The organism is Francisella sp. LA112445, assembly GCF_012224145.1.
GTDB lineage: Bacteria > Pseudomonadota > Gammaproteobacteria > Francisellales > Francisellaceae > Francisella.
Genome location: NZ_CP041030.1, coordinates 1,211,103 through 1,268,088, shown reverse-complemented (window position 1 = coordinate 1,268,088; position 56,986 = coordinate 1,211,103). Strand labels below are relative to the sequence as shown.

The following is a 56,986-nucleotide window of genomic DNA, read 5'->3' as shown; positions in this document are numbered from 1 at the left end:
ATCAAAAATATCATTTTGGAAATCTGCTTTATTAACACCAGATGAAGTTCAACCCAAAGATGATTTAGAAGAGCAAGCAGCTTTTGTCTATAAAGAGTATCAAAAATATTTAAGATCATATAACTCATTTGATTTTGATGATTTGATATTCCAGCCAATTCAGTTATTTAGAAATCATCATAATATCCAAAAATTATGGTCAGATAAGTTTAGATACATCTTAATTGATGAATACCAAGATACTAATGAGTCACAATATCAGCTTTTAAAGTATCTAACTCAGAATAAAAATAAATTTACAGTAGTTGGAGATGATGATCAGTCGATATATGCTTGGAGAGGTTCACGTCCGGAAAATTTACGTCATTTACAGGAAGATTTTCCAAATCTTAAAGTTATAAAATTAGAACAAAACTACCGTTCAACAGGTAGAATTTTAAATGTTGCCAATAAACTAATAGAGAATAACAGTCATATTTTTGAGAAGAAATTATGGTCTGCAAAGACATATGGTGAGCAGATAAAAATAATTAGTTTGATAAATGATGAAGATGAAGCTCAATTTATTGCAAGTGATATCTTTTTCGATAGAGTAAAAACTAACTCTAGAAATTCTGATTATGCAATTTTGATTAGAAGTAACTATCAAGCTTATCTTTTAGAAAGATATATGCAAATGCATAAGATTCCATATACTATAAGTGGTGGTAGTTCATTTTTCTCAAAAACTGAAATCAAAGATATTATCTCTTATCTAAGGTTAATAGTTAATCCTGATGATGATAGAGCATTTTTACGTGTAGTCAATACTCCTAAAAGAGAAGTTGGTAGCGCGACAATTCATAAGTTAGGTGAATATGCTAGTGAGCATCATTGTAGTTTTTTTCATACATTATATAATTTAGAGCATTTTGAAATACGTGAATTTACAAAAAAGAAATTGCTAAATTTTAAAACTTTAATACTTAGCACGCAACAAGAAATTGTTTCAAGTATCTCAGCAGTAGAACTTAAAAAAATATTACATACATTTATTGATAATATTTCTTATAGGCAGTGGCTAATTGACTCTAGCTCATCTGAGAAGCAAGCTGAATTTAGATATGCTAATGTAATGGAGGTTCTAAACTGGATAGTTAATCAATTAGATGACTCTTACAACGGACTTGAATCATTATCTTTGGTGTTGAATAAGATGCTTTTAATAGATATTCTAGATAGAGATAATGAGGATAAAAATGATAATCAAGTTCAGATAATCACTATGCATGCTTCAAAAGGACTTGAGTTTAGAAAGGTCTATATAATGGGTATGGAAGAGGGGATATTGCCTCACCAACAAAGTATAGAAGAAGAGTCTATAGAGGATGAACGTCGCCTTGCATATGTAGCTATTACAAGAGCTAAAGAAAACCTGACTATAACAATGACAAAACATCGTAAAAAGTTTGGAGAAAAACAAGTTTCAACGCCTAGTAGATTTATTGATGAATTACCAGAAACAGATTTATATTGGGTCGGTACAGAAAAAGAATGTGCAGAAACTCGTAAAGAAAATTCAAAACAAAGCCTTTCGGCTTTGAAAAATATGTTTGGTTAAAATAAGCCTAAGCTACGTATCTAGCTTTCTTTTGATACGATAATAACACCACGAGGCTTACCTGATGATGAATCTTTAGCTTGGATTGCTTTATATAAATCAGAAGTTTTGATCCAAGCTGGAGGATATTTGTATCTAGCTACATCCATAAGTAGCCACATATCTTTGTTAGGATTATACGCTGCTAATGGAGAGAAGTGACCTCCACCTTGAGCTCCCATGTCTGCACGATTATAGTTGATTATTATATATTTGCTGTCTTTCATGCTATTTAAAAGCTTATTTTTAAAATCTTTTTCATTTGAAAACTCATTAGCATGAATAACTATTGCATGAGCTTTTGCACCTATTGTTTCTTGTTTATTTATTATTTCTGCTGTTTGCTCGATAGTAAGACCTTTAGCATAAACAAAAGCAGGCATTATTTGATCTTCAATAAGGCTTTTATTATAAAAAATATTATTTTGATCAAATATTGAATACTGCATATGTGCTGGAGCTAAAGCTGGTTGTATGCCTAAAGCATTAAGAACCATAACATCAGAAGCTGGACCGCAAAAAGATACACCATTTTCTGTAGTAAAGTACTTCGCAAGTTGCCAATACTGTTGAGAATATTTTTCTGGAGCAGTCTTTAGTAGTTTTTGACCTTGAGGGCTAGAGAAGGAAACTACATTCTTTGGTAGAGTTAGTGGTTTCGCATATATATTTGTTGATAATAGCAGTATAAAAGCAAAGAAGAATATAATTGTCTTTTTCATTTTATTCTAAACTTATTTTAATTTAATGTATTAAATCATGTATAAAAATATATGTAAAGATAATAGTAAAATCCTATTTTATAGTTCTCATTATTAAATATTTAATAAAAACTTAATGGTATAGTTATAACTATGATAATATTCTTTAGTATTAAGTCAAAAAGGAAATTATTTTGATTTCAATAGGAAAATATAATAACTTAAAAGTTTTAGAAAAGAGATCACAAATCTTAATTTTAGATGCTTTAGAATTAGGTCAAGCAGTATTATCAATATCAGAGCTTGGATATACTCCAGAAGTTGGTGATAGCTTAGAAGTTTTTTTATACCATAACTCAAAATCAGAGCTTATTGCTACAACTAAAAGTGTTCCAACAGTAGGACAAATTGCTTATTTACAAGTAAAAAATCTTACAAAAATAGGTGCTTTTTTAGATTGGGGTCTAGAGAAAGATTTATTTGTACCATTAGCGGAGCAACATCGTCCTTTTGAAGCAGGTAAATCGTATCTTGTTTACTTGTATCTTGATAAAATTAATGGACGAATTACAGCATCTTCAAAAATTAACAAATTTATCAAAGATTATGCAGGCGATGATTTAAAGCCTAATCAAGAGGTGGATCTTATAATTGCTAATTCTACAAATATTGGTTATAAGGCGATTATAAATAATCTATATTGGGGAATAATTTATAGTTCAGAAGTCTTTAGAAGATTAAGCTTTGGACAATCTATAAAAGGTTATATTAAAAATATTCGTGATGATGGGCGTATAGATTTATCATTGCAGTTAGCGCATAAAGACCTAGATAAAAATGCTACTCTTGTCGAAAAATACCTTATAAACCATGAAGGTTCGGCACCATTTAATGATAAGTCTGATCCTGAGGATATAAAAAGAGAGTTTGGTATAAGTAAAGCAGCATTTAAGCGAGCTATAGGAACTCTTTTAAAACAAAAGAAAATCTTGATAAAAGATAATGGTATTTATTTAAATGGTTAGAATTTAATAAATTTTTATTTATCTTTTTTTGCTGTTTGACGAGCTTTTTCTTTTGCTTGTTGTTTTTTCAGCTTATTTATTTCAGCGAGTTTTTTAGCTTCATCACCAACATGAGAAAATCCTCTTTCTGCTGCTAGCTGTGATTGTCTCTCACGTTCTGCAAAGCGAGCTTTTTGCTTTTCTGTAGCTTTATCATAACAGTGGTGACAACTTATCCCTTTTTCATATTCAGGACGTTTTTTATCCTCTTCTGTAATCGGCATACGACAAGCAAAACACTGATCATAATGACCTTTTTCTAGATCATGATTTACAGCTACTCTTGAATCAAATACAAAACATTCACCTTGCCACATTGATTCTTCTTTTGGAACTTCTTCAAGATATTTAAGTATTCCACCTTGTAGATGATAAACTTCATCAAATCCTTTAGCTTTCATTAGAGCTGTAGATTTCTCGCATCTTATTCCACCTGTACAGAACATAGCTACTTTTTTATGTTTTTTAGGATCTAGATTTTCATCAACATATTTAGGAAATTCACGGAAATTTTGTGTGTGAGGGTTTACCGCGTTTTTAAATGTTCCTATTTCTATCTCATAATCATTACGTGTATCGATAAGAAGTGTTTCTGGATCTGAGATTAGTGCGTTCCAATCTTTTGGTTTTACGTACTGTCCACAAACTTTATTAGGATCTATTTCATCGATTCCTAAAGTAACTATTTCTTTTTTTAATTTAACCTTTGAGCGATAAAAAGGCATTTCTTCATGATATGACTCTTTATAATCAATATCTGCTAAACGTGAGTCAGACTTAAGGTGCTCCAATAGGCTATCAATAGCTTGGCGAGAACCAGCTACAGTACCATTGATTCCCTCATTTGCTAAAAGTAGTGTACCTTTAACGTTATTTTTTATCATTACATCTAGAAGAGGTTGGCGCATAGCCTCAAAATCATTTAAGGTAACAAATTTGTACATTGCACATACAACTATTTGTGACATAGAAATTCCCGAATTTTTTAATTAATATAAATAAAGATTTGCTATTATAACAAATATTATAATGTTTTTGTTAGACTGAATACACAAGGTTGAAATATGAGTGATAATCTCTATAGTATTTGGCTGGTGCCTAGAAAAGATTTTTTAATACCATTAGCGGATTGTATAAACCATAATTCTTTTATTTCTAAGCAACCTGCATTTATACCGCATATGACATTATTTACATCTGGAAAGAATATCTTAGATGATTTTGATAATTATGTCAGTCAGTTAAAGTATCAAAGTATTAAGCTTAGGGTAGAAAGTCTTATAAAAGATGAAGAATCTTATTATATGAATTATTATCTAAAACTTTCAAATACGAAAGAATTAGATGGGTTTTTTGATAATATTAAACAGCTTGATATAAGTAGCAACTATCAGCTCAAGCCACATATAAGTCTCTCCTATGGTGCTAATGATTTTAGTGATTTTGTAACGTATGATTTCTCTGAAGATATTATATTTGATGAGCTGGTTATAATGGAATATTCCCCTAAAGGTTCAACTAAAGCAGTTTTAGACTTTAAAATACTCAAATCCTACAATCTACAAACTCAAAAACTTATAAAATACTAAATTTTGTCTCTTTGCTGTTCTACTTTGTCTTAAGATGCATTATTATTTTGAGACTACATATTTAAATTGATAATTAGAATGTTTTTTAAAAATCTTACAGCATTTAAAATCTTAGATATTAATATGGATATCTTTGAAGAGTCTATAAATAAGTTAAATTTTGTTTCTTGTAGTAATTCTCAAAAATCTTCTCGAGGATTTGTAAACCCTTTTATTAAAGAAGATGATAATGTTTTATTTAAATTTAATCATCTTGCAGCGTTTTGCCTTCTTAGTGAGGAAAAAATACTTCCTGCTCAAGTTATAAACCAACAAGCACAAGAATATATAGAAGAGCTTGAGTTAACTCGATATGTTAGTAAAAAAGAGAAAACTCAAATTAAAGAAGATATGGAGCAACGTTTGTTGCCACAAGCTTTTAGTAAATTTAAAAAGATATTTGGCTATTTAGATTTGACTAATAATCATCTTGTTATTGATAGTGTTTCAGATAAGCAAATAACGGAAGTTTTAGATCTGTTGCAAAGGTGTGAAGCTAGGTTTGAGCCAGTAATAAAGGAAGAAACAGACATATTAACTGACTGGTTAGTAGAAAATACTCATCCTTTAGATGTAGAGATAGCAGAAAAATGCAAGTTAACTAGCGCAATAGGTGATAGCATTGCAAATATCTCATGCCAAGGAAGCTCAATGTTAAATGATAACATTAAATCTTTTATTGAGAGCGGCGGATATATTACTGAGTTAGCGATAGTTTGGCGTGAACAACTAGCAATGACAGCTAATACGAAGTTACAGTTTAAATCAATCAAATTCTTAGAAGGAATTAAGGATTTAAATAAAGAAGATAATCATGGTCATGAAGTTGATTTATTGTTAATGGCAGATATCTTCTCAGAGCTTTTAAATACTATGCAAGATTGGGTAGTAGAGGAAGAGCAAATATAAATATTAAGAGATAACTATATGATATTAAATGAAAACCAATTAAAAGCATACGAGTATGGTTTATCACATCATCCAAATTTAAATCAAAATTGTAAAATATTTTTAGAAAAGGATATTTTAAAGGTAGAGTTAGCTGAACATAATAGTAATGTTACAAGGTTATTCAAACATGATAATACTAAAGCAGGGTTAGTCGCATTGCTTAAAAGTGATGAGGTTAAAAGTCTACTTGGTTTTGATTTTTCGAATCTAATCGCTATTATGTGTATCAGATAATTTTAGAAAAATATGTTAAATTAGTTAATATTTAAAGTTTTAAGAGTCAAAAAATGCAATATATTTCAAAAGAGAAAATTAGAGTTAGCCAAGCATCAACTGGTCAAGATATATTTATAGAAAAAATTACAATAAAAGGTTCTGATCCTAAAGCTCCAAGTGTATATATGCAAGCAAGTATGCATGCATCAGAATTACAAGGAAATGCTGTAATGATCAAGCTTTTAGAACATTTTAAAAAGTATCAACCTAAAGGTGATATTTACCTAATCCCTCAATGTAATCCTATTGGCGCAGATAATTTTATAGGAGCAGGGCATCAAGGAAGATTTGATTCAGCAACAGGAGATAATTGGAATAGATACTATTTTAACCCTGAAATCGACTATAAAGCTTTTGTAACAGAGCATTTAGACTCATCAACAACAGAGTATAAAAAAGCCTTTGAAAAACTATTAGCAGAAGCTCTAGATAAAGAGCTTGAACAAGAATGGTTCTTATCTCGAGCAAAACGACTAAACTATACTGTTCAAAAAGAAGCTCAAAAGGCAGATTATGTTTTAGATTTACATACTGATACTGATGCAACTACATATATTTATACTCCTGCGTTTGCTAAAAAAACTGCTGAGATTTTTGGTTATAAGCATACACTTGTAATCCCTAATGAGTTTACAGGAGCATTAGATGAAGCTATTTTCGTTCCATGGTGGAAGCTTCAAGAAGAGTTTAAAGCACAAGGCAGACATGAGGATATTCTTAAAGAATGTTTTACCCTAGAGTTAGGATCTGAAGAGTATATTAACTTCGAGGATGCCACCATGCAGACACAAGGGGTATTAAACTATTTAAAATCTAAAAATGTTATTGATTCGCCTTTTGATATTGATAGATTGCACAAAGATATAATCCATCATGATATATCTAACTACAAATCTGTTCGAGCAGTCGAAGGAGGATTATATGAGTGGTTTGTTAAAGCTGGAGATTATTTTAAAGCAGGTGAGATTGTTGGACAATATATACAAACTTCAACAATGGAGGTTAAGCCCCTTAAGTTTCCTTTTGGTGGAACTATAATTAGTATTCATATTAAAGGAGCTGTTTGTCAAGGAACTCAACTTCTAAATCTGGCTATTCATTAATCAGGGTTATTAAGTCTCTATTACATTAGTTTTCACAAATCTTACTAAATATTCATTTTACTGCTAGAATATAAATGTTATTAGATTAATTTACTGTATTTTATAAAATGGCTAAGAAATATTTATCAGTTATCGTTATATTATTTTATTCAACTGCTTTTGCGAATGTCTATGAGACAGATAATAATGGTGTACCGACATTTTCAAATGTTGATACAAAAGGAGCTAAGCAAGTAAGTGTTGATAAGCCTCAAGTTGTTAATTCATATAATCAGATATCTAATGGGCCATCACTAAACGATTATAAGCAAAAAAGAGATAATCAAATTGTTTGGAAGAATCAAGGCTCTAGAGGTGAAGAAAGATCTAGCCAAGATATTAGGAATTTAGAAGGGTCATTAGAAAGCTTTGCAAGAGATTATGAAAGTCAAGATCAATCAAGAAGATAAAATGATATTTTAAGATTTGTTAATTAGAAGTTTTTATAGAAGTGAGAATTGAGATTCTTCTTTACTTTTATCATCTGATTTAGCACTACGTCTTTGCTGAACAGCGTGTGATAACATTTCAAGCATTTTGATAGTATCATCGAAGTCAACGCACTTGTCTGTAACACTTTGGCCATATGCTAAAGGTTTTTTGTTTATATCCTGGTTTCCAGCAACAAGGTTACTTTCAATCATTACACCAAAAACATCGTTGCCAGTTTTGATTTGCTCACAAATATCAGCTAGTACAGAAATTTGTTTTGTATGATCTTTTTGGCTGTTACCATGGCTACAGTCAATCATAATTTTTGTATCTAGATCAGCTTTTTTAAGCTTAGCAACACAGCTATCAACGTCTTCTTTACTAAAGTTTGGTCCAGAAGCACCACCACGTAAAATTACGTGGCCATTTTGATTACCTTTAGTTGCAAAGATAGCTGTTGAACCAGATTTTGTAGTACTTAAAAAATGATGAGGATATGTGGCAGACTTGATAGCATCTACAGCTACTTGTACGTCGCCATTAGTAGCATTTTTAAAACCTATTGAAGCTGAAAGACCAGAAGCTAACTCTCTGTGTACTTGGCTTTCAACAGTTCTAGCACCAATTGCACCCCATGTTATTAATTCTGCGAAGTATTGCGGAGTTATAACATCTAAGAACTCAGTTGCGCATGGTAATCCCATATTAGTAACGTCTGATAGCAGTGTACGAGCTAGCCTTAATCCTTTATTTATATTATATGAGTTATCAAGATCTGGATCGTTTACTAGACCTTTCCAACCAATAGTTGTACGTGGTTTTTCAAAGTATACTCTCATTATGATTAGAATATCTTTTTCAAACTTTTTAACCTGTTCTTTTAGTCTAGTAGCATATTCAATAGCAGCTTCAGTATCATGGATAGAACAAGGCCCTACAACAACAGCCACTCTATCATCTCTGCCGTGAATAATATCTGCTACTTCTTTACGAGATTTTTTTACAGTCTCAAAAGAAGTTTTTAGCAGAGGTATATCTTGAATTAGAACTTCCGCAGGAATCAATACCTTTTCCTTTTTAATATTTATGTTAGAAACTTTATCAAAGTTTTTATCACCTATCATTGACTTAGATATCCTTATATTTTTATGTATTCTTTACTTTCTTTTACCTAAAAGGCCAGACATATTACCCATACCTTGCATAGCTGACATACGTTTCATCATATTTGCCATACCACCTTTTTTACCAACAACACTTTTCATCATTTTTTTCATTTGAGTATGTTGTTGTAGTAATTTGTTTAGATCTTGAATAGTTGTACCAGAACCTTTGATGATTCTTTGTTTTCTACTATGTTTGATCAGTTCAGGTTTTTTACGCTCAAGAGGAGTCATTGAGTCAATCATAGCCTCAATTTTCTTAAACATATCATCTCCGACATTTCCAGGAACTGCAGCTGGCATATTAGGTAACTTAGACATGATAGAGCCTACGCCACCCATTTTCTTCATCTGAGTAATTTGTGACTTAAAGTCTTCTAGGTCAAAGCTTTTACCACTTTTTAGTTTTTTTGTAAGCTTCTGTGCAGATTTTTTCTCAGTTTTCTGCTCGATGTTCTCAATTAAACTAAGAACATCACCCATTCCTAAAATTTTAGAAGCAACTCTGTCTGGATGGAATGGTTCTAAGGCATCTGTTTTTTCACCGACACCTAAAAACTTAATCGGCTTACCTGTGATTTCTCTAATTGATAGGGCAGCACCACCTCTAGCATCACCATCAGTCTTAGTCAAAATCACACCAGTTAGTTCTAGAGCATCATTAAATGCTTTAGCTGTAACTGCGGCATCTTGACCAGTCATACTATCAACTGTAAAGAAAGTCTCGATTGGATTAGCAATTTTATGAATTTGCTTAATCTCACTCATCATATTTTCATCAATATGTAGTCTACCTGCAGTATCGATGATTAGCACATCAGCTAATTTAGTTTTTGCTGATTTGATTGCTTCGGTAACGATGTAGTCAGGTTTTTGACTTATATCTGACTCAAAAAAGTCAACTTCTAAGCTATTTGCTAAAGTCCTTAACTGGTCAATAGCAGCAGGTCGATAAACATCGGCACTAACAACCATAACCTTTTTCTTATGTTGTTCTTTTAAGTATTTAGCAAGTTTTGCTGTAGATGTAGTTTTACCAGCACCTTGTAAACCAGCCATTAATATAACAGCAGGAGGCTGTGTTTTAAGGTTTATTGGAACTGCTTCTTCACCAAGAGCATTTTCTAACTCTTTTTTTACAAAAGATATGAATGTTTGATCAGGAGTTAAACTCTTTTTAACTTCTTCACCTATAGCTTTTTCTTTTATATTAGCTATAAATTTTTTAACAACAGGTAATGCAACATCCGCCTCTAATAGTGATACTCTAATATCACGTAAGGCTGATTGAATATTTTCTTCTGTAAGAGATGTTTGTCCTTTTATTTTCTTAAAAGAGGACTGTAATTTATCTGATAAACTAGTAAACATATGTCTATAAGCTTTCCAACTCTTTGTGAGTAAATTATTACGATAAGCGAAATATTAACATTTTTAGCTGCAATATACTATCTAACAGATAATACTTATCAAGATTATTATGAATAAAACTAAGCAAATAAGTATATATGTATAATTTTTTTCTCTTAAGAAAAATACTAACTCTAAAAAAATTCTTAATAATGGTGAAATAATAATAAGTAATATGCCAATGTTTATAAGCTCAAGTGAAGAATTAGGACCTTGAAGAATTCTATATATAGCACCTGCGATTAAAGCTAATATAGCGATGCCTAAATTTAACTTCAATACTTTATAAATAGCTATATTTTTCAATTTATTTTCAACTTGTAAAAACGCGTACTATATGAAGTTATTATAACCATATTTTGGCGATATACTCCAGTTAAAATGTACTTTAACATCAGCTTGAGTAGAAACTTACATAAATGTTGTTTACTCAGTGAGATTCTGGTGATATAACTAATGTATAAGTTTAAAAGGAGATGCTTATGAAAGAAGTGATAATATTAGGTGCCGGTAGGGTTGGCTCTTTAACTAGTTGTTTACTAGTAGAGAGTGGCGATTATGTAGTTCATTTAATTGATAAAACTATTCCGAGTAATAAACCCGTCTTAGAAAAAAATGTAGAAAATCTCAAGTACGTTGAGTTAGATGCTACAGATTCAGTCGAGTTAGAGAAGTATATAAAGCTTCATAATATTAAAACTATAGTATCTTGTTTACCATTTTTCTTTAATAAAGGTGTTGCTCAATTAGCTGGTAAACTAGAGATAAATTACTTTGATTTAACAGAAGATGTTGAAGCAACTAACTATATTAAAAGTATTGCAAGTAATGCAAGAAATAATTTCTTTGCACCTCAATGTGGTCTAGCTCCAGGGTTTATTAGTATTGTATCTAATAATCTTATGAAAGAATTTGAATCTATTGATACTGTACGTATGCGTGTAGGAGCTTTACCTTTAAATGTTTCAAATACTTTGCAGTATGGCTTGACATGGTCTACTGAAGGATTAATAAATGAATATGCTAAACCTTGTGAAGGTGTTGTTGATGGTAAAAAAAGGACTTTAGCGCCATTAGCGGATGTTGAGGAAATAAAAATTGATGGACTTACCTATGAGGCATTTAATACCTCAGGAGGTATTGGCTCAATGATAGAAACTTATGCAGGTAAGGTTAAAAATATTAACTATAAGAGTATTCGTCATCCAGGTCATTGTGAAAAAATGAAATTTTTGATGCAAGATATGAAGTTAGGTGATGATTTAGATACAATGGTCAAGGTTATGGAAAATGCTATACCAAGGATCAACCAAGATATAGTTTTAATCTATGTATCTGTTGATGGTATTCGTAAAGGATTAAAAGCAGAACGACATTTTGCACAAAAATACCCTTCAAAGGTTATGTTCTCTAAGCATTTCTCTGCTTTACAGTTAACAACTGCTACAAGTTTATGTGTAAGTATAGATTTATTACTTAACTCTAAAGATAAGCATAATGGCTTTATAAATCAAGAATCTATATCTTTGAAAGATTTTTATAATAATCAGTTTGGTCAGTACTATAGAGATTCAGGACTTCTAATACAAGCAGACTAGTAAAATTCATAAAGGGTGGACAAATGAGTATTTTAAAAGAATTAAATTTAGGTTTAGAAAAATATATAAATAATAATGGCAATAACATTATAGAAACATATAGTCCAGCAGATGGTAAGCTTTTAGCCAAGGTAGACAATCAGGGCATAGAGGCTATGCAAGAAGCTATTTCAAAAGCTACAGAAGTTGCTAAAAGATGGCGTCAAGTACCTGCTCCTAAAAGAGGTGAGTTAGTACGTTTGATAGGTGAAGAGCTGCGTAAAAATAAAGACCATTTGGGTAGTTTAGTTTCTTTAGAAATGGGTAAGTCTAAACAAGAGGGTGATGGTGAAGTTCAAGAGATGATTGATATGGCAGATTTTGCTGTAGGTCAATCAAGAATGCTTTATGGTGCGATGATGAATTCTGAACGAGATGAACATCGTATGTATGAGCAGTGGCATCCTTTAGGGGTTGTTGGTGTAATTTCTGCTTTTAACTTTCCAGTTGCTGTATGGTCGTGGAATGCATTTATTGCAGTAATTTGTGGTAATACTGTTGTTTGGAAGCCATCTGAAAAGACTCCGCTATGTTCTATTGCGGTTCATAATATTTGTCAAAAAGTTATTAAAGAGTATGATTACCCTGAGATTTTCCACACAGTAATTTCTAAAGAGATCGAAGTATCAAAACTTTTAGTAAATGATGAAAGAGTAAATTTAGTATCTTTTACAGGTTCGACAAAAGTTGGTCAAGACGTTGGGCAACAAGTAGCTAAAAGATTTGGTAAAAGTATTTTAGAGTTAGGTGGCAATAATGCTACTATTATTGATGAAACTGCTAACTTAAAACTTGCTATCCCAGCTGCAGTATTTGGAGCAGTTGGAACTGCTGGACAAAGATGTACTTCTTTAAGAAGACTATTTGTACATAAATCGATTTATGATTTAGTAAAAGAAAAAATGGTTAATGCATATAAGCAAATAAAAGTTGGTGATCCATTAGATCAAAATAATTTGATGGGGCCTGTAATTGATCAAGCATCAGTTGATAATTTCACAAGAACTGTAGCTGAAGCTGTTAATCAAGGCGGAAAAATATTAACAGGTGGTAAGAAAATTGAAAAAGAAGGTTTCTTTGTGGAACCTACAATTATTGAAGCTAAAGCAGATATGCCAATAGTAGCAGAAGAAAATTTTTGCCCAATACTATATATAATGCCTTATTCAGATATTGAAGAAGCTATAGAGTTAAATAACTCAGTTAAATATGGCTTATCAAGTTCTATATTTACAGATAATCTGCAAAATGCTGAGAAGTTTCTATCTAGTTTAGGTAGTGATTGTGGTATCGCTAATGTAAATATTGGGACTTCAGGTGCTGAAATTGGTGGTGCTTTTGGTGGAGAAAAATATACAGGTGGCGGTCGTGAGGCTGGCTCAGATGCTTGGAAAGCATATATGCGTAGACAAACAAATACTATTAATTACGGTAAGGATTTACCGTTAGCTCAAGGTATTAAATTTAACTTAGAGGAGTAGTCACTATGAGTGTAGACATTTTAGAAAAATTATGGGATCAATATATGACAGATAATCCTCATGCAAAAGACATCTATGATCTTTTTGTCAAAAATGGGGAAAATCCTGAAAATGATCATATCGCTCTAAGAACACTAGATGATGATAGAATAAATATCAATAAGCTAGCACAAGCATTTATTTCTAAAGGATATAAAGTTTGTAATGATTATGATTTTGAAGTCAAAAAATTAAAGGCAGTTCATCTAGAACATAGTGATGAAAGTCAGCCTAAGGTTTTTATTAGTCAACTTTTGACAAAAGAGTTTTCTAATGAGTTACAGCAGACTCTTAGTAAATGTGTTGATTCAATTCCACAGAATTTAATAGATAATCCAGAAGAACTTTTACTATCTGGGGCGAGTTGGCAGATTAATTATGAAGTATATAAAAAGCTTTTAGATGAATCTGAGTATGCTGCTTGGTTTTATGCTTTTGGATTTAGAGCAAATCATTTTACAGTTTTCATTAATCAACTTAAGAAATTTAATGAAGTTGCTGAAGTTAATGACTTTCTTAAAGAGAATGGCTTTAAACTTAACTCTTCTGGGGGTGAGATTAAAGGCTCTCAAAGTGATTTATTAGAGCAGTCAAGTACAATGTCAGGACTAACAGAAGTTAATTTCTCAGATGGTAAAAAGCAAATTCCATCTTGTTACTATGAGTTTGCAAAACGTTATAAAGATAGTGATGGTAAACTATACCAAGGTTTTGTTGCTAAATCTGCCGATAAAATATTTGAAAGTACTAATACTAAATAGTCTTGTCATTTAGTTAAAATTTTTAGAAATTATTTTTACTAATTTATCAAAAATATCGTCATATACAGAGCTTTTTCTCATGACTAAATCTATTTCTCGATAGAACTCTGCATTATCGACAGCTATATATTTGATATTTTCTGTTTTAGTGCATGCTATTTTAGGAATCAGGGTTACTCCTTCATCAATAGAGACCATTTGTCTTAATGTTTCTAGGCTACTACCTTTAAAGTCTCTATTATTAAAATCATTTAGCTCACAAAGCTTTAGAGTTTGATCTCGAAGACAATGCCCTTCATCAAGAATCATAAGATTTTCTTTGACTAGATCTCTAACGCATATACTTTTATTTTTTGATATTGGGTTATTCTTAGCTACAGCAGCGAAGAATTTATCTTTAAAAACAGTTTTTCTTTTGAATTGATATTTATCTGTTGGAGTTGCTAAAAGAGCAAAGTCAATTTTTCCTTGATCAAGCATATCTACAAGTATATCGGTTTTCTCCTCAATTACTGAGATACTTATATTTGGAATTTCTTGTTTTATTGCAGGTAAAATTTTAGGCATTAAATATGGACATAGCGTTGGAAAAGCACCAATAGAGATTGTTATTTTATCGTTCTCAAGTAATAGCTTTGATATTCTTTGTAGATTGTTCACCTCATCAAGAATCTTATATGCTTGGTTAATTATTTTTATACCAGGTTTTGTTATTAGAACCTGTTTAGAACCTCGCTCAAATATTTGTACTCCAATATATTCCTCAAATTTTTTTATTTGCATACTTAATGCAGGTTGACTTACAAAACACTTCTCTGAAGCTGTAATAAAGCTTTTGGTCTCATATACTGAGATGATATATTCAAGTGTACGAGTATTCATATAAGTAAATCTTATTGTAATGATAAGTATTATATATTTTAAATTATGTTTTATGCTTATACAATATATAGTGAATCTTAACAAAGCAAGGAGCTAAACATGACTAAAAGAGTACCTAATGTAACTTTTAAAACTAGAGTTAGAGATGAAAGTATTGGTGGTCCTAATCCATTTAGATGGCAAGATGTAACTTCAGCAGATATTTTTGATAATAAGAGAGTAATCGTATTTTCATTACCTGGTGCATTTACGCCAACTTGCTCTACATATCAACTACCTGGATTTGAGAATAATGCAGCTAGATTTAGAGAGCTTGGTATACAAGAAATTTATGTTTTATCTGTAAATGATAGTTTTGTTATGAATAAGTGGATTCAGGCTCAAGATGTTAAAAACATCAAACCAATTCCTGATGGTAATGGTGAGTTTACTGCAGGTTTAGATATGCTTGTAGATAAATCTAACCTTGGTTTTGGTAAAAGATCATGGAGATACGCTATGATTGTAAATAATGGTGAAATCGAGAAGATGTTTGTAGAGCCTGGTAAACGTGATAATGCTGAAGATGATCCATATGGTGAGTCTTCTCCAGAAAACTTATTAAAATACTTGGAGTCTAAGTAAGTAATGAAACAAGTTGTTTTAATAGGAGCTTCAGGGACTATTGGTTCTGCTACATATGAAAGTTTAAAAGTAGCTGGTTATGAAGTTATTACAGCTAGTTTCTCAGGTGAAAAGACTGATTTTTCTGTAGATATACAAGATCCTAAATCTATTAAAAACCTATTTGAAAAAGTAGGTAGTTTTGATGCTTTAGTTTCTACTACAGGAAAGGTTGCTTTCAAAAGTATACAAGAGATTGAGCAACAAGACTGGGATTTAAGTTTAAGTAACAAACTTCTAGGACAGATAAATCTTGTTCAAATTGGATCAAAATATATTAATGAAGGTGGTTCTTTTACATTAACTACTGGAATATTAAATGTTGAACCAATAGCTATGGGAAGCATAGCTGCAACAGTTAATGCTGGTTTAGAAGGGTTTATTAAAGCTGCGACATTGGAATATAAAAATTTCCGTATAAATACTGTAAGTCCTACAGTTGTTGAAGAGGCTTTAGGTAAGTATGGACCATTTTTTGTTGGATACAAGCCAGTAAAAGCAGAAGAGGTTGCTCAAGCTTATTTAAAATCAGTTGCAGGTATTGCAAATGGTCAAGTTATAAAGGTAGGGTTTTAATAATCTTTTTAAGAATTCTCTAATCAGTTAATATTTATAAACTTATTTAAGTAGATTATATTTTTGATATTACAGTATCAAAGACTTCTTTTATAGATAAGTTTGATGTATCTATAATTACCGCATCATCAGCAGGTCTTAATGGAGCGATTTTACGATTACGGTCTTGGAAATCTCTCTTTTCAATATCTGCTAAGATTTTATCAAAATCAGGATTTAATCCTTTAGATTCTAACTCATCAAATCTTCTTTTAGCGGTAACTTTTGTATCAGCATCAAGAAAGAATTTATATTTAGCATTAGTGAAAACTACTGTGCCCATGTCTCTACCATCTGCTACTAACCCTTGCTCTGTTGCAAATTCTCTTTGCTTATCTAATAAAATTTCTCTTACAGAGGGGTAGGCTGCGACTTTTGAAGCAAGCATACCTGTTTGTTCAGTACGAATCTCTTTTGTTACATCTTCATTATTAAGAAATGCTTTAACAATATTATCTTCAATTTTGAAGCTTATATTTAAACTTTCCAAAGTTTGGTGTACGTGTGATTCATTTTCAAGGTTAGCATTGTTTTTATAGCAGTGAAGTGCAGCTAGTCTATAAATAGCACCACTATCTAGTAACTTATAATTTAAATGTTTTGCTAAGGCTTTTGCTAGAGTGCCTTTACCAACACCGCTAGGTCCATCAATTGTAATAATTTTAGAGTTGATCATTTTCAAAATCCTGCATAAATTTAACTAGCTTTCTGACATCCTCAAGAGATACTGCATTATATAAGCTTGCTCTGCAACCACCTATATTACGATGCCCTTTAAGTCCATAAAATCCTTTTTTATCAGCAGAGTATAAAAACTTATCAGTTAGTTCTGGAGTCGGTAGATGAAAGATAACATTCATATTTGAGCGATATTCTGATTTAATATCATTTCTATATATTTTTGAATTATCTATAGCTGAATAAAGAAGTTCTGCTTTTTGGTTGTTAAATTCTTCAACTTTATTTAAGTTGGCGTAGTTCTTAATTAGATACTCTAATGTAAGCTCAAATGTCACCCATGAGATAACGGATGGAGTGTTATAAACAGAGTTTGATTTTTTAGTAATAAAATAATCGAAAACTACAGGTATGTCTGGTTTTTGTTGGATTAAAGAATCTTTAACTATCACTATTGTTAGTCCAGGAATACCAGCATTTTTTTGAGCGCCAGCATAAATTAACCCATAATCAGCAATATTTATAGGTTTTGATAAAAAGCTTGATGACATGTCACAAACTAGTTCTGTGTTGCATGATTTAGCTAATTTGTTGATTTGAAAACCATCTACAGTTTCATTGTCTGTATAGTATATATAGTCATACTTATTAGAGGTGAAATTTTCGGCAATATTTTCATCATATTTGACTGCTGTTACATCAATGAATTTATCAGCTTCCTTTGCAGCTTTTTCAGACCACTGACCACTACACACATATAGAGCTTTATCATATTTATTTGATAAGTTCATAGGGATAGCAGCAAATTGAGCAGTAGCTCCAGCTTGCATTAGTAGAATTGAATAATTATCAGGGATATTTAGTAAGGTTCTTAAGTTTTTTTGTATAGTTTCATGAACCTCATCAAAAACTTTATCTCGATGAGATATCGATAGTAAAGAAACCCCTGTATTTTTATAGTTAGTCATCATTTGCTGAAGCTCTTGTATAATAGAGCTAGGTACTACAGCAGGTCCAGCACAAAAATTTATTTTCATTTAATAATGTAATGATTAAATATTTTGAAGTTAATTGTAGCATAATTAATATAGCTAAATACATATAAAAGTAGTATCTAATTTTAGTTGTCTAAGCTTGATATAATCAATCTAAATGTTTTTTTGAAACCATTTGCAATTCTATGAATTTCTTATTTTAGAGCTTAAAGTCAGATTCTACTCTCAAGAGGTAGAATGATCTATTTTTTCAGATTAGCTATAAGAACTTGCGGAAGTGTTATTGAAAGAAGAGTTACTTTTTATATAAGTTTTACTTAGAGTTAGTTTTTAACCAATCTCTTGGTTTAATATATTCATATATTTTAGCTTCTGCAGAATTTTCTTCAGGATGCCAATTATATTTCCATGTTGCCATAGGAGGCATAGAAGATAATATAGATTCTGTACGTCCACCACTTTGTAAACCAAATATCGTACCTCTATCAAAAACCAAATTAAATTCTACATATCTACCTCTACGATAAAGTTGGAAATCTTTATGTTTTTGCGTGTATTCAATGTTTTTTCTTTTTTCTATTATAGGTAGGTAAGCATCTAAATATGAGTTTGCACAATCAGTCACAAAGTTAAAGCATTCATCGAATGATTTGTCATTTAAATCATCAAAAAACAGTCCACCAACTCCGCGACATTCATCGCGATGCTTTAAGTAAAAATAATTATCACACCATTCTTTAAACTTAGGGTAATAGCTTTTATCATGTTTATCACAAGCATCTTTAGCTGTTTGGTGCCAATGTATAGCATCTTCCTCAAAAGGGTAATAAGGAGTTAAATCAAAGCCGCCACCAAACCACCAAATAGGATTATCAGTATCAGCACCAGCAACAAAAATTCTAAAGTTTGCATGTGATGTTGGTGCAAAAGGATTGCGAGGATGTATGACAAGAGAAACTCCTGTAGCTATAAATGATTTACCAGCAAGTTCTTGTCTTTTTGCTGTAGCTGATGGAGGTAGAGCATCACCATGAACTCTTGAAAAAGCGACAACGCCTTTTTCAAAGACCTCGCCTCCTTCTATTATCATTGAATTACCATAACCTTTAAGTTTTTGCTCAGGAGTATTTGGTTTTTGCCATTTATCACTTACAAATTTTGCATTATTCGTTTCATACTTTTCTAATGCTGTGGTAATATTTTGTTGAAGTTGAGTTAAAAAATTTTCAAATTTTGAGATTTTTTCTTGCATTATTTTAACCTTATAATTGGCTTGCTACTTAACAAAGTAAATAGCAAAGTGGTTAGGGTTAGTGTATAGTACTATTTTATCAGTAGGGACATGAAATTGCTTGTAAAAAATAAAGGCTATGGAACTAAAGAAATTTTGTTGTTAGCCATATTTGCAATAATAATCATTATCTCAATCTTTTTTATTTACTTAAATCATAATTATACAACAAGAATATCCAACGAAATATCAAGGCTTGATTTGCTAAAAACGAAAGTTGCTACAGAGCTGATTTATGGAAATGGCACTGTAGAGGAGCAAAGTTCGAAAAATGGCTTATACGCTTTAATAAATATTGCAGATCATAAAAGCTATCAAAATATTAAATCTCAAAATATTGTCATAAGAGATAGTGGAGAGATTATAGCAAAGCTAGATGATAGATATTTAGGTAGAGGTAGTATAGTTTTGACACCATATGTTAAATCTAGAGATAAAGTAGAAGATCCATATATAATCTGGGATTGTTTAGTTATCTCAAATAAAAATATTCCTCAGTTTTTGATGCCTGATAATTGTCGCATTAAAACTACAAAAGACTAAAGGTTAGGTAGCGATATTATGATTACACCAAAAAGCATTATTTTAACATTCTCTTTAATATTTGGTACTTTATCTTTATTGCTAGGACTACCTAAAAATAGTAACGATTTACAGATTCAAAATCCTATAAAGGTACTAGAAAAATCTGTAGATCATAAATATACAACTTATTTTTATAGGAATATGCCATATGCCCTATGTAGTAAGGCATTATGTACATGGAAAAAAGGGCAAAAAGCTACTTGTTTTTGTCCAATAATATATCCAGATCAATTAGATAAAGATAATATTTGGATGGGAGCATCGTTATCACCATATGATCTAGATAAAACAATAGTTACGTATAAAAATAATAAAATTAATACAGTTGTTTCTACATTCTCATTAGCAAATACTGTAGATTCTCAAGTCATGGCTACTTGTAAAGCTAAACCTAATGTAATTTATTCATGGGCTAATTGTTTTGGTGTTAGATGTAATGTTACACAAAACCTAAGTATTGCTGAATGTAAGTGTCCGATTGAACAATCTAAGGACTATATATCAATGGGAGTTAAATCTGAGAACATGTGTTTTAATGGGGCTAGTGCAAATGATAATTACTCCTTTGGGTGGTCGGCAGATAACTTAAAAAATGGCTTACTAAATAAAAAGGTGATTGTTAAGTTGTATAAAAAATATTTCCCTAGTTTTTATTCGTGAAAGAATTTTAGTTAAATATAAATTGCTTTTAGAATTATATATTAGTATAATATTTTCTTGCTCTTTGCTATGCAGATAATTATTTTATTTGTGTAGCTTATCAGTAAAAAACTTAAAGAAAATGATAAACCGTAAGGAGTTTATAGCAATGAAACATTATGAAATCGTTTTAATGATTCACCCTGATCAATCAGATCAGTTAGAAACAATGCTTGGTAAATACCGTAGCATCATCGAAGAGAAAGGTGGAAAAATCCATAGATTCGAAGACTGGGGACGTCGTCAATTGGCTTATCCTATAGAGAAACTTCACAAAGCACACTACGTATTATTTAACGTTGAGTGTACTACTGAGTCATTAGAGAAGCTTCAAGAGTCTTTAAGATATAACGATGCTGTATTACGTCGTTTAATAATCTCTCAAAAAGAAGCTGTGACTGAGCCATCTATAATGATGCAATCAAATGAAAAAGAAGTAATTTAATAGGGGTATTTCAAAATGAGTCGTCGTAAAGTTTGCCGTTTCACTGTTGAAGGCGTAAAAGAAATTGATTATAAAGATGTAAATAAGTTAAAAGCTTATATTACTGAAACTGGTAAGATTGTTCCTAGTCGTGTAACAGGTACATCTGCGAAGTATCAAAGACAGTTGTCTACAGCTATTAAAAGAGCTAGATTCTTAGCATTATTACCATACTGTGATCGTCACTTTAACTAATACCGGAGGTTGATTACAATGCAAGTTATTTTAAAAGAAAAAGTTGAAAATCTTGGTGTATTAGGTGATATCGTAAATGTAAAACCTGGCTATGCTAGAAACTTCCTTATCCCTTTTGGTAAAGCTGTTCAAGCTACAAAAGCAAACATTGAAGTTTTTGAAGCACAAAAAGCTGAATTAGAGAAAGCTGAAAAAGCTAGATTTGATGCAGCAGTTGTTACAGCTGATTCTATCAAAGATAAAGTTTATACTATCGAAGCTCAAGCTGGTGATGGTGGTAAGCTATTTGGATCAGTAGGTACTGCAGAAGTTGCTGAAGCTGTTTCTAAAGCATCTGGTAAAGAGATTGAGAAAAGCCAAGTTCGCATGCCAGAAGGTGTTATTAGAACTACTGGTGAGTTTGAACTATCAATCCATGTTTATACAGATGTAGATGCAGACATTAAAGTAAATGTTGTAGCAATGCAAAGTTAGTTTTATAATAGTCTAACTAACACATATATCTTGATAAATATAAAAACCATGTGTTAGGCATGGTTTTTTTGTATTTAATATAAGGGTTTTTGAAGTCTATGGATTATCAATTTAAAGCTGCTGAGACTACTTATTCACTTGAAGCAGAAAAAGCTATCTTGGGAAATATACTTTTAAATAATCAAAATATAGAGTTAGTTGAAGATTTACTTTTAACTGATGATTTCTTTGATAAAAGACATAGAATTATCTATAAACAAATTAATATTCTAAATCAAGCAAATACACCTTTTGATGTTTTAATCTTAAGTGAGTATCTTGCTACTGATGGACTTCTTGATGAAGCTGGTGGAGAGGCTTATATTGTTGATTTAGTAGCAAATACGCCATCAGTATCAAATATCAAAACATATGCTAATATCGTAAAAGATAAGGCTAAACTTAGAAGTCTGCAAAAAAGTGTAAATGATATAGTTCAAAAGATATATTCAGCCGACTCAAAAAATCCAGATGAGGTGATTGATTATGCTGAAAGTAGAATTTTAGATATTGCCAAAGAGAGAGAGACTCTTACAAAAGGTCCTGAGTCTATAAAGTCTGTCATTCCCAAGCTTGTCGATCGTATGAGTGCTATTGTTGATGCTGGTACTGGATTAACAGGACTTTCTACCGGCTTTATTGATTTAGATAAGATGACTTCAGGGTTACAAAGAGCTAACTTAGGTATTATCGCAGCTAGACCATCTATGGGTAAAACCGTACTTGGTATTAATATTGCTCAAAATGTTGCAAAAATATCTGAAAAGCCAGTGTTAGTTTTTAGTTTAGAAATGCCATCAGAAGATATTGTAACAAGGATGTTAGCAAGTCAAGCTCGAGTTGAGATGAATCTTCTAAAGGAATGTAATCGTCTAAATGATGCGCATTGGGTTAAAATCACAAAAGCGATGAAAGATCTTAGTGATATGCCTCTATATATAGATGATACATCAGGCTTAACTCCAGCAGAGATGCGTTCTAGAGCTCGAAGGTTATATAATGAGCATGATGGTTTATCGATGATTTTGATAGATTATCTTCAGCTAATGAAGATCCCTGGATATGAGACAAATAGAACCCTCGAGGTATCTGAAATCTCAAGATCATTAAAAGCTTTAGCAAAAGAGCTTGATATACCGGTTATAGCATTATCACAGCTAAACAGGGCAGTAGATGATCGTAAAGATAAGCGTCCAATGATGTCAGATCTAAGAGAGTCTGGTGCTATTGAGCAGGATGCCGATTTGATTATGTTTATTTATAGGGATGAAGTCTATAATAAAGATAAAGAGGATAATAAAAACTTAGGTGAAATAATTATAGGTAAGCAACGTAATGGACCTATAGGCGCAGTCCATGTTAGATTTGATGGACAGTTTGTTAGTTTTGCTAATTTGACTAATGAAAATGATAATATTTTACCGGGTGATATTGGTTACAATGAGTAACTTTTTATAAGATTTTAAGAGATATTTTATGCAACAAGAAAAAACAAATTTACTTGGTCTTAACCAAAAAGCAATTGAGGACTTTTTTATTTCTATAGGTGAGAAAAAGTTTCATGCTAGACAAGTTTTTAAGTGGATTCATAAAAAAGGCGTTATAGATTTTGATGCTATGACAGATCTAGGGAAAAATTTACGTGCTAAATTAAAGCAGCAATCAGAAATAGTTGTTCCTAAAGTTGTATTTAGTAAAGCATCTAAAGATGGCACGCATAAGTGGTTGATAGATGTTGGTGGCAGTGCTGTTGAGACAGTGTTTATCCCAGAAGAAGGAAGAGGGACTTTATGTGTGTCTTCTCAAGTTGGATGTACTTTAAACTGTAGTTTTTGTTCTACTGGTAAACAAGGTTTTAATAGAAACTTATCATCAGCAGAAGTTATATCTCAACTTTGGATTGCAGCGAGAACATTATCAAAAAATAATGGTGAACATGACTTTACTGTGACAAATATTGTCATGATGGGAATGGGTGAGCCGTTGATGAATTTTGAAAATGTAGTTCCTGCAATGGATATTATGATGGATGACTTAGCTTATGGGTTATCTAGACGTAAAGTAACTTTAAGTACTTCAGGTGTTGTACCAAGAATATATGATTTACTTGAGCAGTCTGGGGTGTCATTAGCAGTATCATTACATGCTCCAAATGATACTCTTAGAAATGAGATAGTACCAATTAACAAAAAATACAATATTGATGAGCTTTTAGACGCGTGTAAGTTATATGCAGAAAAGGGCCCACATAAGCATATAACTTTTGAATATACATTAATGCAGGAAGTTAATGATAATTTATCAGATGCAGAAGAGCTTGTCGAGTTATTAAGATCTCGCGAAGTTCCTGCTAAAATAAACCTCATTCCTTTTAATCCATATCCAGGAACTCCTTATAAGAAGCCTAGTGGAAATAGAATCCATAAGTTTAAGGAGTATCTTCAGCATAGGGGCTTTGTTACTACGGTAAGAAAGACTCGAGGTGATGATATTGATGCCGCATGTGGACAGCTTGCAGGTGATGTAATGGATAAGACAAAAAGAAAAGAGAGATATTTGAAAAAGATTGGAGATACTAATGCGAATTAATCTTAAAAAGATTATTACTTTAGCTATAATAGCAAGTTCTTTATCTGCATGTGCAAGTTCTGGATCGCAAACAGGTGATTCTGCAGCTCAACAGAACACTAATCAAAGTCAGAATAAGTCAAATGATATAGTTGAAGGTAATACTGCAGAATATACAGTCCCAGTTGATACTCAAAAAAAACCTAATTTTAAGAAAGCTACTGAACTATATGCTGAACTAGCAATTACGTATGCTAGTGAAGGGTATCTAGATATGGCAAAAGATAGATTGATTCGCGCACAGACCTTAGAAAAACAGCATGGCTATAATTTAGCAATAGTTGGATATGCAGCAGGTTATTATTATCAAACTATAGGTGTTAACTCTATTGCGGAGAAATATTACAGAGATACTGTAGATGATCATGCTAAGAATTTTGAGGCTATAAATTTTTATGCCCAATTCCTGTGTAAGGAAAGAGGTGAATATAAGCAAGCTGAGAAGCTATTTGACAAGTCATTATATTTATCAAATAATGATGATATGGCTCAAACTTTATTCTTATACTCTGAATGTGCTTATAAACAAGGTAATAAAGATCAAGCTTTAAAACTTATGATCAGAGCAAATAAATTTAGAACAAATTATAGATCAGCGAAATTACGTTTAGCACAGATGTATTTTGAAAGAAAAGAGTATAAAAAATGCTATAAAGTTATTTATAGTATGAGTGATGATAAAGAATTTTTCTATAACAGAAAAGTTCTTGAGTTAAGACTTAAATTGGCTGAATATGCTAATAACAGAAGTGAAATTGCGACAATTAAGCTTATTCTATCTTCTAGTGACTATAATGATAATGATATGAATCAGTTTTTCTCAAAGGCTGATATGGGAGATGTAAATAATGCGAAAGCTAAATAGATTTGAAGATAAAAAAGCGCCAGAAAGGTTGCAAAAGATATTGGCAAAATATGGAATTGGCTCTAGAAGAAAGATTGAGGAGTTTATTCAACAAGGCAGAGTAAAAGTTAATGGCAAAGTAGCAACGATAGGTGACAAGGCTACTGATAATGACAAAATTAGCTTTGATGGGAAGGCTTTGCACCTATATGGTCAGCCTATGACTAGACCTAGGGTTATTATCTATCACAAAAGAGAAGGTGAGGTTTGTACAAGTAAAGATGAAAAAGACAGAAAGACAGTTTTTGACTCTTTACCAAAGTTAGCAAAATCTCGTTGGATAATGGTAGGGCGCCTAGATATAAATACTACAGGTTTATTGCTTTTTACTACAGATGGGGATCTTGCTAATAGGTTAATGCATCCATCATATGAAATAGAAAGAGAATATGCAGTTAGAGTTTTTGGTGAACAGTTATCTGAAGAAACAATGAAAAAGCTAAAAGATGGTGTTCAACTTGAAGATGGTATAGCCAAGTTTAATCATATAAAATTTTCAGGTGGTGAGGGAGCAAACCTTTGGTACTATGTGACTCTTTCTGAGGGGAGAAATAGAGAAGTAAGAAGAATGTTTGAAGCTATAGGAGTGACGGTAAGTAGACTTACTAGAGTTAGGTTCGGAGATATTATCTTACCTAAATATATATCTAGAGGTAAAACACTAGAACTTACGCCTTCTGAGGTTAATAGACTTAGAAAATCTGTTAAACTTAAAGAATATTCTTTTCCAAAAAAACTAGTGGATAGATTAGAGAAAAAATAATGAGTTTTGAAAATCAGTTAAGTGATATTTTTGATTTAGATATTTGGGAATTAAAGCCGCAATATAAGTCATCTAATCAATTACAAACTGATTTTGAAAGTAGCGCTATCAATTTAGAAGAATCTATGACTAATCCTAAAGAAGAGGTAGATACTTCTAGAGAGTTGATTTATACGAATAATGTTGATAATAATAAAATTATTAATATATTTATTCAAAGTGATCTTAATATTCAATTTTTAAATAATGTTGTGGATAGTTTGTTCTATAACTCAAAGGTGAGTATTTTTAAAGTGCAATCTACTGATATTCAACTAGACTCTAATGAAGTTAATCTATTTGAAGAAGAATTTATATTAGATAAAGGTGATCTATTAAGCATTCAAAATAAAAAGCATATACTATCAAAATTATATGAGTATGCAGACTTTAAATCTAGATAGTTCCTATTTTGACAAGGTCATTAGTCTTATAAGGTTATCAGACAAAGACTTTAGTTGGTCAGATCAGCAGATTTTAGACTCACTGAGTCAAGATTTAACTATTGGTCTAATTGATAATGGTAAATTAAAAGCGTTAGCAGTTTTTAGTTGTATCTTTGAAACAGCTGAGCTTTTATATATTTGTGTCGATAAATCAAATCAAAATCAAGGCTTAGGGGCTGAAGTTCTTAGAGAATCTTTTGTATACTTATTAAATCAAAAAGTTACAGAAGTTTTTTTAGAAGTTGATGTAAATAATCATGTAGCTATAAAGCTTTATAATAAGCTTGGTTTCAAAGAAATATCTATTCGTAAAAATTATTATAAGAAACAAGATGGTAGTTATAGTGATGCATTAATATATAAGCTAGAAATAACCTAGTTTAAAGAATATTAAATTGCCATAAATTATGATATAGTGTATCGGTAAGACAGCAGGGGTGCTATTTGAATAAAATAGCTGAGAAGAACCCTTAGAACCTGATCTAATTAGTATTAGCGTAGGGAGTTTGTTTGATATATCTTTAAAAAAAAGTAATCACTCAAACTTCTATTATTTTTTTAATAATAGGAGACTGACATTGGAAAATTTTGGTTATATAACTTTAAACATATCATTAATACTTTATTTTGTACATTTTCTACCTCAAACTATTCATAATCAGTTTAAGCATAAAACTTCAGAAATTAGTCTTTGGACACACTCATTGATGATATTTGCAAATGCATTAGATTTAATTTATGCAGTAGGATTTAACTTACAGTGGCAATATGTATTAGTAGATGTCATTTTATTATGCTTCTTAACTATTCAGCAGTTCCAAATTTTAAATGATAGAAGGCAAAGAAAGATAGTCATTCATACTATATTGATTTTGATATTTTTGGCATTAATAGCATTAATTATTTTCTTAACGAAACTAGATAAAACATATTTACTATGGTTTGGCTCTATAAGTGGTGTGATTTATAATGTTTATTATCTTCCGCAGATTTGTAAGAACTTCTTACAGAAAGACGCTCAAGGATTTAGTATTTTCTATCTAGGACTTTTAGCTGTTAATATTTTATGTGATATAAATAGCGCTATTTTCTTAAATTGGCCTATTGTTTCACTTCTTGTTTCCTGCAGTATGTTCATTCTAGTTTTTATACAGGTACTCCAATATTTTTATTATAAAAATTTATTTTTAAGACCTACTTTAAATGAAGTATAAACAAATTGTAAATTTCATAATAGTTTATGTTAGAATGACTGCTAGTCATACATAGTAATTTTAGAAAAAATCGTAATGAAAAAAGCATTTAAAGGATTATTGTTTTTAGCTATTTGTTTGGTATTTAGTAGCACGTTTGCCACTACTAAAGCTTCTTATACTCCATATGAGATAGGTCAGTCATTGGGTAAAATATCTCATAAAAGCTTCAAGTCAATGAAGACTGAGTTATCAAAGAAAGACTTTATTGCTGGGTTTAATGATACTATTTTAGATAAAAAGCCTGATATTAATAATATATCAGATCAAGATTCATACGAAGTAGGCATGATTATTGCTACTCAATACAAATCAAATCTCAAAAAGCTTATTAAGGTTGATAAGAAAAATTCTCAAGAGTTTGTTAAAGGTTTTGATAGTGCAGCAGATACCGATAGTACTGAATTAACAGCTCAAGATAAGCAAATACTAGCATATTTTAAAAAATCAGACGATACGGATGACTAAAAGTAGCATAATTATAAATATTATATTGATAAATAAACTACGCTACTTTATTCTTAATTCTAATTAATTATCTATATTTTTTACAATGCAAGAACTTAGAGATATTCAAACGCTTATTGAAGATGATATAAAAAATAACAATCAGTTTATTATAGATTCTCTTTCTTCAGATGTTGTTCTTATCAATCAAATTAGTCACTATATTATAAATAGTGGAGGTAAGCGATTACGCCCACTTTTAGTTATGCTCTTTTCAAGAGCATTAAATTATCAAGGTAGTAAACATCTTGCTTGTGCGGCTATTATTGAATTTATTCATACCGCGACATTATTGCATGATGATGTGGTGGATAATTCAGAATTGCGTAGAGGTAAAGAGACAGCGAATAATGTTTTTGGCAATGCAGCCAGTGTTTTAACAGGTGATTTTTTATACTCAAGAGCTTTTCAGATGATGGTTGGCTTAGATAATATGCAGATTATGCAGATACTAGCTGATGCAACAAATAAAATCTCTGAAGGAGAAGTTTTACAGCTTCTAAATGCAAGAAATTCTGAGCTTACTGAGAAAGATTATACTAATGTTATATATTGCAAGACAGCGAAGCTTTTTGAAGCAGCATGTGAGCTTGCTGGAGTTATTAGTCTAGAAAAAAGTGACTATCAAAAGCATCAAGAAAGTATTAAAAGTTATGGTGTTTATTTGGGTAATGCATTTCAGATAGCTGATGATGTTTTAGATTATGTTTCAGATGCTGAAAGCTTAGGCAAAAATATTGGTGATGATTTAGATGAGGGTAAAATGACTTTACCTACAATTTACGCACTTGCTACTATTGATCAGGCAAAGCAAACAATACTAAAAAAAGCTATAGAAGATGGGCAATATAATGTTGATGACATTGTAACTATAGTTAAAAATAGTGGTGCAGTAGAGTACTCATATAAAGTCGCTTGTCAGTATGCAGATCTTGCGAAGCAGTCTATAAGTTTTTTACCTGAATCTGATTATAAACAAGCCATGATCTTACTGTGTGATTTAGCGGTGAAAAGAAAAAGTTAGATTATTTGTCTATTGATGAGCTATTATGAGAAGCTCTTAAGTGTAATTTTGAAAGAAAGTGCTTGGTTTGGTCCTATAGCTGCTGGAGCTCTTGTTCCATAAGCTGTATCTGGAGCACAGTATAGAATAACTGTAGAGCCAGTAGGGATTTGTGGTATAGCATCTTTCCAACATTGGATTAGATTTGTAAGAGGGAATGAAACACCTTCACTTGAGTCAAAGCTTGAGCCTATAAGTTTACCATCTTTGATAGCTTTGATAGCTTTTTGACTGTCTTTTGCATAAACAACAGCAGGAGTAGTTCCATCATATGCAATTGTCACTTTACTATCGGCATTAGGCTTTTTACCATTACCTTTTTTTATCATTTGATAATAAACACCATCATCTACTTTAGTGATTCCATCAATTTTTGAGATTTCACTAATTAGTTTTTCTGAGTTGGATTTATTTTGCTTAGCTATATCAACTTGTTTTTTGATTAGTGTATTTTTTAGCTCTTGCATGTTTTTTTGAATTTGATCTTCTGATAACTTAGGTTTGTTACCTTTTATTGCATCTTCAAATCCTTCTGCAGCCTTCGCGTTATCTATGCCAAAATTTTGATTAGCTATTCCAGAGCCAATTTGGTAGCCTATAGTGTAGCTAGCTTGAGATCCAACTTTTATCCCACTTGGAGTGTTAGTATCACTATATGCAGTAGCAGTTAAGCCTATTAACGAGCATGACGTAAGAGCCATTATTTTCTTTAGATTCATGTTTTCTCCTTGTCTATCTTTGTATATCATTTTTTGAAATATTAAAAAAATCAAAAAGCTCTTTATCCAACATTTGTGATGGAGATATATTTGAAAGAGCCTTAAATATTATATTCTTCCTATCAGGATTTTTCTCTTCCCATCTGTTTAGCATATCTTTTATGAATACTCTTTGCAAATTATCTTGAGACCCACATAGGTTGCATGGAATAATTGGGAAGCTCTTTAGCTCAGAATATTGAGCTGTTTCTTTTTCACTGACAAAAGCAAGAGGACGAATGACTATGTTTCTTTTATCATCACTTAGAAGTTTAGGAGGCATTGCTTTAATTGTGCCGTTATAGAATATATTTAAAAAGAATGTTTCAATAATATCATCTCTATGATGACCAAGTGCAATTTTCGTTATACCATTTTCTTCAGCGAAGTCATATAAAATGCCTCGACGCATTCTTGAACATAAGCCACATGTTGTTTTACCTTCAGGAATCACTTTTTTAACAACACTGTATGTATCTCTTTCAATAATATGAAAGTTGACATCTTTTGATTTTAGATAGTTTGGCAATATATCTTCTGGAAACCCAGGTTGCTTTTGATCGAGATTCACAGCAATTATGTCAAATTTTATAGGCGCTTTTTGTTGTAATAGTAATAGCATTTCAAGTAAGCAATATGAATCTTTGCCTCCTGATAAGCAGACCATTATCTTATCACCATCTTCAATCATATTATATTGGTTAATCGCTTGAGCAGTTTTTCTAAGAATTTGTTTTTCAAGTTTTTTTAGATTTTGTTTATTAGTATCAGTCATTTTTTTCTAGAAGTTTTTGTTTTAAATCTGTTGGAAGCTTTTGTAATCTAGCTGTCTTTGCGTTATAGCATGCTAGCTTAGCTTTTGCTTTAGTAACTACCTTATCACTGCCAAGAATTCTTATTTCATAATCAAACTCAATGCTTGCAGCGCCTATTTTAGAAATATATTGTGTAACTTCTATTTTATTTGGATGTTGAAGCGCTAATATATATTTACAGCTTTGTTCAGTAATTACTAGTTGAATAGAGTTTTCTTTAGCCCAATTCATTAGTCCTGTATTCTCATATGCCCAGGTTGTTCGAGCTTCTTCAAAATAATCAAAATATTTACCATTATTAACATGGTCATTTTTATCTGTATCTGACCAGCGTATATTGGTTATAATCTTAAATGGTTTTGAATTCATGTTATTGCCTTAGATTAGAAAATATAAGATAGTAATGGTTTGCGTGGGATTTCACAGTTCTCTAGTTGCACTGAGTATTTTTTGGCTACATTAGCAGTTTTACGAGCATAGTTTTTTAAGAAAGAGTTGTTTCTATGGCTACCACGCATATAACCGCCAATACCTTCATGATAAGCAAGATATAAATCATAAGTATTTGTTTTACTAATGCCTGTTTTGTTGTGAACATTATTTAAGTACCAACCAATAAAATCAACTGCATCAGAGTAGTTTGAGCGTGAAACAAAAGATTGTTTCGTTTGTTTCTTATAATGTTCCCAAGTACCATCTAATGCCTGAGCATAACCATAAGCACTAGAAGCTCGCCCTTTAGGGATAAAGCCAAAGTAATATTGCATAGAAGGTTTAGCATCTGCTCTAAAAGAAGACTCTTGTCTAACGAAAGCCATTTGTACATTCATAGGAACGCCCCAGCGGTCATAAGAGTCAACCATATCATAATACCAATCTGGGTACTGATGAATAATACTACAAGCATTATTTATGTTTCTTGGTTGGGCTGTTGTACAAGATCCTAAGATTGCTATAATTGAAATTACACCTGTTAGTTTGATTATTTTTTTCATTATAAATACCTATAAAAAACACCTACTACTTTATCTTGAAATCTACGAGCGTTATAACGATCTGAGCGTTTTAAATCATTTAACATTATTGAGAATGTTATACGATGATTCTTTGCAGTTAATACATATCCAGAAAGAGTCGATACTCCAGAAAGAGTACCTGTTTTAGCATGTACCTTACCTAAAAGCTTTCCTCCCATTCTGTATGCAATAGTACCATTCATTCCTGAGGCTGGTAAATAATGATATAACTTTTTACCAACAGGACTATTAAATGTTTTAGTCAGAAAGTTAACCATGAAATCTGGTGATACTCGGTCAAGTTGTGAAAGCCCTGAGCCATCATACATTGTTAATGCAGATGTATCTAAACCCAGTTTATTATATATAATGTTTTGTACAGCTTCAGTTCCTGCTTTAGTTGATCCTACACCTGTTTTTTTAAGAGCTACAGTGTTTAAAATTGTTTCGGCATATAGATTATCTGAACGCTTAAGTGTTTCATCAATTATATATCCAATTGTAGCTGAATATGTTGCTAATTGGACAGGGTAGCCTTTAGGTACACTACTTGCTATTGAGACACTACCATGTTTGATTCCATCAGTATCTAAGAAGTCCTTTATAGTATCTAGAGTTTTTAGGGCAGGGTTCTTTATCGCTAGTTCAAACATTCTTTCAGCTGCTCTAGATAGGTATCCACTAATATGTACAACATTATTATCATCCATATAGATCACGGTCGCTTCAGAGGCACTTGTGTATTTTGTAGTATTTTCAACAGTAATGTTACTAGCGTTACTCAGTTTTATTACTCTAGTTGATAAACTATTTGGGTTTTTTGCTAATTTTATAACAGTACAGTTTCTATTCATTGTAAAGCTAGATGCTGGAGCGCCATAGCAAAAAGAACTATCTTCTTTTGACCAACCTTGTGGGATGTAAGGTCCAGAGAATACACCTACTAAGTATATATCTCCAGTTATTCGGTCAATACCTTTTTCTGTTTTTATTCTTTTTATAAGCTTTGCAAGCTGTGTTCCTGTTAAAGAAGGATCTCCAGAGAATTGGATATACATATCACTATATAGAGTATGATTTTTTACTCTATCTGCAGGATAGTTTACAGACGTGACAAATCTAAAGTCACTAGGAAGAGTGAAAAGCGCTGCAACCATTGTAAAAACCTTATTGTTACTAGCTGGTTTCATAGCTCTATTTTTTGCATAAGAGTACAGCTCTTTACCTGAGTTTGTTCTTTGAGCTGCAATGGCTATTTTGGCATCTGTTAAGCCGTATTTTTTTACTAGATATTGAATTTCACTACGTGTGTTAGCAGCGAAAGTACTACTGATAGATATAGTAAATATAGATAGTAATATTAATAACTTGGTTCTTTTATACAAAACTTTTGATCCGTATAGTTTTTCAAAACAATATTAACTTCAGATAATAGCATTTTATACGATATAAATACAGCTGATCATCGTAAGTTTTATACTACTTTTACTGAGTGTTTAAGTTGCTATATAGTGCTATAAAACCAAGACTTGTATTTATATGGTCATATGATATAATCGCTACCTGTAAAAATTATCGTGGGCAATTAAGTCCTTAGTTTTTTAATAACTGATAAACTGGCATTTTAAGTGAGGTGAGAGAGTATGCCAAGCGTTAGAGTTAAAGAAAGAGAACCTTTTGATGTTGCTCTTAGAAGATTTAAAAGATCTTGTGAGAAAGCTGGAATAGTATCTGAACTACGTCGTAGAGAGTACTTCGAAAAGCCAACTTGGGCACGCAAAAGAAAAAAAGCTGCAGCTGTTAAAAGAGCTTACAAAAGCAATATAATGGCTAGAAGATAGTTTTTTTATTTAAACCACCTCGAGAGCGTAATGCTCTCATCTTCACTAGGAATTCTTTTTTAAAATGTCACAAATTTTTGATCAATTGACTCTTGATATGAAAGAGTCTATGAAAAATAAAGATAAAAATAGATTAACGACTATTCGTATGGCTATGTCTGCTATCAAGCAAAAGCAGATTGATGAAAAAATAGACATTACAGATGAGATTGTAATAGCTGTTATTACAAAAATGATTAAGCAAAGACAAGACTCTTATAATCAGTATATGCAAGCAGATAGAGCTGAGCTTGCTGATGGCGAAAAAAGAGAGATTGAGGTTTTGACTAAATATATGCCTAAACAACTTAGTGATGAAGAAGTTGTAGCAATAGTTCAGAAAGCTATCGAAGATGTAGGGGCAACATCTATGAAAGAGATGGGCAAGATTATGGCAAATGTAAAAAAAGAATTAGCAGGTAGAACAGATATGAGTAAAGTTAGTGATATAGTAAAATCTAATTTAGTCTAATAAACTTTATCCTTGATATCACTATGGCAAAAAGAGTTTCAAATAGTTTTATAAAAGAGCTAGTGGCTAGTGCCGACATAGTTGATGTTGTCTCAAGATATGTTAATTTAAAAAAATCTGGTAAAAACTATAAAGGGTGTTGTCCTTTTCATAATGAAAAAACACCTTCATTTTTTGTAACACCAAGTAAAAGCTTCTTTCATTGTTTTGGCTGTCAAGAGTCTGGTGATGCTCTTACTTTTGTTAAGAAAATTAATAATTTAGAATTCATAGATGCTGTAAAAAGTTTAGCTGAGATAGTTGGTAAACCTATTGAGTACGAAAACTATTCCCAAGAAGATTTACAAAAAGAACAGTTATATAATAAATGTATTAGTTTTTTAGAGGTTGCCCAAAAATATTATCGCTGGAGTTTGGGCAATTCAGCAACCAAAGATAAAGCCATAAATTATCTTAAAAAAAGAGGGATTGATTCCAATTTAGCGAAAAGTTTTGGTATAGGGTATTCCCCTGAAGGTTGGAATAATATTACACAGCTTGCTAAATCAGCCAAAGCTGGCGAAGAAGTTCTAATTGATACAGGTTTGGCAATAAAGAATGAAAAGGGAAATATTTATGACCGCTTTAGAGGGAGAATTATGTTTCCTATTCGCAATATTCAAGGAAGTGTAATTGCTTATGGTGGAAGGGTTATCGATGATAATGATGGTGTTAAATATATAAACTCACCAGAAACAATAGTTTTCCAGAAGAATAATGTTTTATATGGTCTATATGAATATCGAGAATATAAAAAGAAAAATCCACAAAACTTAACTCAGAGTCTAGTTGTTGTTGAAGGCTACATGGATGTTGTTGGTTTAGCGCAACATGGTTTTTATAATGCAGTTGCTACATTAGGAACTGCTTTTTCACAGAACCATGCTAAGATCCTTTTCCGAGAAACAAACTCTGTTGTATTGTGCTTTGATGGCGATTCAGCTGGACAAAAAGCAGCACTTAGAACTATCAAAATAGTTTTACCTATACTGGACGGTAATAAAAAGTTAAAAATTTTGACTTTACTTGATGGGAAAGATCCTGATGATTTTATTAAAGCTTATGGTTTAGAAGAGTTTACTAATACTTTAGATAACGCTTTACCTGTTGCAGAATTTTTAATAAAAAACTTTATTGATGGTAAGGATCTTAGTAGAGCAGAATCTAAGGCAGAAGTAATAGAGAACTTAAAAAACTTTTTATCTGATGTTGAAGATAATATTTATTCAGAAAGTATCATAGCAACAATTGCTGAAAAGATAGGAATAAAAATAGAGCAAATTAAAAAACTATTAAAAATACGTAAGCATAATGTCTATGAAGGTTTACGGAGTACAAGTGATCATACTTTAAAGCAAAAAAGACTTTCAAGAAATTTGCGACTTGAAGAAAAGTTACTTGCGGAATTATTCGTAAATATTGCAGATTTTCGCATTTTATATCAAAATAACGATTTTGAGATTTTTCCTGTAACGAAAAATCTTGATTTTTTAATAAAAAGCTTGAAAATTTTAAAAGAAGACTCATCTAATGAAATAGAGGCTGTTATACTTATACAGCTATTGGCAGAGGATTATCCTGACTACAGAGAGTACTTCTTTGAATTATTAAGTTATGGAATTAATAATACTAGCAAAAAATCTGATGGCGAAGATTATTGTGATCAGATGCTAAATGATTTAAAAAGGATTGAAAAAGAAAGTAGAAAGTTAAGAATTAATTATTTGAAAGATTTACCATTTAGGACGGAGCTTCAGCAAATGGAAATCAAATATCTACTTTCTAAATTAAATAATTAAAATAAATAATAATCTATTGGAGTATTAGATGACAAAAGAAGATTTACTCTCAGATCTGAAAGATTTAATAATTGATGGTAAAGAAAGAGGTTATTTAACCAGAGCTGATATATTAGATGCTTTGCCTGGGGATGTTTCTGAAGATCCGAAAAAATATGAAGAGATAGAAGCGATACTTGTTGATGCAGGTATTGATGTCTATGATAGAACTCCTGAAATAGAAGAAGAAGATGAGAGAAAGGTTAGTGAAGCTAACCTTGATGATTTAAGAGGTAAAACATCAGACCCTATCCGTATGTATATGCGTGAAATGGGGATAGTTGATCTTTTAGATAAAAGAGGTGAGACTGATATTGCTATTAGGATAGAAGAAGGAACTACAGAAGTATTTAGTACAATCTTGAGCTATCCTATAGTTATAAAAACTTATATTGAAAGATTTCGTGAATTAGAAGAAAAAGCAGTAGATTATATGTCTTCTCAAGATATAGAAGAAGAGCCTGTTGCTAAATATATTCGTTTTAATGAAATTATGGCAGGATTCAGTGATGAGCAGGCAGCTGAAGAGAAGGTTGCTGAAGATGATCATGATGAGAAGATTGATACTCAGAGAGCTTATGAGTTCTTTACTAATCTTGAGAAAATGTTTGAAGAATATCAAGAGAAGCCTTCGAAAAAACTTTACAATAAAATTGTTAAAGAATTTGAGTGTTTAAGGCTTTCAACTTCGCATTTACAAAAATTAGTTGATTATATTAGACTTCCTTATGCACGTGTCAAAGATTTTGAAAGAAAGATTCTAAGATTATGTGTTGATAGAGCAAAAACTCCTAGAGCAGAATTCTTGAAAGTATATAAGATTGGCTCTACTGACTGGCTTGAAGCTTTAACAAAGAAATATAGGTTTACTGATAATATTGTTCGTGAAGTTCAAAACCTTACTAAGCAAATCAACCAATTCCAAAGTCTAATGATGATGGATATTGAAGAACTTAAGAATGTTAACGTAGAGATCTCAAAGAGTGAAGCTAAGATTACTCAGGCTAAAAAAGAGATGATTGAAGCAAACTTAAGACTAGTTGTTTCTGAAGCGAAGAAATATACAAATAGAGGCTTACATTTCTTAGATATTATTCAAGAAGGTAATATAGGTCTAATGAAAGCAGTAGATAAGTTTGATTATCGTAAAGGATTTAAATTTTCTACTTATGCAACTTGGTGGATTCGTCAAGCTATTACGCGTTCGATTGCGGATCAGGCTAGAACTATTCGTGTACCTGTTCATATGATTGAAACAATCAATAAGGTTAATAGAATTAAGCGCCAAATTTTGCAAGAAAAAGGCCGTGAAGCAACAGAAGAAGAGATTATCGAATATACTCCAAACATGACTAAAGATAAGCTTAAAAAGATTCTGAATATTTCACATACACCTATTTCTATGGAAAGTCCAATTGGTGATGATGAAGATTCTACTGTAGGTGACTTTATCGAAGATAAGAATAACTATTCTCCGATAGAAGCTGCTAACTTAGAAAATTTAAGAGAAGCTATTAAAGAGCTTATAGAAACTGGCTTAACAGAAAGAGAAGCTAAGGTTCTAATGATGCGTTTTGGTATCGGTATGAACACTGACCATACATTAGAAGAGGTAGGTAAGCAATTTAATGTAACAAGAGAGCGTATCAGACAGATTGAGGCAAAAGCTCTTAGAAAGCTTAAGCATCCATCTAGATCAGCTTTCTTAAAAACTTTCTTATAATCTATCTAAAAAATTAATTTGATATATATTTAATTTTACTTATCAAAGTTATTTTAAGATCTTATTGTATAATTCTTATAACATATCAATAACTACATATATTAAAATAAGCCTGAATAACCATAGAGATATCTTCTCAGGACACTTTTTAACTATTCTAATACCTATAGGTATACCAAAGAATGAGCCCACCAATAAACCTAAAAATGCTGGTAAATATAAATATCCAAAACTATACTGAGGGATTCCTAGAGTATTATAGCTTGATATAAGCATTGTAATAGTAGCTATTAATGCTGTAGGAAAAGATGTAGATACAGCCATTGCTGCACAGTTTTTCATAGGATAGTTATAATGTTTCATGTAGGGATTAACGATGCATGAACCGCCAATTCCAATAGTACTTGAAAGAAGTCCTGTAGTTGCTCCAAAAGTAAGGCATGATTTTTTAGAAGGAGTTATAGTATCTTTATTTATGTTGGAGTTTTTGAAGTGAAAAGTTTTTACTAGGCTTGTTAATAATACTGTTGCAAATAGAATCTCAATAGCTTTTGCTGGCATAAGTTGGCTTATTATTGTACCAAGTATTGCCCCTATTATAATTGAAGGTAATGAATCTTTTAAAATGCTTGTGATTAAGTTACCATGTTTAAAATGTTTATATGACCCATAGAGTGAGTTAACCATAATAAATGCTAGCGAAGTAGATACTGCTAGATGAATAGAGATTTCAGTTGACATACCTTGGTATTTACAGACAAATAGCATAACTGGAATAATAACAGCTCCGCCACCTGCACCTACCCAAGAAGAAAGTATACCAACAATCGTGCCACATATTAAATATATTAGTAGAATCATTGTTTATTAACATATTATTTATTTAAAATTAATTATATAAAGAGCTTTGCTATATATATAGTTAAACTGATTATTCTTTGAAAACATTTTCGTCTGATTATATGATTTGCTAATTGTGGGCTCTAAAATTAGATTCTAGTATCAAGTTCTAGAATGACATACTCTTTTCAGATTAGCTATACATAATATTTAACTAATATATAGTTTTACTATAATTCCTGTGCTAAGTTATAGTCATGTAATTACTTTTAAAATAGGCTTATATGAAAAAGTTATTTTATGTAATTTTGTTAATTTCATATTTAGTAACTCTTAATGGTTGTTTATTTGTACCATATGCTGTTGAGCAAGAAGCTGAATATTCTGAGAATTTTGATTACTCTGTTGTGCAGGTTAGTAATTCTGTGTTGGATTTATTTAAGGATAATAAAAATATCACCTTAACTAAAAGTATAATTACTAATGAAAGAGCTGTTATAGAGGGCAAGGTTAATTCTAAAAAATATCAAGGTACTTTTAGTATTAATATTTATCAGATCACAGAGAATGCTTCAAAATTAGAAATTAAGTATGATATCTTCGGTAATAAAGTAAGATCAAAAGAGCTCTTGTCGAAAGTCAGGAAGGAGTTAAAACATAAATACTCTTAATTAGATTAGCTTTAGAAATTCTTCTATATATTGCTTGTGAACTTTTACTACATCAGTATTTCTAAAATCACTTATTTGACACATTTCTAGACCACTATAGCCACATGGGTTAATATAACTAAATGGGGTTAGATTCATGTCTGTATTTATGGCGATACCATGGTAGGTTTTTCCTTGTTTAACTCTAAGACCTAAAGAGGCTATTTTTTTATTGTCTATATATATGCCGTGAGCATTTTCAATAGTGTGAGCATCTAAGTCGTAATGTTTTTTTAGCATACCTAAACAGGCTTGCTCAATAGTTGAAACTAACTTTTTAGCACCTAGTTTGTTTCTTTTTACATCAAGTAAAAAATATACAATAGCTTGACCAGGACCGTGATATGTAACTTGACCACCACGATCAGTTTCTACTATTGGTATGTTATGAGGGTTAAGAATATGCTCAGGCTTACCATGTTTACCTTGAGTAAATACAGGAGGGTGTTCAACAAGCCATATCTCATCACAAGTATTCTCAGTACGATTTGCAGTGAATTCAATCATATCTTTAAATACTTTAGAGTACTCTTGTAAACCTATGTCTTTTTGTTGAATTTGCATGATAGTATTTGTTATTTAATTAATAAAACCTTAGAGAACCATATGTACTTCTGGGTGACCAGAAATTTCTTTATATATATTATCAAGTTGTTCTTTACTATCTGCTGTAAAAATAGCTGTTATAGATATGTATTTACCAGTTTTACTCTCTTTTGTGTTGAAATCTATTTCACTATGATTAGGCACATATTTTTCAAAAATGCTTAAAATAAATTCAACAGTTTCTTTTTGAGGGTTTGCCATTATTTTTATTGGAAATTGGCAGGGAAATTCAAAATAAGTTTCTTTATTTTTATTATCAGACATTTATTTTATCCTTGTTTAAAATGCTAAATTACCACCAGCCTTTTTGAGAGACATTATTTTGTGCTACTACTGGTACGCTTGCTATTTTCTCTTTTGAGCTACCTACTGTGATTACAAGGTTTCCTACAGGTTGGCCTTTAGATATTGGAGCTTTAAGCCCTGGAGTAAACTCGATACCTTGTTTTAAGTGAGGTATATAAGCTTTAGCAACTGTCTTATAGATATTTTGATTTGAAGCAACAGTTATTTTTTGTCCTGCTTTTGCATTAGGAATATTATTTGCACTAATTGTTACAGGTGAATTTGCTTTGTATAGTAATACGTTTTGATATTTTGTTAAAGCATATCTTAGTAGCTTAGCTGATTCAGAGTCTCTTTTAGCAGAACTATCTGTACCAAGAACTACAGATATAAATCTTTCGCCATCTTGTTTAGCTGAAGAAACTAGACAGTAACCAGCAGCACTAGTATGTCCAGTTTTCATTCCATCAGCACCATCAAATGTAAATAGAAGTTTATTTCTGTTGTTTTGTAATACGAAGTTATCATGTTTAGGGAATAGTTTAGTACACTTGGCTTTAGTAGAATCATCTAAACCACTAGCTGTATAACTTTGCATAACTTCACCATTAGAGCGGTCAAATTTAGGTAAACATTGTTTACGATCTGCGATGCTTACGGAAACTTGTTTTGTTGCATTCCAAACAAGGCCTTTATTATCATAAACTTTATATGCTTCTGGGAAGTTATATATATATGATCTTGCTAATAAGGCCATGTCATGAGCAGTAGTGTACTGAGTGCCTCCAGGTAAACCATCTGGGTTTGCAAAGTGAGTATTATTCATTCCAATAGCTTTAGCTGTTTGGTTCATTAGATCAGTAAATGCTTCTGTAGTACCGCCAATGTATTCAGCTAGAGCGATAGTTGCATCATTTCCTGAAACAACATCCATACCTGTTACAAGATCTTTAACAGAAACTCTAGCACCTGCTCTTACATACATTTTTGAACCGCCAGTGCTCGCAGCATTTTGGCTAATTGGAACCATAGTGTCCCATGTAAGGTTTCCAGCTTTAATTTCACTAGCGACTATATAAGATGTCATCATTTTGGTTAGACTTGCTGGTTCTCTTCTAACATCCATATTTTTTTCGCTTACGATATCACCAGTACGATAATCCATAGCTACCCACGCAGCGGCATCTAATTGGATATTTACAGGTTTTACGATAATTTCTTTTTGTTTTACACCACTAACGCCATTAAAGTAAGGGTCAGAGCTTGCAGATATATTTGGAGCTGCAATAGCTATAGATGTTGTTAAACTAGCTGTTAGTAAAGCTATTTTTTTTAAATTCATAATTATTCCCTCTTTAAAATTTGATTAAAGCGTACAAAATTGTTAAATCAATATTCGGCTATTTTAATATTTATGTAATATAAATACAAAGTTTTTTATGTTAGACTCTCACATAGTGTATCAGGTGTCTATAATTTAGCAAAAATAAAGGAGAAATTACTATGCTAAAAAATATACCTTGTGGAAAAGATATTCCAAATGATTTTAATGTAGTTATTGAGATACCTCAAGATAGTGATCCAATTAAATATGAGTTTTGTAAAGATAGCAATATGATTGTAGTGGACAGGTTTATGTCTTCTTCAATGAGATATCCAGCTAATTATGGCTTTGTGCCAAATACTCTATACGATGATGGTGATCCAATTGATGTTTTAGTTATTGCGCCATACCCTTTACTTGCAGGCTGTGTAATAAATTGCAGGGCTGTAGGTGTTTTCAAGATGGAAGATGATGGTGGTATTGATGCTAAAGTTATCGCAGTGCCAAATCATAAGTTGACTAAAGAATATGATCATATTAATGATATTCAAGATATTCCAGAAACTTTAAAACGTAAAATTGAGCATTTCTTCACACATTATAAGGATCTTGATTCTGGTAAATGGGTAGAAGTTGATGGTTGGGATAATGCTGATTTTGCTAGAAGAGAAATAGAAAAATCTGTTAAAAATTATAAGTAATCTATTTGATAAACCAATAAATATTCTGTTTTAATTAGTATACTTCTTTTGATAACTACTTTTTTAATAAAGCTAGTTTTAACTCTTTATAAGATTTCTTTATAAATTACTAGTGATAAACTTGGATTCTTTTGTCCTTTAATATTTTTGTCCTTTCCTATTTGTGATAATATCTTTGATTGAACATAAGAATTTTTATATAAGTTAGATAAATGAAAATAAATAAGTCAAAAAATATTAGATTATTGATACTTGATGTTGATGGTGTATTAACAGATGGTAAGATAATTATTTCTAATGATGGTAATGAGTACAAGAATTTTAATGTCAAAGATGGTTTGGGCCTAGTCTTATTGCAAAAACTAGGACTAAAAGTTGCTATTATTACAGGGAAAAGCTCTCAAATTGTAGCGGATAGGTTTACAAGTTTAGGATTGAGATCTGAAGATATATTTCAAGGACAGAAAAATAAGCTTAAAGCTTATGAGATATTAAAAGAAAGGTATAACCTTGGTGATGAGAATATTGCATATATAGGCGATGATTTGCCAGATATAACTTTAATGAATAAAGTAGGTGTTTCAGCAGCTCCAGCAGATTCGATTGATATCGTAAAAAATTATGCTGACTATGTTTGCTATCATAATGGCGGTGATGGAGCTGCACGTGAGTTTTGTGAATACTTGATAAAACAATTAGGTTTTTATGATAAAGTGCTTAAAGATTTTGTTGAGTTTGGTGGAGTAAGATAAAAGATAATGAGATTTTTTACTAAATATTCCTTCTTTGCAAATACTGTTTCAATTGTAGTGGTAGTTGTTTCAATACTTTATATAAGTTATAAAGCTCTTGAAGGTGGTATAAGGCCTGATGCCAAAGAAAAAATTAAAAGTAGAGTTGAACTAACTGCTTATAATTTTCACTATAATGAGTATGATAAAGAAGGTGATCTGAAAACAAACTTCATTTCTGAAAAGTTAGAGCAGTATACTAACCAAGACGTCAAAATGACGGATCTTATTGAAAAAAGTTATAAGAAAGAAACAGGTAAGAAGACTTGGCAAGTTAAATCTAAATATGGATTTTCAAGTAAAGAAACTAACGAAAATCTAATTCATCTATATGGTGGTGTAGATGCTATTATGTTTTCAAAGAAGAAAACAGATGATAATAAAGGACAAACACCTTCAGATGATAGTAAATACTCTCCAAGTAAGATATATATAAAAACTTCAGAGATGTACTATAATAGTGACACAAAAGATTTTTATAACAATAATTTTGTTAAAATGTATGATCCTAAAACTGGTAATAACACGACCGGTGTTGGAGTTAAAGGTAATGCAGAATCAAAGATTATTAACCTTAATCAAGATGTAAGGAGCTACTATGCGTCAAGCTAAATTAATGCTAGTTGCTCTAGGATTATTTTCATTATTTAACACTTCATTTGCTGTTAATACTAATGCTGTTGTAAAAGAAGATAACGTTACAGCAAACGAGAAAGAGAACAATTCAGTTGATAATGTTCTAAAAGAATATGGACCAATAACTATCTGCTCTGATAGGGCTGTATATGATTCAAATGAGAACAGATTGACATATTATGATAATGTCTTTGTTATGCAAATTCATCATAAACATATCTTATGTCATAAGCCACAGGTACTAAAAAAAGGTATAGAATATTTTGAGCGTGATAAAAAATACTCTTTTGAGCAGTTACAAGAAAAATGGCTAGAAGAGGCTAAAAAGCTTTGTGCTAGTGAAAAAGAATGTAACTTCATTTCTGGTCAGAAGCTTGTTGTGCAGTTAAATAAAGATAAAAAAGTTAAAACATTAACTATGGAATCTGAGGGTCTTGATAGATCACAGTTCTATACATATCCGACAAACTCTTCGCCAAACTTTATTGATAGTGAGAGAATTACCCGAGGACCTGTTACAGGTGTTGCTAAGAAAATTATATATAATGTTGTGAAAAAAGATTTAGAACTAGATAAAAAAGCAAAAGTTACTCAACATGGTAATAGGTATAAAGGTGAAAAAATTATCTATGATATAAAACATGATTTAGTTTCGATTCCAGGAAGTAGAAATAGACGTTCAACGATTGTACTAGAGGGCGTAACAAAGGCAACTAAAATTAATACAGGATTGACACCAATTTCTGATTATCATAAAGGTGATTCTAAAAAAACTCAAAAAAGTAGCATAGTTGACGTACTTTAAAAATGATTATAGGTTTAAGATGGAAAAATATACATTAGAAGCAAAAAGACTAGGTAAAAAGTATGGCTCTCGTTGGGTTGTGAATAACGTTTCTATGAAAGTTTCAACAGGTGAGATTGTTGGCTTATTAGGTCCAAACGGCGCTGGTAAAACAACATCTTTCTATATGATTGTTGGATTAGTTGCGGCAACTCGTGGAAAAGTCCGTATGGGAAGTGAAGATGTTACAAAGATGCCTATTCATCTAAGGGCTAGAAGAGGATTAGGTTATTTGCCACAAGAAGCTTCTGTTTTTAGAAAACTAAGTGTTGAAGATAATATTGTAGCTATTTTAGAAACACGCAAAGATCTAAGTAAAAATCAGATTGATGAGAAATTAAATGAGCTATTAGATGAGTTTAGTATTCAACATATTCGTAAAAGTCTAGGTATGGCACTTTCCGGTGGTGAGAGAAGAAGAGTTGAGATAGCTAGAGCCTTAGCTATGGATCCTAAGTTTATTCTCCTTGATGAACCATTTGCTGGGGTCGACCCAGTTTCAGTGATAGAGATTAAAGAAGTTGTACGACATCTAAAAGATCGAGGTATCGGTGTGTTAATTACTGACCACAACGTACGTGAAACTCTTGATATTTGTGAAAGAGCATATATCGTTAATGCTGGTAATATGTTAGCAGCTGGTACTCCAGAAGAGGTTCTTGAAGATGAGACTGTTAGAAAGGTATACTTAGGAGAAGACTTTAAATTATAGGTAATTATGAATATAGACATCTCAAAATCAAAAGTGATATGTGTTGGACGAAACTATGTTGAACATATCCATGAACTAGATAATGAAATCCCTGAAAGTCCAGTTATATTTCTGAAACCAAATTCAAGTATTTCTAATACCTTAAAGCTATCAAATAAAAGAGAAACTCATTATGAATGTGAGATGGTTTTTAGTTTTGATAATAACTCTAAGATAAAGGCAGTTGGAGTGGGGTTAGATTTAACTGATAGGGACTTACAATCAAAACTTAAAGCTAAAGGCTTACCTTGGGAATTAGCAAAGGCTTTTGATAATAGTGCTGTAGTTGGTGCTTTTGTCGAGATATCAGAGAGTGAGGTATCAAATCTAAGTTTTAGAGCATATAAAAATGATATTCTTATTCAGCAGGGTAATTATGATTTAATGATGTATAAACCTGATCAAATTATTAAATTCTTAAAAGATAATGATATTTCAATATGTGAAAATGATCTACTAATGACAGGTACACCTAAGGGTGTTGGTGTGGTAAATGCTGGAGATAAGTTTAAAATTGAGCTTTTTTGTGGTGATAATAAGATTATAGAAACAAGATTTTAGGTATATAAAAATATGTGGGCAATTGTAGGAAGTAGTGGTTTTGAGTCTTTTGATGATTTTGAAATTATAGAAGAGCTATCTAGAGAGACTCCCTTTGGGTTATGTTCAAATGGGTTGTTTAAGATAAAAATAGAAGGCACAGAAGCTTTGTTCTTAAATAGAACAGGGCTAGAAGAAAGTATATTGCCACATCAGATAAACTACAAAGCAAATATCTATGCTCTAAAGAAATATGGAGCAACTTCAATTATTGCATTATCTTCAGTCAGAAGTTTAAGAGATGAACTAAAACCTGGTGATATGGTTATCCCATATCAGTTTATAGATAGAACAAAATCTTTACGTGAATTTACATTCTGTGAGCAGGGGTTATTAAACTACGTATCCTTATCAAAACCAATTACAGAAAGTATTGCTGAAGAGATTAGAGAAAAGAAAGAAGAATTTGATTTTAATATTCATTTTAAACAGAGTTATGTTTGTATTGAAGGACCTCAGTTTCCTACGATAATGGATGCAAAATGTTTTCAAAGTATGGGTGGAGGAGTTATAGGAATGACTGCTTTCCCAGAGTTTGCATTAGCAAGGGAAGCAGGTCTTAATTATATAAGTTGTAACTTCATTGTTGACTATGTGCCGTGGTCATATGATGTTAGAAATTTATATAATGTTTTAGAAATTAGAGAGACTAATAATTCAAAGGCAGAGACTTTAGTTAAATGGTTAGTAAATAATTTGCCATTTTATGCTGAGAATGATTGTCACGAGCTTGGAATCGCAAGATATCTATCGACACCAATTGAATCCCTAGCTCCAAGTAAAAAAGCATGGCTAAAAGTCATAGCTAAAGATAACTCGAAGCATGAGAAAGCAAGAGAAGCGGAAGTACTTAAGAAGGTCCCAGATCTATATGGTGGTATTAAAGCAATTCCTCCAAAGCTTCAAGACCTTCTAACATTTATTGGTAAGTTTGACCGTGAAGGAAATAGAAAAGATCTTGAAGCAACTAGAAAAGCAGCAGCTTCTTTGAATTTATACAGTTATGTAAAAGAGCCTATTGAAAGTGTTGAGCATATTGAAATAGCTCATCAGGATGGGCACGATATCCCTGTTAGAGTATATAATCCCAATACTCAAGAGAAATTAAAAGCAATAGTCTTTTCTCATGGTGGTGGATTTGTTTCAGGAACTCTAGACTCATTTGATGCTTTTTGTAGAAAACTTGCTTTGACAACTAATAGAGTTGTATTTTCTGTAGATTATAGACTTGCTCCAGAGCATAAGTTCCCAGCAGGCTTAAATGATGTTGAGTGTGTTGCTGAGCATGTCTTCAAACATTCTAAGAAGTTTGGTATATCCAGAAAAGAATTTACGATGATGGGAGATAGTGCAGGAGCTAATTTAACTGTCCTAGCGACGCATAATCTTTTACGAGCAGATAAAGTAAAAGTAGCAAATAATATTATTTTATATCCATCTGTTGATTTATCTCATATGCCGACTAAATCATTAGATGATTTTGAAAGTGGTTATATTCTAACTAAAGCAAAAACTATGTGGTATTCTGAATTATATGTTCCAGAAGGAATGGATAAACGTTCTCCAGAGATTTCTCCTTTTTATATAAAGAAGCTAGAAAATATGCCTCGTACTTTGGTTATGACAGCAGGATATGATCCGCTTAAAGATGAAGGGTTATTATTCGCTGAAAGACTTCTTAGACATGATGTTGAGGTTCAACATTATCATTTTGATAGTTTAGTGCATGGATTTATTAATTTCTCAAAACTTATTCCTAAAGAAATGGATGTTTTACACTCAAGAGTTGTGAAATTCCTTGGATAAGTATTCAAGTAAATATGGTTGCGTAAACTTGTTTAATCACAGCTACATTTGAAATATAGTGTGGTTTGTATGATTAGAATATAATAAAGTAAAGTAAAGGTGCGAGTTTTATGTCTCAAGCTATACTATTTCTAAATGGTAAAGTTGATTTAGCGTTTTGTGAAAAGTATATACAAGATAATTTTTGTAATTTGAGTATCTTCTGTGCAGATGGTGCATATCAGAAGATAAAAAGTTCTCAAATGTTAAATACAAAAATTAAGAAAGTTATTGGTGATTTTGATTCATTCAGTGTATCTGATGATGATTTGTTTTTAATTGATGAGGATCAATATTCTACAGATTTCGAAAAATCTCTTAATTATATAATCTCACAAGGAGCTTCAAAGGTATTTGTATTTGGAGCCTCTGAAGGAGAAATGGATCATTTCTTATGTAATATTTCTATAGCGAAGAATTATATAAAAAAAATAAATATAGAATTTATCGATATATATTCTAGATACTTTTTTATTCCTAAGAATTTTTCTATAAAAGAGGTAATAGGCAGAATGTTTTCAGTGATGCCTTTTGGATCTGCAGAAGATATATATTATAATGGTTTAAAGTATCCGTTAAGTGGTGAAAGCTTAAGTATAAATACTAGTACAGGTGCAAGAAATTATGCCATAGAAGATACGGTAAATATAACGTATTCTTCTGGAGATATTTTATTGTTTATATCGCATGCAAAATATAAGGATAGATAAATGCTATTTTGTAATGAAGCTAAAAAGCAGCTAAAGCAACAAGATGTTAATTTAAAAACAGAATTTGAAAAAGATAGTGATAGAGTCAATAAGCTGTCTTTGAATTATGATGGTGTATATTTTGATTTTTCAAAGAATCTTATTAACGAGAAAATTTTAGCAACTTTAGTAGATTCTGCTGAAAAGTCTAAGCTTAAAGAGAAAATCTCACAAATGTTTATAGGTGAGAAAATCAACTCTACTGAAGATAGAGCTGTGTTACATACGGCATTACGTGATTTTTCAAATACCCCTTTAATTGTAGATGGTCAAGATATTCGTCAAGAAGTCAAACAAGAAAAACAACGTGTGAAAGAGCTTGTTGAAAAAGTTACATCTGGAAGTTGGAAAGGTTTTTCTGGTAAAAAAATTACAGATATTGTAAATATTGGCATTGGAGGTTCTGATTTAGGGCCTAAGATGGTGGTTAGAGCTTTGCAACCTTATCATTGTACTGGTCTTAAAGTGCATTTTGTTTCAAATGTTGATGCTGACTCTTTATTACAGGCTCTACATGTAGTTGACCCAGAAACTACTTTATTTATAGTTGCTTCGAAGTCCTTCTCTACAGAGGAGACTCTTTTAAACTCGATATCTGCTAGGGAGTGGCTGCTTGATCATTATGAGGATTCAAAAGCAGTTGCTAATCATTTTGTTGCGATATCAAGTAAACTAGATAAAGTTGCAGAGTTTGGTATAGATCTAGAGCATTGCTATAAAATGTGGGATTGGGTTGGTGGTCGTTATTCATTATGGTCATCAATAGGTATGTCGATAGCTTTTGCTATAGGTTATGATAATTTCGAGAAATTATTAGCTGGTGCATATTCTGTAGATAAGCATTTTAAAGAAGCTGATTTTAGCAAAAATATTCCAGTGATAATGGGATTATTAGGTAGTTATTACTCATGTGCTTATAATAGCCAGTCTCAAGCATTATTACCGTATGATGAAAGATTGTGTTACTTTGTAGACTACCTTCAGCAGGCTGATATGGAAAGTAATGGCAAGTCTGTAGATTTACAAGGGCAAGCTGTTGACTATCAAACTGGGGTAGTTCTGTGGGGCGGTGTTGGGACAAATGGACAGCATGCATTTCATCAATTGCTGCATCAAGGTAATGTTTTTATTCCGGTAGATTTTATAGCTGTTGCAAATAGTCATCATAATTATGAAAATCACCAACAGGCTTTACTTGCTAACTGTTTTGCTCAGTCTCAAGCACTAATGTTTGGACAATCGTATAATATGGTTTATAATGAGCTCTTAAAATCTGGTTTAAGTGAATCTGAAGCTAAAGAGTTAGCACCTCACAAAGTAATACCAGGTAATAGGCCAAGCACAACTATTCTATTGGAAGAGCTAAGCCCATATTCATTAGGACAGCTAATAGCATTATATGAGCATAAAATATTTGTTCAGGGTGTTTTATGGGATATTAATAGTTATGACCAGTGGGGTGTTGAACTTGGTAAAAAGCTAGGAAAGAATATTTTGAAAGCTATGGATGATGGTTCATCTGATGAGTACAAACATTTAGATGAGTCAACTAAGCAGCTTATAGCTAAGGTTAAAAGTTAGAGAATGAATTTTTGTAAAAGGAAAGGTTTTTCATTAGTTGAGGTTATGGTAGTTATTGCTATTATGACAATACTTATGATGGCTGCTATTAGTTCCTTTACCTTTTACTATAAAACATTTGCTGAAACACGTCTTACTAACTTACAAAAGATGATTGAATTTGCTGTTATAAAGGCACGCACAGATAGTAAAACTGTTATTGTTTGTGCAGCAACGCCTGATAGCTTTGATTCAAACGGTAGGTTAGATGAAAATAGTTTTAGCTGTTTAAATTCAACATCATGGAATGATGAACCTCTTGTTGCTTTTGAGAGTGATGATGGTACAGATACTTATAATGGTGTAAATGATAAGATAATTGCGAATTTACCTAAAGGGCATGGAGGACATCTCTTTGTTAATTTATCAGGTAGTCCAAGCTATGTGAAAATTAGTCCTAATGGGTTTATGGCAACAGGAAATGGAAATATTACATATTGTGATAAATCTAACAAGTACCAAGCAGCTTTAGTTATTAATTTAGTAGGTAGAGTTGTTTATACAGATAGTCACACTAAAGATGGTGGTGGACTGTATACTTGTGGATAGTTTTTATGTTTATTGATTAGAGGAGAAATACAACAATGACTAATGGTAGAATACCTATGACTCCAGCAGGAGAGCAAGCTTTAAGAGCAGAGCTAGATCAACTTAAAAAAGTTGAGAGACCAAATATTATCGAAGCTATTGCTGAAGCGCGTGACCATGGTGACTTAAAAGAAAACGCTGAATATCATGCTGCAAGAGAGAAACAAGGTATTATAGAAGGTAGAATTAAAGATATCGAATCAAAGCTTTCAAATGCTCAAGTTATTGATGTGACAAAAATTTCTGCTAATGGTATGGTTATCTTTGGATCAACAGTTACAGTTATGAATGTTGATACTGAAGAAGAAACAACTTATAAGATTGTTGGTGAAGATGAAGCAAATATTGATAATCATAAAATATCTGTAGCAGCACCACTTGCTCGTGCTTTAATAAAAAAAGAAGAGGGCGATGAGGTTGTTTTAGATACTCCAAAAGGTAAAGTAACATACGAAATAGTAGAAGTAGAGTATAGATAATAATCTACTACTTTAAAGTTACTTATAATTAATGTGCTTTTTGCAAATTTAAATATTAGAATAAAATTTTGTGAAACTATTAAGCTAAGTAGCTAGAATTAAATTAGTTTTTATTTCTAAGTACTTATACTTACTACAATCGGTGGTTCCCTAAAAAGTCTTTTATGAAAAAAATTATCATTAAGGGTGCAAAAACCCATAATCTAAAAAATATTGATGTTGAAATACCTAGAGATAAACTAACTGTTATTACAGGGCTTAGTGGTTCGGGTAAGTCATCATTAGCTTTTGATACACTATATGCTGAAGGGCAAAGAAGATATGTTGAGTCTTTATCATCATATGCAAGACAATTCTTATCAATGATGGATAAGCCAGAAGTTGAGCATATCGAGGGACTTTCACCTGCTATCTCAATAGATCAAAAAACAACTTCTCATAACCCTAGATCAACAGTTGGAACAGTTACTGAAGTTTATGATTACTTAAGAGTATTTTTTGCTCGAGCAGGTACGCCTAGATGTCCAACACATCATATAGAATTAAAGGCTCAGACCATAAGTCAAATGGTTGATAAAATTTTAGAGTTTGATGATAACTCTAGGTTAATGATATTAGCACCAGTAGTTTCAGAGAAAAAGGGTACTCACCATACACTATTAGATAAGATATTAGCTCAAGGTTATATTCGAGTACGAATTAATGATGAGTTTTATAACCTTGATGAAGATCATCCAGAATTAGATCGATATAAGAAGCATAATATTGATGTTGTGGTTGATAGATTTAAACCTAAAAAAGATAATCAACAACGTATTGCAGAGTCTATAGAGACAGCTCTAGATTTGGGCGAAGGTATTGTTAGATTAGTGAATATGAGTGATGAACATGCTGAAGATATTTTATTTTCATCAAAGCATGCTTGTCCTTTATGTAATTTCGCTCTAAAAGAACTATCACCTAGAATATTCTCATTTAATAGTCCTTTAGGAGCATGTAGTAGTTGTGATGGTCTAGGAGTTAAAGAGTTTTTTGATGAGAAAAAGATTATTATAGATCCTAGTTTGTCTTTAAAAAGTGGCGCTATCGTAAAATGGAATAAAGCGAATCAATATTATTACTCCCAATTAGAATCTATAGCTGCGCATTATAAATTTTCTTTAGATGAGCCTTTTGAAAAACTGCCGAAAAAAATTCAAGATATAGTCTTATATGGCTCAGGTGATGAGATGATTAAGATGACTATTGACTCGATAAGAGGCGGTAGACAAGTTAGAAATAAGACATTCGAAGGCGTTATTCCACATTTTGAGCGCAGATATTATGAATCTGATTCAGATATGGTTAAAAAAGATCTTTATGAATTAATGAGTAATCTTACGTGTAAATCGTGTAATGGTGCTAGAGTTAATGAATATGCTAGGAATATCTTTATAGCTGATAAGAATATTGCAGATGTTTGTGCTTTATCGATAGAAGATCTATTAAATTGGTTAGATGGCTTAGAGTTTGTTGGTCAACAGCAAGTAATTGCTGAAAATTTACTTAAAGAAATCAAGTTAAGAGTGCAGTTTTTAGAAAATGTAGGTTTAGAGTATTTAAGCCTTGCTCGACAGGCAGATACTCTCTCTGGTGGTGAAGCTCAGCGTATTCGTTTGGCAAGTCAAATAGGTGCTGGTCTTGTTGGAGTTATGTATATATTAGATGAACCATCTATAGGTCTTCATCAAAGAGATAATCAACGTCTACTTGATGCTTTACATAATTTAAAAAACCTTGGAAATACTGTGATTGTAGTAGAGCATGATGAAGATGCTATTCGTCAGGCTGATTATATAATTGACATGGGTCCAATGGCAGGTGTTCATGGTGGTGAAGTTGTAGCTGCGGGAAGCTATAAAACTATCGTTAGTAATAAGAAATCTCTTACGGCAGATTATCTTAGTGGACGTAAAAAAATAGAAGTGCCACAAAAACGCCTAAAAGCAAGTAAAAATAGATACTTGCAGATAAAGGGAGCTACTGGGAATAATCTTCAAGGTGATGATCTAAAAATTCCAATAGGAGTACTTACTTGTGTAACAGGTGTTTCAGGCTCTGGTAAATCGACACTTATAAATAGAACTCTATATCCTTTAGCATCAAGATTGCTAAATAGAAGTACTTTAGTGCCAATGGAATATCAATCACATAAAGGCTTTAATCATTTAGATAAAGTTATTGATATTGATCAATCACCAATTGGAAGAACTCCACGTTCAAATCCTGCAACTTATACTGGTGTATTTACACCAATTCGTGAGTTATTTGCAGCTACTGCAGAGTCAAGATCTCGAGGCTATACAGCAGGTAGATTTAGTTTTAATGTTCGAGGTGGTAGATGTGAGGCTTGTCAAGGTGATGGTGTTATTAAGGTAGAGATGCACTTTTTGGCAGATGTATATGTTGCATGTGATGTTTGTGAAGGTAAGCGTTATAACCGTGAAACATTATCAGTACAGTACAAGGGTAAAAATATCTACGAAGTTTTAGAAATGACTGTTGAAGATGCTCTAGTGTTTTATGATGCTGTTCCAAGTATTAAAACTAAGCTTCAAGCATTAGTAAATGTGGGCTTATCATATATTAAACTAGGTCAGAGCGCTACTACATTATCTGGAGGAGAAGCTCAGCGTGTAAAACTAGCTAAAGAGCTTTCTAAACGTTCTACAGGTAAAACTTTATATATACTTGATGAGCCTACTACAGGTTTGCATTTTTATGATATCCATCAGCTTTTAAAAGTAATTATGGATCTGCGTGATAAGGGTAACACTGTCGTAATTATTGAACATAATTTGGATGTTATAAAAATGGCTGATTGGATTATTGACTTAGGTCCAGAAGGTGGTAATAAAGGTGGTCAGATTATATTTGAAGGAACTCCTGAAGATATCATAAAGTGCAAGAAGTCATATACTGGTAAATATTTAAAAAATTTACTTTAATTAAGAAGTTGGTATTTCACTTAGATTATTAGGTTTACAAATAACTACATAAATCAAAATAGTTAGTAAGCCTAAAAAGTATATAACCTGTACCCATGCAAAAGCAGATGAAGATATAATAGAATCAAAACTTATATTTTTAATTCCTGATAAAGTTGCTAAAACTACACTTGCCCAAGATATAGCAAAAGCGTTTGTAAGTTGAATTATTGAACTATTAACTATTGTTGCTGGACTCATATGATCATCATTTTCAATAGAGTTATATATTCCAGCGTTACAGACAATTGTAAACATACCAAAGCATATGCCAATTATTACAAGTAGGGCAGAGAATACAAAAAAGTTAAAATGGATAAAAATTACTCCTAAACTCAAATATGTAACAGCCATTACAGTAAGATTGATCACGAAGAATTTATAAAAATGTAAGTTTATCAAAACCTTTTTTACTATTTTTTTAACATACCAAGCAGGCATTATAAAAAACATTAATGCTAATCCAGACTCAAAAGCAGAGAAGTTTTGCTTTGTTTGTAAATATAGGGGAATAATGAAAGACATTCCCATTATAACAAGTCGAGTCGTAGAACTTATAATAGTAAGATATTTAAAACAGCTATTTTTAAAGATATTTAGGTTAATGACAGCATTATCACTTAATAGTGTTGCATGACGTAGATAAAATATAAAAAGAACTATTGCAATAACAAGCATTAGCCATTTGATATTTGGGAGTATACTTGTATCGATTATAAGATCTATAAAGAACATTAATAAAGCAATTGATGATCCAAGGATTAAAAATCCTTTAAGGTCAAATTTTCTAATTTTGATTGTTGAAATGTTTGGTAAGTAAATACTTATTAACACTATACAAGCTAAGACAATAGGAAGATTAATAAAAAAAATCATTCTCCAGCTAATATAAGTAGTCATTGCGCCTCCGAACAAAGGTCCTATAACAGGCCCTAGTGTGGCAATGACAGCAACTATTGACATCGCTGTTAATCTATCATTTTTAAATATTCTGACCATTGCTAAACGAGCAACTGGTGCTGTAAATGCTCCAAAAGCACCTTGGAAAGCCCTAAATATAACTAAACTAATAATATTTGTTGATAATCCACAAGCCACAGAAGAAATTATAAATCCTATCAAAGATATGATAAGAAGTTTTTTGCAACCTATTTTATCTGAGACCCAACCTGATGCTGGGATAAATAGCCCTAAAGCTAGTAGATAAACAGTTACAGCTACCTTAAGGGTGATTGCATTTACGTGAAAGTCATTGGCAATCTGAGGAAGTGCGGTGTTTAGAGCTGAACCATCAATTAGTTCAATTAGAAAAACTATGCCGATTGTATAGGCAATTATTTTATTTTTATCCATTAATATAACAAACCATCTTAATTTTTTGACAAAAGATCAAATTAAGCTAAGAATCAAAAGTATCTGTATTGCTTAATATTGTGAGAGTATTATACAATTATTTAATAAAACAACTAGCTAATAGGCAATTTTTTTAATATAGTATACTAGTCAAAATTATATTTTAAAAATTCAAAGAAAATAGGATAGTAATAATCATATGGCACAAAAAAATGATAATAAAAATAATATGATAAAAAATATTATTTTTTGGGTGTTGATCATTGGTGGAATGTTGCTGCTTTTCAATGGTATTAATGATACAAATTCATCATCTAACAGTTTAGATTATTCTACTTTTGTATCAAAACTAAAAGACAATCAAATAAGTTCAGTTGATGTAGATGGAAGAACAATCAAAGGTAAAACTAATTCTGGTGAGAGTTTTGTAACTTATGCGCCGCTTTTAGATGGTAGTTTGGTTAATAAACTTGAAGATAGTAAAGCTACAATTAAAGCTAAAGCTCCAGAAAAGCCAAATTTATTCTTAGCTTTCTTACTAAACTGGTTGCCTATGTTGCTTATATTTGGCTTTTTCATATATATGATGGTAAAAGCTGGTGGTGGAAGTAAAGGTGGACCTTTCTCTGTTGGTAAGAGTAAAGCAAAATTACTCGGCGAAGATGAGATAAAAGTAACTTTAGAAGATGTAGCAGGTGTTGATGAAGCAAAAGAAGAGGTCGCTGAGATTGTTGATTTCTTACGTGAGCCAAAAAAATATGAAAAAATTGGTGGTAAGATTCCTAAGGGCGTATTAATGGTTGGACCTCCAGGAACTGGTAAGACTTTATTAGCTAGAGCTATTGCTGGCGAAGCGAAGGTTCCTTTTTTCTCTATTTCAGGTTCTGACTTTGTTGAGATGTTTGTTGGTGTTGGTGCATCTCGTGTACGTGATATGTTTGATCAAGCAAAGAAAAAAGCACCTTGTTTAGTGTTTATTGATGAGATAGATGCCGTTGGAAGACATCGTGGCTCTGGCATGGGTGGTGGTAATGATGAGAGAGAACAAACTCTTAACCAAATGCTTGTGGAGATGGATGGTTTTGCTGATAATGAAGGTGTTATCGTTATTGCTGCAACAAACAGACCTGATGTTTTAGATAGAGCATTATTAAGACCTGGTAGATTTGA

At 31.7% G+C, this 56,986-nt stretch carries 63 protein-coding genes and 1 riboswitch (2 of these 64 only partly in view); of the genes, 44 read left to right on the top strand and 19 right to left on the bottom strand.

What is annotated here, in order from left to right; translation table 11 throughout:
• A protein-coding gene (locus tag FIP56_RS06205) for a UvrD-helicase domain-containing protein (RefSeq protein WP_192578076.1) crosses the window boundary here: on the top strand, positions 1–1,600 show its 3' portion. Its footprint begins 413 nt before the window's first position; only the last 1,600 of its 2,013 coding nucleotides appear in the window; its start codon lies off the left edge, out of view; it ends in the stop codon at positions 1,598–1,600.
• A 20-nt stretch (positions 1,601–1,620) separates the two neighbouring features.
• Here the strand turns inward: FIP56_RS06205 and FIP56_RS06200 are convergent, their stop codons facing one another.
• A complete protein-coding gene (locus tag FIP56_RS06200) occupies positions 1,621–2,361 on the bottom strand; it encodes a phytochelatin synthase family protein (protein WP_192578075.1) in 741 nt (246 codons plus the stop codon).
• Between the two features lie 173 nt (positions 2,362–2,534).
• Here FIP56_RS06200 and FIP56_RS06195 point away from each other — a divergent pair, with 173 nt between their 5' ends.
• Entirely contained in the window at positions 2,535–3,365 is an 831-nt protein-coding gene (locus FIP56_RS06195; protein ID WP_192578074.1) for a S1-like domain-containing RNA-binding protein, read from the top strand.
• Between the two features lie 14 nt (positions 3,366–3,379).
• Here FIP56_RS06195 and FIP56_RS06190 read toward each other — a convergent pair whose 3' ends face one another.
• Positions 3,380–4,372 carry a rhodanese-related sulfurtransferase gene (locus FIP56_RS06190; RefSeq protein ID WP_192578073.1) on the bottom strand — a complete coding sequence of 331 codons (993 nt, stop codon included), beginning with the start codon at positions 4,370–4,372 and terminating at the stop codon, positions 3,380–3,382.
• A 96-nt stretch (positions 4,373–4,468) separates the two neighbouring features.
• On the opposite strand from FIP56_RS06190, the gene FIP56_RS06185 reads away from it, so the two are divergent.
• The 5 genes from FIP56_RS06185 to FIP56_RS06165 all read left to right on the top strand — a co-directional run bounded on the left by FIP56_RS06185 (position 4,469) and on the right by FIP56_RS06165 (position 7,811).
• Positions 4,469–4,993 carry a hypothetical protein gene (locus tag FIP56_RS06185; RefSeq protein ID WP_192578072.1) on the top strand — a complete coding sequence of 175 codons (525 nt, stop codon included), beginning with the start codon at positions 4,469–4,471 and terminating at the stop codon, positions 4,991–4,993.
• 78 nt (positions 4,994–5,071) lie between these two features.
• Positions 5,072–5,941 (top strand): recombination-associated protein RdgC, encoded by an 870-nt coding sequence (rdgC, locus tag FIP56_RS06180; RefSeq protein WP_192578071.1) that lies wholly within the window; start codon positions 5,072–5,074, stop codon positions 5,939–5,941.
• An 18-nt stretch (positions 5,942–5,959) separates the two neighbouring features.
• Positions 5,960–6,217 (top strand): hypothetical protein, encoded by a 258-nt coding sequence (locus FIP56_RS06175; RefSeq protein WP_192578070.1) that lies wholly within the window; start codon positions 5,960–5,962, stop codon positions 6,215–6,217.
• Positions 6,218–6,384: 167 nt separating this feature from the next.
• Positions 6,385–7,362, top strand: a complete 978-nt coding sequence (locus tag FIP56_RS06170) for a succinylglutamate desuccinylase/aspartoacylase family protein (protein WP_348633319.1) — start codon at positions 6,385–6,387, stop codon at positions 7,360–7,362.
• Between the two features lie 107 nt (positions 7,363–7,469).
• Positions 7,470–7,811, top strand: a complete 342-nt coding sequence (locus tag FIP56_RS06165) for a hypothetical protein (protein WP_192578068.1) — start codon at positions 7,470–7,472, stop codon at positions 7,809–7,811.
• Positions 7,812–7,844: 33 nt separating this feature from the next.
• Here FIP56_RS06165 and FIP56_RS06160 read toward each other — a convergent pair whose 3' ends face one another.
• The 3 genes from FIP56_RS06160 to FIP56_RS06150 all read right to left on the bottom strand — a co-directional run bounded on the left by FIP56_RS06160 (position 7,845) and on the right by FIP56_RS06150 (position 10,685).
• Positions 7,845–8,957 carry a 3-deoxy-7-phosphoheptulonate synthase gene (locus tag FIP56_RS06160; protein WP_192578067.1) on the bottom strand — a complete coding sequence of 371 codons (1,113 nt, stop codon included), beginning with the start codon at positions 8,955–8,957 and terminating at the stop codon, positions 7,845–7,847.
• A 33-nt stretch (positions 8,958–8,990) separates the two neighbouring features.
• Complete coding sequence (ffh, locus tag FIP56_RS06155; RefSeq protein ID WP_192578066.1) at positions 8,991–10,367, bottom strand: signal recognition particle protein; 1,377 nt, start codon at positions 10,365–10,367, stop codon at positions 8,991–8,993.
• A gap of 81 nt (positions 10,368–10,448) precedes the next feature.
• Complete coding sequence (locus FIP56_RS06150; protein WP_245323109.1) at positions 10,449–10,685, bottom strand: DUF1634 domain-containing protein; 237 nt, start codon at positions 10,683–10,685, stop codon at positions 10,449–10,451.
• A 203-nt stretch (positions 10,686–10,888) separates the two neighbouring features.
• Here FIP56_RS06150 and FIP56_RS06145 point away from each other — a divergent pair, with 203 nt between their 5' ends.
• From FIP56_RS06145 to FIP56_RS06135, 3 genes are read left to right on the top strand one after another with little or no spacing between them, the layout of a single operon-like run.
• On the top strand, positions 10,889–12,004 hold the full coding sequence (locus FIP56_RS06145; RefSeq protein WP_192578064.1) for a saccharopine dehydrogenase C-terminal domain-containing protein: 1,116 nt from the start codon (positions 10,889–10,891) through the stop codon (positions 12,002–12,004).
• 23 nt (positions 12,005–12,027) lie between these two features.
• Entirely contained in the window at positions 12,028–13,524 is a 1,497-nt protein-coding gene (locus FIP56_RS06140) for an aldehyde dehydrogenase family protein (RefSeq protein WP_192578063.1), read from the top strand.
• Between the two features lie 5 nt (positions 13,525–13,529).
• Positions 13,530–14,324 (top strand): DUF1338 domain-containing protein, encoded by a 795-nt coding sequence (locus FIP56_RS06135; protein WP_192578062.1) that lies wholly within the window; start codon positions 13,530–13,532, stop codon positions 14,322–14,324.
• Positions 14,325–14,333: 9 nt separating this feature from the next.
• Here the strand turns inward: FIP56_RS06135 and FIP56_RS06130 are convergent, their stop codons facing one another.
• Positions 14,334–15,206: a LysR substrate-binding domain-containing protein gene (locus FIP56_RS06130; RefSeq protein ID WP_192578061.1), complete on the bottom strand. Its 873-nt coding sequence runs from the start codon at positions 15,204–15,206 to the stop codon at positions 14,334–14,336.
• Between the two features lie 99 nt (positions 15,207–15,305).
• Here FIP56_RS06130 and FIP56_RS06125 point away from each other — a divergent pair, with 99 nt between their 5' ends.
• Together FIP56_RS06125 and FIP56_RS06120 are read left to right on the top strand one after the other, a co-directional pair.
• The gene (locus FIP56_RS06125) at positions 15,306–15,830 is read left to right on the top strand and encodes a peroxiredoxin (RefSeq protein WP_192578060.1); all 525 of its coding nucleotides are present in this window, start codon (positions 15,306–15,308) and stop codon (positions 15,828–15,830) included.
• 3 nt (positions 15,831–15,833) lie between these two features.
• Positions 15,834–16,445 (top strand): short chain dehydrogenase, encoded by a 612-nt coding sequence (locus tag FIP56_RS06120; RefSeq protein ID WP_192578059.1) that lies wholly within the window; start codon positions 15,834–15,836, stop codon positions 16,443–16,445.
• 55 nt (positions 16,446–16,500) lie between these two features.
• Here the strand turns inward: FIP56_RS06120 and cmk are convergent, their stop codons facing one another.
• From cmk to hemF, 3 genes are all read right to left on the bottom strand, one after another.
• Positions 16,501–17,160 (bottom strand): (d)CMP kinase, encoded by a 660-nt coding sequence (cmk, locus tag FIP56_RS06115; RefSeq protein ID WP_192578058.1) that lies wholly within the window; start codon positions 17,158–17,160, stop codon positions 16,501–16,503.
• Positions 17,147–18,199: a 3-phosphoserine/phosphohydroxythreonine transaminase gene (gene serC, locus FIP56_RS06110; protein ID WP_192578057.1), complete on the bottom strand. Its 1,053-nt coding sequence runs from the start codon at positions 18,197–18,199 to the stop codon at positions 17,147–17,149. Before serC ends, cmk begins: the two co-directional genes overlap by 14 nt.
• A gap of 271 nt (positions 18,200–18,470) precedes the next feature.
• Entirely contained in the window at positions 18,471–19,409 is a 939-nt protein-coding gene (gene hemF / locus FIP56_RS06105) for an oxygen-dependent coproporphyrinogen oxidase (protein ID WP_192578056.1), read from the bottom strand.
• Between the two features lie 96 nt (positions 19,410–19,505).
• On the opposite strand from hemF, the gene FIP56_RS06100 reads away from it, so the two are divergent.
• From FIP56_RS06100 to FIP56_RS06035, 14 genes are all read left to right on the top strand, one after another.
• Positions 19,506–19,991 carry a transposase gene (locus FIP56_RS06100; protein ID WP_245323057.1) on the top strand — a complete coding sequence of 162 codons (486 nt, stop codon included), beginning with the start codon at positions 19,506–19,508 and terminating at the stop codon, positions 19,989–19,991.
• 18 nt (positions 19,992–20,009) lie between these two features.
• Positions 20,010–20,693 (top strand): hypothetical protein, encoded by a 684-nt coding sequence (locus FIP56_RS06095; RefSeq protein ID WP_192578055.1) that lies wholly within the window; start codon positions 20,010–20,012, stop codon positions 20,691–20,693.
• A gap of 148 nt (positions 20,694–20,841) precedes the next feature.
• Positions 20,842–21,177: a 30S ribosomal protein S6 gene (gene rpsF / locus FIP56_RS06090; protein ID WP_192578054.1), complete on the top strand. Its 336-nt coding sequence runs from the start codon at positions 20,842–20,844 to the stop codon at positions 21,175–21,177.
• Between the two features lie 15 nt (positions 21,178–21,192).
• Complete coding sequence (gene rpsR, locus FIP56_RS06085; protein WP_070083940.1) at positions 21,193–21,411, top strand: 30S ribosomal protein S18; 219 nt, start codon at positions 21,193–21,195, stop codon at positions 21,409–21,411.
• Between the two features lie 18 nt (positions 21,412–21,429).
• A complete protein-coding gene (rplI, locus tag FIP56_RS06080; protein WP_192578053.1) occupies positions 21,430–21,885 on the top strand; it encodes a 50S ribosomal protein L9 in 456 nt (151 codons plus the stop codon).
• 98 nt (positions 21,886–21,983) lie between these two features.
• A complete protein-coding gene (gene dnaB / locus FIP56_RS06075; RefSeq protein ID WP_192578052.1) occupies positions 21,984–23,372 on the top strand; it encodes a replicative DNA helicase in 1,389 nt (462 codons plus the stop codon).
• A 28-nt stretch (positions 23,373–23,400) separates the two neighbouring features.
• A complete protein-coding gene (gene rlmN, locus FIP56_RS06070; RefSeq protein WP_192578051.1) occupies positions 23,401–24,513 on the top strand; it encodes a 23S rRNA (adenine(2503)-C(2))-methyltransferase RlmN in 1,113 nt (370 codons plus the stop codon).
• Complete coding sequence (locus FIP56_RS06065) at positions 24,503–25,417, top strand: pilus assembly protein PilF (protein ID WP_192578050.1); 915 nt, start codon at positions 24,503–24,505, stop codon at positions 25,415–25,417. Before rlmN ends, FIP56_RS06065 begins: the two co-directional genes overlap by 11 nt.
• Positions 25,401–26,219, top strand: coding sequence for a 23S rRNA pseudouridine(2605) synthase RluB (gene rluB / locus FIP56_RS06060; RefSeq protein WP_192578049.1), 819 nt, complete (start codon positions 25,401–25,403; stop codon positions 26,217–26,219). Before FIP56_RS06065 ends, rluB begins: the two co-directional genes overlap by 17 nt.
• On the top strand, positions 26,219–26,662 hold the full coding sequence (locus FIP56_RS06055) for a chloroquine resistance protein (protein WP_192578048.1): 444 nt from the start codon (positions 26,219–26,221) through the stop codon (positions 26,660–26,662). Before rluB ends, FIP56_RS06055 begins: the two co-directional genes overlap by 1 nt.
• Entirely contained in the window at positions 26,640–27,083 is a 444-nt protein-coding gene (locus FIP56_RS06050) for a GNAT family N-acetyltransferase (RefSeq protein WP_192578047.1), read from the top strand. Before FIP56_RS06055 ends, FIP56_RS06050 begins: the two co-directional genes overlap by 23 nt.
• A 44-nt stretch (positions 27,084–27,127) precedes the next feature.
• Positions 27,128–27,226, top strand: a riboswitch (TPP riboswitch).
• Positions 27,227–27,282: 56 nt separating this feature from the next.
• Entirely contained in the window at positions 27,283–27,918 is a 636-nt protein-coding gene (locus FIP56_RS06045) for a PQ-loop repeat-containing protein (protein WP_192578046.1), read from the top strand.
• Positions 27,919–27,993: 75 nt separating this feature from the next.
• A complete protein-coding gene (locus tag FIP56_RS06040; RefSeq protein WP_192578045.1) occupies positions 27,994–28,425 on the top strand; it encodes a hypothetical protein in 432 nt (143 codons plus the stop codon).
• Positions 28,426–28,510: 85 nt separating this feature from the next.
• Positions 28,511–29,488: a polyprenyl synthetase family protein gene (locus tag FIP56_RS06035; RefSeq protein ID WP_192578044.1), complete on the top strand. Its 978-nt coding sequence runs from the start codon at positions 28,511–28,513 to the stop codon at positions 29,486–29,488.
• 23 nt (positions 29,489–29,511) lie between these two features.
• On the opposite strand, the gene FIP56_RS06030 is transcribed toward FIP56_RS06035, so the two are convergent.
• From FIP56_RS06030 to dacB, 5 genes are read right to left on the bottom strand one after another with little or no spacing between them, the layout of a single operon-like run.
• Positions 29,512–30,246: an FKBP-type peptidyl-prolyl cis-trans isomerase N-terminal domain-containing protein gene (locus FIP56_RS06030; protein WP_192578043.1), complete on the bottom strand. Its 735-nt coding sequence runs from the start codon at positions 30,244–30,246 to the stop codon at positions 29,512–29,514.
• Positions 30,247–30,259: 13 nt separating this feature from the next.
• On the bottom strand, positions 30,260–31,060 hold the full coding sequence (ttcA, locus tag FIP56_RS06025; protein ID WP_192578042.1) for a tRNA 2-thiocytidine(32) synthetase TtcA: 801 nt from the start codon (positions 31,058–31,060) through the stop codon (positions 30,260–30,262).
• Positions 31,053–31,469, bottom strand: a complete 417-nt coding sequence (locus tag FIP56_RS06020; protein WP_192578041.1) for a thioesterase family protein — start codon at positions 31,467–31,469, stop codon at positions 31,053–31,055. The genes ttcA and FIP56_RS06020 overlap by 8 nt, the downstream gene beginning before the upstream one ends.
• A 14-nt stretch (positions 31,470–31,483) precedes the next feature.
• Positions 31,484–32,095 carry a transglycosylase SLT domain-containing protein gene (locus tag FIP56_RS06015; RefSeq protein WP_192578040.1) on the bottom strand — a complete coding sequence of 204 codons (612 nt, stop codon included), beginning with the start codon at positions 32,093–32,095 and terminating at the stop codon, positions 31,484–31,486.
• On the bottom strand, positions 32,095–33,501 hold the full coding sequence (dacB, locus tag FIP56_RS06010) for a D-alanyl-D-alanine carboxypeptidase/D-alanyl-D-alanine-endopeptidase (protein WP_192578039.1): 1,407 nt from the start codon (positions 33,499–33,501) through the stop codon (positions 32,095–32,097). Before dacB ends, FIP56_RS06015 begins: the two co-directional genes overlap by 1 nt.
• Positions 33,502–33,759: 258 nt before the next feature.
• Here dacB and rpsU point away from each other — a divergent pair, with 258 nt between their 5' ends.
• The 4 genes from rpsU to rpoD all read left to right on the top strand — a co-directional run bounded on the left by rpsU (position 33,760) and on the right by rpoD (position 38,068).
• The gene (rpsU, locus tag FIP56_RS06005) at positions 33,760–33,957 is read left to right on the top strand and encodes a 30S ribosomal protein S21 (protein ID WP_192578038.1); all 198 of its coding nucleotides are present in this window, start codon (positions 33,760–33,762) and stop codon (positions 33,955–33,957) included.
• Positions 33,958–34,021: 64 nt separating this feature from the next.
• Positions 34,022–34,468, top strand: coding sequence for a GatB/YqeY domain-containing protein (locus FIP56_RS06000; protein ID WP_192578037.1), 447 nt, complete (start codon positions 34,022–34,024; stop codon positions 34,466–34,468).
• 23 nt (positions 34,469–34,491) lie between these two features.
• Positions 34,492–36,306, top strand: coding sequence for a DNA primase (dnaG, locus tag FIP56_RS05995; RefSeq protein WP_192578036.1), 1,815 nt, complete (start codon positions 34,492–34,494; stop codon positions 36,304–36,306).
• Between the two features lie 28 nt (positions 36,307–36,334).
• The gene (gene rpoD, locus FIP56_RS05990) at positions 36,335–38,068 is read left to right on the top strand and encodes an RNA polymerase sigma factor RpoD (protein ID WP_192578035.1); all 1,734 of its coding nucleotides are present in this window, start codon (positions 36,335–36,337) and stop codon (positions 38,066–38,068) included.
• A 75-nt stretch (positions 38,069–38,143) separates the two neighbouring features.
• On the opposite strand, the gene FIP56_RS05985 is transcribed toward rpoD, so the two are convergent.
• Complete coding sequence (locus tag FIP56_RS05985; protein WP_192578034.1) at positions 38,144–38,929, bottom strand: sulfite exporter TauE/SafE family protein; 786 nt, start codon at positions 38,927–38,929, stop codon at positions 38,144–38,146.
• Between the two features lie 263 nt (positions 38,930–39,192).
• On the opposite strand from FIP56_RS05985, the gene FIP56_RS05980 reads away from it, so the two are divergent.
• On the top strand, positions 39,193–39,579 hold the full coding sequence (locus tag FIP56_RS05980) for a DUF3568 family protein (RefSeq protein WP_192578033.1): 387 nt from the start codon (positions 39,193–39,195) through the stop codon (positions 39,577–39,579).
• Here the strand turns inward: FIP56_RS05980 and lipB are convergent, their stop codons facing one another.
• Genes lipB through FIP56_RS05965 form a run of 3 tightly spaced genes read right to left on the bottom strand, consistent with a single transcriptional unit; the run spans position 39,580 to position 41,851 of the window.
• A complete protein-coding gene (lipB, locus tag FIP56_RS05975) occupies positions 39,580–40,185 on the bottom strand; it encodes a lipoyl(octanoyl) transferase LipB (RefSeq protein ID WP_209451876.1) in 606 nt (201 codons plus the stop codon).
• Between the two features lie 27 nt (positions 40,186–40,212).
• Positions 40,213–40,488 carry a DUF493 domain-containing protein gene (locus FIP56_RS05970; RefSeq protein WP_192578031.1) on the bottom strand — a complete coding sequence of 92 codons (276 nt, stop codon included), beginning with the start codon at positions 40,486–40,488 and terminating at the stop codon, positions 40,213–40,215.
• Between the two features lie 28 nt (positions 40,489–40,516).
• Complete coding sequence (locus FIP56_RS05965) at positions 40,517–41,851, bottom strand: D-alanyl-D-alanine carboxypeptidase family protein (protein WP_192578030.1); 1,335 nt, start codon at positions 41,849–41,851, stop codon at positions 40,517–40,519.
• Between the two features lie 161 nt (positions 41,852–42,012).
• On the opposite strand from FIP56_RS05965, the gene ppa reads away from it, so the two are divergent.
• The 12 genes from ppa (at position 42,013) to uvrA (ending at position 54,424) form a co-directional block, all read left to right on the top strand.
• Entirely contained in the window at positions 42,013–42,534 is a 522-nt protein-coding gene (ppa, locus tag FIP56_RS05960) for an inorganic diphosphatase (RefSeq protein ID WP_192578029.1), read from the top strand.
• A 212-nt stretch (positions 42,535–42,746) separates the two neighbouring features.
• Positions 42,747–43,286, top strand: a complete 540-nt coding sequence (locus FIP56_RS05955) for an HAD-IIIA family hydrolase (protein ID WP_192578028.1) — start codon at positions 42,747–42,749, stop codon at positions 43,284–43,286.
• 6 nt (positions 43,287–43,292) lie between these two features.
• The gene (gene lptC, locus FIP56_RS05950; protein WP_192578027.1) at positions 43,293–43,937 is read left to right on the top strand and encodes an LPS export ABC transporter periplasmic protein LptC; all 645 of its coding nucleotides are present in this window, start codon (positions 43,293–43,295) and stop codon (positions 43,935–43,937) included.
• Positions 43,924–44,766, top strand: a complete 843-nt coding sequence (locus tag FIP56_RS05945; protein WP_192578026.1) for an LptA/OstA family protein — start codon at positions 43,924–43,926, stop codon at positions 44,764–44,766. The genes lptC and FIP56_RS05945 overlap by 14 nt, the downstream gene beginning before the upstream one ends.
• Before the next feature lie 19 nt (positions 44,767–44,785).
• Entirely contained in the window at positions 44,786–45,517 is a 732-nt protein-coding gene (gene lptB / locus FIP56_RS05940; protein WP_192578025.1) for an LPS export ABC transporter ATP-binding protein, read from the top strand.
• 6 nt (positions 45,518–45,523) lie between these two features.
• Positions 45,524–46,117 carry a fumarylacetoacetate hydrolase family protein gene (locus FIP56_RS05935; protein ID WP_192578024.1) on the top strand — a complete coding sequence of 198 codons (594 nt, stop codon included), beginning with the start codon at positions 45,524–45,526 and terminating at the stop codon, positions 46,115–46,117.
• A 12-nt stretch (positions 46,118–46,129) separates the two neighbouring features.
• Positions 46,130–47,962 (top strand): alpha/beta hydrolase fold domain-containing protein, encoded by a 1,833-nt coding sequence (locus tag FIP56_RS05930; protein WP_192578023.1) that lies wholly within the window; start codon positions 46,130–46,132, stop codon positions 47,960–47,962.
• A gap of 110 nt (positions 47,963–48,072) precedes the next feature.
• Positions 48,073–48,711: a thiamine diphosphokinase gene (locus tag FIP56_RS05925; RefSeq protein ID WP_192578022.1), complete on the top strand. Its 639-nt coding sequence runs from the start codon at positions 48,073–48,075 to the stop codon at positions 48,709–48,711.
• On the top strand, positions 48,712–50,331 hold the full coding sequence (gene pgi, locus FIP56_RS05920; RefSeq protein WP_192578021.1) for a glucose-6-phosphate isomerase: 1,620 nt from the start codon (positions 48,712–48,714) through the stop codon (positions 50,329–50,331). It abuts the gene before it with no gap.
• A gap of 3 nt (positions 50,332–50,334) precedes the next feature.
• Entirely contained in the window at positions 50,335–50,919 is a 585-nt protein-coding gene (locus FIP56_RS05915; RefSeq protein ID WP_192578020.1) for a GspH/FimT family pseudopilin, read from the top strand.
• Positions 50,920–50,954: 35 nt separating this feature from the next.
• Complete coding sequence (gene greA, locus FIP56_RS05910; RefSeq protein ID WP_192578019.1) at positions 50,955–51,437, top strand: transcription elongation factor GreA; 483 nt, start codon at positions 50,955–50,957, stop codon at positions 51,435–51,437.
• A 164-nt stretch (positions 51,438–51,601) separates the two neighbouring features.
• Positions 51,602–54,424 carry an excinuclease ABC subunit UvrA gene (gene uvrA / locus FIP56_RS05905; RefSeq protein ID WP_192578018.1) on the top strand — a complete coding sequence of 941 codons (2,823 nt, stop codon included), beginning with the start codon at positions 51,602–51,604 and terminating at the stop codon, positions 54,422–54,424.
• Here uvrA and FIP56_RS05900 read toward each other — a convergent pair whose 3' ends face one another.
• Positions 54,425–55,816 carry an MFS transporter gene (locus FIP56_RS05900; protein ID WP_192578017.1) on the bottom strand — a complete coding sequence of 464 codons (1,392 nt, stop codon included), beginning with the start codon at positions 55,814–55,816 and terminating at the stop codon, positions 54,425–54,427.
• A gap of 199 nt (positions 55,817–56,015) precedes the next feature.
• Between FIP56_RS05900 and ftsH the strand changes: the two genes are divergently transcribed.
• A protein-coding gene (ftsH, locus tag FIP56_RS05895; protein ID WP_192578016.1) for an ATP-dependent zinc metalloprotease FtsH crosses the window boundary here: on the top strand, positions 56,016–56,986 show its 5' portion. The gene runs 970 nt beyond the window's last position; only the first 971 of its 1,941 coding nucleotides appear in the window; its start codon is at positions 56,016–56,018; its stop codon lies beyond the right edge, outside the window.

What these genes read in the sequence shown, in the direction of transcription:
- FIP56_RS06185 (WP_192578072.1), top strand. Translation starts at nt 4,469, where the DNA reads ATGAGTGATAATCTCTATAGTATTTGGCTGGTGCCTAGAAAAGATTTT.
- FIP56_RS06145 (WP_192578064.1), top strand. Translation starts at nt 10,889, where the DNA reads ATGAAAGAAGTGATAATATTAGGTGCCGGTAGGGTTGGCTCTTTAACT.
- rpoD (WP_192578035.1), top strand. Translation starts at nt 36,335, where the DNA reads ATGACAAAAGAAGATTTACTCTCAGATCTGAAAGATTTAATAATTGAT.
- FIP56_RS06030 (WP_192578043.1), bottom strand. Translation starts at nt 30,246, where the DNA reads ATGAATCTAAAGAAAATAATGGCTCTTACGTCATGCTCGTTAATAGGC.
- FIP56_RS05980 (WP_192578033.1), top strand. Translation starts at nt 39,193, where the DNA reads ATGAAAAAGTTATTTTATGTAATTTTGTTAATTTCATATTTAGTAACT.
- serC (WP_192578057.1), bottom strand. Translation starts at nt 18,199, where the DNA reads ATGAAAATAAATTTTTGTGCTGGACCTGCTGTAGTACCTAGCTCTATT.
- ttcA (WP_192578042.1), bottom strand. Translation starts at nt 31,060, where the DNA reads ATGACTGATACTAATAAACAAAATCTAAAAAAACTTGAAAAACAAATT.
- uvrA (WP_192578018.1), top strand. Translation starts at nt 51,602, where the DNA reads ATGAAAAAAATTATCATTAAGGGTGCAAAAACCCATAATCTAAAAAAT.
- rlmN (WP_192578051.1), top strand. Translation starts at nt 23,401, where the DNA reads ATGCAACAAGAAAAAACAAATTTACTTGGTCTTAACCAAAAAGCAATT.
- FIP56_RS06125 (WP_192578060.1), top strand. Translation starts at nt 15,306, where the DNA reads ATGACTAAAAGAGTACCTAATGTAACTTTTAAAACTAGAGTTAGAGAT.
- FIP56_RS05970 (WP_192578031.1), bottom strand. Translation starts at nt 40,488, where the DNA reads ATGTCTGATAATAAAAATAAAGAAACTTATTTTGAATTTCCCTGCCAA.
- pgi (WP_192578021.1), top strand. Translation starts at nt 48,712, where the DNA reads ATGCTATTTTGTAATGAAGCTAAAAAGCAGCTAAAGCAACAAGATGTT.
- ffh (WP_192578066.1), bottom strand. Translation starts at nt 10,367, where the DNA reads ATGTTTACTAGTTTATCAGATAAATTACAGTCCTCTTTTAAGAAAATA.
- rdgC (WP_192578071.1), top strand. Translation starts at nt 5,072, where the DNA reads ATGTTTTTTAAAAATCTTACAGCATTTAAAATCTTAGATATTAATATG.
- FIP56_RS06160 (WP_192578067.1), bottom strand. Translation starts at nt 8,957, where the DNA reads ATGATAGGTGATAAAAACTTTGATAAAGTTTCTAACATAAATATTAAA.
- FIP56_RS06020 (WP_192578041.1), bottom strand. Translation starts at nt 31,469, where the DNA reads ATGAATTCAAAACCATTTAAGATTATAACCAATATACGCTGGTCAGAT.
- FIP56_RS06135 (WP_192578062.1), top strand. Translation starts at nt 13,530, where the DNA reads ATGAGTGTAGACATTTTAGAAAAATTATGGGATCAATATATGACAGAT.
- FIP56_RS06165 (WP_192578068.1), top strand. Translation starts at nt 7,470, where the DNA reads ATGGCTAAGAAATATTTATCAGTTATCGTTATATTATTTTATTCAACT.
- FIP56_RS06055 (WP_192578048.1), top strand. Translation starts at nt 26,219, where the DNA reads ATGAGTTTTGAAAATCAGTTAAGTGATATTTTTGATTTAGATATTTGG.
- FIP56_RS05925 (WP_192578022.1), top strand. Translation starts at nt 48,073, where the DNA reads ATGTCTCAAGCTATACTATTTCTAAATGGTAAAGTTGATTTAGCGTTT.
- lptC (WP_192578027.1), top strand. Translation starts at nt 43,293, where the DNA reads ATGAGATTTTTTACTAAATATTCCTTCTTTGCAAATACTGTTTCAATT.
- FIP56_RS06050 (WP_192578047.1), top strand. Translation starts at nt 26,640, where the DNA reads ATGCAGACTTTAAATCTAGATAGTTCCTATTTTGACAAGGTCATTAGT.
- FIP56_RS06140 (WP_192578063.1), top strand. Translation starts at nt 12,028, where the DNA reads ATGAGTATTTTAAAAGAATTAAATTTAGGTTTAGAAAAATATATAAAT.
- FIP56_RS05955 (WP_192578028.1), top strand. Translation starts at nt 42,747, where the DNA reads ATGAAAATAAATAAGTCAAAAAATATTAGATTATTGATACTTGATGTT.
- rpsU (WP_192578038.1), top strand. Translation starts at nt 33,760, where the DNA reads ATGCCAAGCGTTAGAGTTAAAGAAAGAGAACCTTTTGATGTTGCTCTT.
- FIP56_RS06175 (WP_192578070.1), top strand. Translation starts at nt 5,960, where the DNA reads ATGATATTAAATGAAAACCAATTAAAAGCATACGAGTATGGTTTATCA.
- FIP56_RS06120 (WP_192578059.1), top strand. Translation starts at nt 15,834, where the DNA reads ATGAAACAAGTTGTTTTAATAGGAGCTTCAGGGACTATTGGTTCTGCT.
- FIP56_RS06065 (WP_192578050.1), top strand. Translation starts at nt 24,503, where the DNA reads ATGCGAATTAATCTTAAAAAGATTATTACTTTAGCTATAATAGCAAGT.
- FIP56_RS06130 (WP_192578061.1), bottom strand. Translation starts at nt 15,206, where the DNA reads ATGAATACTCGTACACTTGAATATATCATCTCAGTATATGAGACCAAA.
- FIP56_RS06035 (WP_192578044.1), top strand. Translation starts at nt 28,511, where the DNA reads ATGCAAGAACTTAGAGATATTCAAACGCTTATTGAAGATGATATAAAA.
- hemF (WP_192578056.1), bottom strand. Translation starts at nt 19,409, where the DNA reads ATGCAAGAAAAAATCTCAAAATTTGAAAATTTTTTAACTCAACTTCAA.
- rpsR (WP_070083940.1), top strand. Translation starts at nt 21,193, where the DNA reads ATGAGTCGTCGTAAAGTTTGCCGTTTCACTGTTGAAGGCGTAAAAGAA.
- FIP56_RS06095 (WP_192578055.1), top strand. Translation starts at nt 20,010, where the DNA reads ATGATTACACCAAAAAGCATTATTTTAACATTCTCTTTAATATTTGGT.
- FIP56_RS05935 (WP_192578024.1), top strand. Translation starts at nt 45,524, where the DNA reads ATGAATATAGACATCTCAAAATCAAAAGTGATATGTGTTGGACGAAAC.
- rluB (WP_192578049.1), top strand. Translation starts at nt 25,401, where the DNA reads ATGCGAAAGCTAAATAGATTTGAAGATAAAAAAGCGCCAGAAAGGTTG.
- FIP56_RS05930 (WP_192578023.1), top strand. Translation starts at nt 46,130, where the DNA reads ATGTGGGCAATTGTAGGAAGTAGTGGTTTTGAGTCTTTTGATGATTTT.
- FIP56_RS05915 (WP_192578020.1), top strand. Translation starts at nt 50,335, where the DNA reads ATGAATTTTTGTAAAAGGAAAGGTTTTTCATTAGTTGAGGTTATGGTA.
- rpsF (WP_192578054.1), top strand. Translation starts at nt 20,842, where the DNA reads ATGAAACATTATGAAATCGTTTTAATGATTCACCCTGATCAATCAGAT.
- FIP56_RS05985 (WP_192578034.1), bottom strand. Translation starts at nt 38,929, where the DNA reads ATGATTCTACTAATATATTTAATATGTGGCACGATTGTTGGTATACTT.
- lptB (WP_192578025.1), top strand. Translation starts at nt 44,786, where the DNA reads ATGGAAAAATATACATTAGAAGCAAAAAGACTAGGTAAAAAGTATGGC.
- rplI (WP_192578053.1), top strand. Translation starts at nt 21,430, where the DNA reads ATGCAAGTTATTTTAAAAGAAAAAGTTGAAAATCTTGGTGTATTAGGT.
- cmk (WP_192578058.1), bottom strand. Translation starts at nt 17,160, where the DNA reads ATGATCAACTCTAAAATTATTACAATTGATGGACCTAGCGGTGTTGGT.
- greA (WP_192578019.1), top strand. Translation starts at nt 50,955, where the DNA reads ATGACTAATGGTAGAATACCTATGACTCCAGCAGGAGAGCAAGCTTTA.
- FIP56_RS05965 (WP_192578030.1), bottom strand. Translation starts at nt 41,851, where the DNA reads ATGAATTTAAAAAAAATAGCTTTACTAACAGCTAGTTTAACAACATCT.
- FIP56_RS06170 (WP_348633319.1), top strand. Translation starts at nt 6,385, where the DNA reads ATGCAAGCAAGTATGCATGCATCAGAATTACAAGGAAATGCTGTAATG.
- dnaB (WP_192578052.1), top strand. Translation starts at nt 21,984, where the DNA reads ATGGATTATCAATTTAAAGCTGCTGAGACTACTTATTCACTTGAAGCA.
- FIP56_RS05945 (WP_192578026.1), top strand. Translation starts at nt 43,924, where the DNA reads ATGCGTCAAGCTAAATTAATGCTAGTTGCTCTAGGATTATTTTCATTA.
- dnaG (WP_192578036.1), top strand. Translation starts at nt 34,492, where the DNA reads ATGGCAAAAAGAGTTTCAAATAGTTTTATAAAAGAGCTAGTGGCTAGT.
- FIP56_RS05900 (WP_192578017.1), bottom strand. Translation starts at nt 55,816, where the DNA reads ATGGATAAAAATAAAATAATTGCCTATACAATCGGCATAGTTTTTCTA.
- FIP56_RS06190 (WP_192578073.1), bottom strand. Translation starts at nt 4,372, where the DNA reads ATGTCACAAATAGTTGTATGTGCAATGTACAAATTTGTTACCTTAAAT.
- FIP56_RS06000 (WP_192578037.1), top strand. Translation starts at nt 34,022, where the DNA reads ATGTCACAAATTTTTGATCAATTGACTCTTGATATGAAAGAGTCTATG.
- FIP56_RS06040 (WP_192578045.1), top strand. Translation starts at nt 27,994, where the DNA reads ATGAAAAAAGCATTTAAAGGATTATTGTTTTTAGCTATTTGTTTGGTA.
- ppa (WP_192578029.1), top strand. Translation starts at nt 42,013, where the DNA reads ATGCTAAAAAATATACCTTGTGGAAAAGATATTCCAAATGATTTTAAT.
- FIP56_RS06015 (WP_192578040.1), bottom strand. Translation starts at nt 32,095, where the DNA reads ATGAAAAAAATAATCAAACTAACAGGTGTAATTTCAATTATAGCAATC.
- FIP56_RS06200 (WP_192578075.1), bottom strand. Translation starts at nt 2,361, where the DNA reads ATGAAAAAGACAATTATATTCTTCTTTGCTTTTATACTGCTATTATCA.